At 71.1% G+C, this 55614-nt stretch carries 53 protein-coding genes and 1 pseudogene (1 of these 54 only partly in view); 30 read left to right on the top strand and 24 right to left on the bottom strand.

Annotation, left to right across the window (positions count from 1 at the left end; translation table 11 throughout):
- Positions 1–1002: the 5' portion of a fatty acyl-AMP ligase gene (locus tag ACZ6TI_RS08900; RefSeq protein WP_465344437.1), read on the bottom strand. The gene continues 627 nt to the left of window position 1, outside the view; only the first 1002 of its 1629 coding nucleotides appear in the window; the start codon lies at positions 1000–1002; the stop codon falls past the left edge of the window.
- A gap of 309 nt (positions 1003–1311) precedes the next feature.
- Here ACZ6TI_RS08900 and ACZ6TI_RS08895 point away from each other — a divergent pair, with 309 nt between their 5' ends.
- From ACZ6TI_RS08895 to ACZ6TI_RS08875, 5 genes are read left to right on the top strand one after another with little or no spacing between them, the layout of a single operon-like run.
- Positions 1312–1824 (top strand): flavin reductase family protein, encoded by a 513-nt coding sequence (locus ACZ6TI_RS08895; RefSeq protein WP_465344436.1) that lies wholly within the window; start codon positions 1312–1314, stop codon positions 1822–1824.
- Positions 1821–2867: an ABC transporter substrate-binding protein gene (locus tag ACZ6TI_RS08890; RefSeq protein WP_465344435.1), complete on the top strand. Its 1047-nt coding sequence runs from the start codon at positions 1821–1823 to the stop codon at positions 2865–2867. Before ACZ6TI_RS08895 ends, ACZ6TI_RS08890 begins: the two co-directional genes overlap by 4 nt.
- On the top strand, positions 2864–3694 hold the full coding sequence (locus ACZ6TI_RS08885) for an ABC transporter permease (protein WP_465344434.1): 831 nt from the start codon (positions 2864–2866) through the stop codon (positions 3692–3694). Before ACZ6TI_RS08890 ends, ACZ6TI_RS08885 begins: the two co-directional genes overlap by 4 nt.
- On the top strand, positions 3670–4410 hold the full coding sequence (locus ACZ6TI_RS08880; RefSeq protein WP_465344433.1) for an ABC transporter ATP-binding protein: 741 nt from the start codon (positions 3670–3672) through the stop codon (positions 4408–4410). Before ACZ6TI_RS08885 ends, ACZ6TI_RS08880 begins: the two co-directional genes overlap by 25 nt.
- Complete coding sequence (locus ACZ6TI_RS08875; protein WP_465344432.1) at positions 4407–5735, top strand: LLM class flavin-dependent oxidoreductase; 1329 nt, start codon at positions 4407–4409, stop codon at positions 5733–5735. The genes ACZ6TI_RS08880 and ACZ6TI_RS08875 overlap by 4 nt, the downstream gene beginning before the upstream one ends.
- On the opposite strand, the gene ACZ6TI_RS08870 is transcribed toward ACZ6TI_RS08875, so the two are convergent.
- Positions 5684–6421: a DUF4184 family protein gene (locus tag ACZ6TI_RS08870; RefSeq protein ID WP_465344431.1), complete on the bottom strand. Its 738-nt coding sequence runs from the start codon at positions 6419–6421 to the stop codon at positions 5684–5686. The two genes, ACZ6TI_RS08875 and ACZ6TI_RS08870, sit on opposite strands and share 52 nt — an antisense overlap.
- Positions 6422–6510: 89 nt before the next feature.
- Positions 6511–7620: an endonuclease/exonuclease/phosphatase family protein gene (locus ACZ6TI_RS08865; RefSeq protein ID WP_465344430.1), complete on the bottom strand. Its 1110-nt coding sequence runs from the start codon at positions 7618–7620 to the stop codon at positions 6511–6513.
- 93 nt (positions 7621–7713) lie between these two features.
- Between ACZ6TI_RS08865 and ACZ6TI_RS08860 the strand changes: the two genes are divergently transcribed.
- The 6 genes from ACZ6TI_RS08860 to ACZ6TI_RS08835 all read left to right on the top strand — a co-directional run bounded on the left by ACZ6TI_RS08860 (position 7714) and on the right by ACZ6TI_RS08835 (position 12517).
- Complete coding sequence (locus tag ACZ6TI_RS08860; protein WP_465344429.1) at positions 7714–8256, top strand: RNA polymerase sigma factor; 543 nt, start codon at positions 7714–7716, stop codon at positions 8254–8256.
- Positions 8253–9050, top strand: a complete 798-nt coding sequence (locus ACZ6TI_RS08855; protein WP_465344428.1) for a hypothetical protein — start codon at positions 8253–8255, stop codon at positions 9048–9050. The genes ACZ6TI_RS08860 and ACZ6TI_RS08855 overlap by 4 nt, the downstream gene beginning before the upstream one ends.
- A gap of 2 nt (positions 9051–9052) precedes the next feature.
- Positions 9053–9850 (top strand): ABC transporter ATP-binding protein, encoded by a 798-nt coding sequence (locus ACZ6TI_RS08850; RefSeq protein ID WP_465344427.1) that lies wholly within the window; start codon positions 9053–9055, stop codon positions 9848–9850.
- On the top strand, positions 9847–11154 hold the full coding sequence (locus ACZ6TI_RS08845) for a hypothetical protein (RefSeq protein WP_465344426.1): 1308 nt from the start codon (positions 9847–9849) through the stop codon (positions 11152–11154). Before ACZ6TI_RS08850 ends, ACZ6TI_RS08845 begins: the two co-directional genes overlap by 4 nt.
- Positions 11151–11732: a hypothetical protein gene (locus ACZ6TI_RS08840; protein WP_465344425.1), complete on the top strand. Its 582-nt coding sequence runs from the start codon at positions 11151–11153 to the stop codon at positions 11730–11732. The genes ACZ6TI_RS08845 and ACZ6TI_RS08840 overlap by 4 nt, the downstream gene beginning before the upstream one ends.
- A gap of 107 nt (positions 11733–11839) precedes the next feature.
- Complete coding sequence (locus tag ACZ6TI_RS08835) at positions 11840–12517, top strand: hypothetical protein (RefSeq protein WP_465344424.1); 678 nt, start codon at positions 11840–11842, stop codon at positions 12515–12517.
- A gap of 1 nt (position 12518) precedes the next feature.
- Here the strand turns inward: ACZ6TI_RS08835 and ACZ6TI_RS08830 are convergent, their stop codons facing one another.
- The 4 genes and pseudogenes from ACZ6TI_RS08830 to ACZ6TI_RS08815 form a co-directional block, all read right to left on the bottom strand.
- Positions 12519–12692 carry a hypothetical protein gene (locus ACZ6TI_RS08830; RefSeq protein WP_465344423.1) on the bottom strand — a complete coding sequence of 58 codons (174 nt, stop codon included), beginning with the start codon at positions 12690–12692 and terminating at the stop codon, positions 12519–12521.
- A 74-nt stretch (positions 12693–12766) separates the two neighbouring features.
- Positions 12767–13180, bottom strand: coding sequence for a glycoside hydrolase domain-containing protein (locus tag ACZ6TI_RS08825; protein WP_465344422.1), 414 nt, complete (start codon positions 13178–13180; stop codon positions 12767–12769).
- A 28-nt stretch (positions 13181–13208) separates the two neighbouring features.
- Complete coding sequence (locus ACZ6TI_RS08820; protein WP_465344421.1) at positions 13209–13577, bottom strand: glycoside hydrolase domain-containing protein; 369 nt, start codon at positions 13575–13577, stop codon at positions 13209–13211.
- 97 nt (positions 13578–13674) lie between these two features.
- Positions 13675–13833: pseudogene (locus ACZ6TI_RS08815) on the bottom strand (hypothetical protein); the annotation flags it as partial.
- 489 nt (positions 13834–14322) lie between these two features.
- Between ACZ6TI_RS08815 and ACZ6TI_RS08810 the strand changes: the two are divergent.
- The gene (locus ACZ6TI_RS08810; protein WP_465344420.1) at positions 14323–14772 is read left to right on the top strand and encodes a hypothetical protein; all 450 of its coding nucleotides are present in this window, start codon (positions 14323–14325) and stop codon (positions 14770–14772) included.
- A gap of 27 nt (positions 14773–14799) precedes the next feature.
- On the opposite strand, the gene ACZ6TI_RS08805 is transcribed toward ACZ6TI_RS08810, so the two are convergent.
- The gene (locus tag ACZ6TI_RS08805; protein WP_465344419.1) at positions 14800–15375 is read right to left on the bottom strand and encodes a TetR/AcrR family transcriptional regulator; all 576 of its coding nucleotides are present in this window, start codon (positions 15373–15375) and stop codon (positions 14800–14802) included.
- 59 nt (positions 15376–15434) lie between these two features.
- Between ACZ6TI_RS08805 and ACZ6TI_RS08800 the strand changes: the two genes are divergently transcribed.
- On the top strand, positions 15435–16550 hold the full coding sequence (locus tag ACZ6TI_RS08800; protein WP_465344418.1) for an FAD-dependent oxidoreductase: 1116 nt from the start codon (positions 15435–15437) through the stop codon (positions 16548–16550).
- Here the strand turns inward: ACZ6TI_RS08800 and ACZ6TI_RS08795 are convergent.
- The 7 genes from ACZ6TI_RS08795 to ACZ6TI_RS08765 form a co-directional block, all read right to left on the bottom strand.
- Positions 16528–17379 carry a tetratricopeptide repeat protein gene (locus tag ACZ6TI_RS08795; RefSeq protein ID WP_465344417.1) on the bottom strand — a complete coding sequence of 284 codons (852 nt, stop codon included), beginning with the start codon at positions 17377–17379 and terminating at the stop codon, positions 16528–16530. The two genes, ACZ6TI_RS08800 and ACZ6TI_RS08795, sit on opposite strands and share 23 nt — an antisense overlap.
- Positions 17376–19859: an Hsp70 family protein gene (locus ACZ6TI_RS08790; RefSeq protein WP_465344416.1), complete on the bottom strand. Its 2484-nt coding sequence runs from the start codon at positions 19857–19859 to the stop codon at positions 17376–17378. The genes ACZ6TI_RS08795 and ACZ6TI_RS08790 overlap by 4 nt, the downstream gene beginning before the upstream one ends.
- Positions 19852–20388: a hypothetical protein gene (locus ACZ6TI_RS08785; protein ID WP_465344415.1), complete on the bottom strand. Its 537-nt coding sequence runs from the start codon at positions 20386–20388 to the stop codon at positions 19852–19854. Before ACZ6TI_RS08785 ends, ACZ6TI_RS08790 begins: the two co-directional genes overlap by 8 nt.
- Positions 20385–21458: a serine/threonine-protein kinase gene (locus tag ACZ6TI_RS08780; RefSeq protein WP_465344414.1), complete on the bottom strand. Its 1074-nt coding sequence runs from the start codon at positions 21456–21458 to the stop codon at positions 20385–20387. Before ACZ6TI_RS08780 ends, ACZ6TI_RS08785 begins: the two co-directional genes overlap by 4 nt.
- Complete coding sequence (locus tag ACZ6TI_RS08775; protein ID WP_465344413.1) at positions 21455–22210, bottom strand: FHA domain-containing protein; 756 nt, start codon at positions 22208–22210, stop codon at positions 21455–21457. The genes ACZ6TI_RS08780 and ACZ6TI_RS08775 overlap by 4 nt, the downstream gene beginning before the upstream one ends.
- On the bottom strand, positions 22195–23565 hold the full coding sequence (locus ACZ6TI_RS08770; protein WP_465344412.1) for a hypothetical protein: 1371 nt from the start codon (positions 23563–23565) through the stop codon (positions 22195–22197). The genes ACZ6TI_RS08775 and ACZ6TI_RS08770 overlap by 16 nt, the downstream gene beginning before the upstream one ends.
- Before the next feature lie 205 nt (positions 23566–23770).
- Positions 23771–24553, bottom strand: coding sequence for a DeoR/GlpR family DNA-binding transcription regulator (locus ACZ6TI_RS08765; RefSeq protein WP_465344411.1), 783 nt, complete (start codon positions 24551–24553; stop codon positions 23771–23773).
- Between the two features lie 112 nt (positions 24554–24665).
- Between ACZ6TI_RS08765 and melA the strand changes: the two genes are divergently transcribed.
- The 5 genes from melA (at position 24666) to ACZ6TI_RS08740 (ending at position 30033) form a co-directional block, all read left to right on the top strand.
- On the top strand, positions 24666–25967 hold the full coding sequence (gene melA, locus ACZ6TI_RS08760; protein WP_465344410.1) for an alpha-galactosidase: 1302 nt from the start codon (positions 24666–24668) through the stop codon (positions 25965–25967).
- Positions 25968–26046: 79 nt separating this feature from the next.
- Positions 26047–26937 (top strand): SIS domain-containing protein, encoded by an 891-nt coding sequence (locus ACZ6TI_RS08755; RefSeq protein ID WP_465344409.1) that lies wholly within the window; start codon positions 26047–26049, stop codon positions 26935–26937.
- Positions 26938–26955: 18 nt separating this feature from the next.
- Positions 26956–28266 (top strand): ABC transporter substrate-binding protein, encoded by a 1311-nt coding sequence (locus tag ACZ6TI_RS08750; protein ID WP_465344408.1) that lies wholly within the window; start codon positions 26956–26958, stop codon positions 28264–28266.
- Between the two features lies 1 nt (position 28267).
- Complete coding sequence (locus tag ACZ6TI_RS08745) at positions 28268–29215, top strand: carbohydrate ABC transporter permease (RefSeq protein WP_465344407.1); 948 nt, start codon at positions 28268–28270, stop codon at positions 29213–29215.
- Entirely contained in the window at positions 29215–30033 is an 819-nt protein-coding gene (locus tag ACZ6TI_RS08740) for a carbohydrate ABC transporter permease (RefSeq protein ID WP_465344406.1), read from the top strand. Before ACZ6TI_RS08745 ends, ACZ6TI_RS08740 begins: the two co-directional genes overlap by 1 nt.
- On the opposite strand, the gene ACZ6TI_RS08735 is transcribed toward ACZ6TI_RS08740, so the two are convergent.
- On the bottom strand, positions 30023–30919 hold the full coding sequence (locus ACZ6TI_RS08735) for a carbohydrate kinase family protein (RefSeq protein WP_465344405.1): 897 nt from the start codon (positions 30917–30919) through the stop codon (positions 30023–30025). The genes ACZ6TI_RS08740 and ACZ6TI_RS08735 overlap by 11 nt on opposite strands.
- Positions 30920–31154: 235 nt before the next feature.
- Between ACZ6TI_RS08735 and ACZ6TI_RS08730 the strand changes: the two genes are divergently transcribed.
- The 6 genes from ACZ6TI_RS08730 to ACZ6TI_RS08705 all read left to right on the top strand — a co-directional run bounded on the left by ACZ6TI_RS08730 (position 31155) and on the right by ACZ6TI_RS08705 (position 37216).
- Positions 31155–32042 carry a 1-phosphofructokinase family hexose kinase gene (locus ACZ6TI_RS08730; RefSeq protein ID WP_465344404.1) on the top strand — a complete coding sequence of 296 codons (888 nt, stop codon included), beginning with the start codon at positions 31155–31157 and terminating at the stop codon, positions 32040–32042.
- A 16-nt stretch (positions 32043–32058) separates the two neighbouring features.
- Positions 32059–32892 carry a class II fructose-bisphosphate aldolase gene (locus ACZ6TI_RS08725; RefSeq protein ID WP_465344403.1) on the top strand — a complete coding sequence of 278 codons (834 nt, stop codon included), beginning with the start codon at positions 32059–32061 and terminating at the stop codon, positions 32890–32892.
- A 115-nt stretch (positions 32893–33007) separates the two neighbouring features.
- Positions 33008–34639 (top strand): ArnT family glycosyltransferase, encoded by a 1632-nt coding sequence (locus tag ACZ6TI_RS08720; protein ID WP_465344402.1) that lies wholly within the window; start codon positions 33008–33010, stop codon positions 34637–34639.
- Between the two features lie 116 nt (positions 34640–34755).
- Complete coding sequence (locus ACZ6TI_RS08715) at positions 34756–35700, top strand: S1 family peptidase (RefSeq protein ID WP_465344401.1); 945 nt, start codon at positions 34756–34758, stop codon at positions 35698–35700.
- A gap of 154 nt (positions 35701–35854) precedes the next feature.
- Positions 35855–36424, top strand: coding sequence for a DUF3455 domain-containing protein (locus ACZ6TI_RS08710; RefSeq protein ID WP_465344400.1), 570 nt, complete (start codon positions 35855–35857; stop codon positions 36422–36424).
- Positions 36425–36514: 90 nt separating this feature from the next.
- On the top strand, positions 36515–37216 hold the full coding sequence (locus ACZ6TI_RS08705) for a lysostaphin resistance A-like protein (RefSeq protein WP_465344399.1): 702 nt from the start codon (positions 36515–36517) through the stop codon (positions 37214–37216).
- Here the strand turns inward: ACZ6TI_RS08705 and ACZ6TI_RS08700 are convergent.
- A complete protein-coding gene (locus tag ACZ6TI_RS08700; protein ID WP_465344398.1) occupies positions 37213–38628 on the bottom strand; it encodes a M1 family metallopeptidase in 1416 nt (471 codons plus the stop codon). The two genes, ACZ6TI_RS08705 and ACZ6TI_RS08700, sit on opposite strands and share 4 nt — an antisense overlap.
- A gap of 10 nt (positions 38629–38638) precedes the next feature.
- The gene (locus ACZ6TI_RS08695) at positions 38639–39616 is read right to left on the bottom strand and encodes a TerC/Alx family metal homeostasis membrane protein (protein ID WP_465344397.1); all 978 of its coding nucleotides are present in this window, start codon (positions 39614–39616) and stop codon (positions 38639–38641) included.
- 371 nt (positions 39617–39987) lie between these two features.
- Between ACZ6TI_RS08695 and ACZ6TI_RS08690 the strand changes: the two genes are divergently transcribed.
- Entirely contained in the window at positions 39988–42000 is a 2013-nt protein-coding gene (locus tag ACZ6TI_RS08690) for an eCIS core domain-containing protein (protein WP_465344396.1), read from the top strand.
- On the opposite strand, the gene ACZ6TI_RS08685 is transcribed toward ACZ6TI_RS08690, so the two are convergent.
- Both ACZ6TI_RS08685 and ACZ6TI_RS08680 read right to left on the bottom strand, forming a co-directional pair.
- Positions 41988–42716, bottom strand: a complete 729-nt coding sequence (locus ACZ6TI_RS08685; RefSeq protein ID WP_465344395.1) for a hypothetical protein — start codon at positions 42714–42716, stop codon at positions 41988–41990. The two genes, ACZ6TI_RS08690 and ACZ6TI_RS08685, sit on opposite strands and share 13 nt — an antisense overlap.
- A gap of 41 nt (positions 42717–42757) precedes the next feature.
- Positions 42758–43399, bottom strand: coding sequence for a DUF305 domain-containing protein (locus tag ACZ6TI_RS08680; protein ID WP_465344394.1), 642 nt, complete (start codon positions 43397–43399; stop codon positions 42758–42760).
- Positions 43400–43562: 163 nt separating this feature from the next.
- On the opposite strand from ACZ6TI_RS08680, the gene ACZ6TI_RS08675 reads away from it, so the two are divergent.
- The gene (locus tag ACZ6TI_RS08675) at positions 43563–44993 is read left to right on the top strand and encodes an LVIVD repeat-containing protein (protein WP_465344393.1); all 1431 of its coding nucleotides are present in this window, start codon (positions 43563–43565) and stop codon (positions 44991–44993) included.
- Positions 44994–45112: 119 nt separating this feature from the next.
- Here the strand turns inward: ACZ6TI_RS08675 and ACZ6TI_RS08670 are convergent, their stop codons facing one another.
- Positions 45113–45463 (bottom strand): nuclear transport factor 2 family protein, encoded by a 351-nt coding sequence (locus ACZ6TI_RS08670; RefSeq protein ID WP_465344392.1) that lies wholly within the window; start codon positions 45461–45463, stop codon positions 45113–45115.
- Between the two features lie 57 nt (positions 45464–45520).
- Here ACZ6TI_RS08670 and ACZ6TI_RS08665 point away from each other — a divergent pair, with 57 nt between their 5' ends.
- Complete coding sequence (locus ACZ6TI_RS08665; protein ID WP_465344391.1) at positions 45521–45883, top strand: helix-turn-helix transcriptional regulator; 363 nt, start codon at positions 45521–45523, stop codon at positions 45881–45883.
- Between the two features lie 36 nt (positions 45884–45919).
- On the opposite strand, the gene ACZ6TI_RS08660 is transcribed toward ACZ6TI_RS08665, so the two are convergent.
- Positions 45920–48184, bottom strand: a complete 2265-nt coding sequence (locus ACZ6TI_RS08660; RefSeq protein WP_465344977.1) for a putative bifunctional diguanylate cyclase/phosphodiesterase — start codon at positions 48182–48184, stop codon at positions 45920–45922.
- Between the two features lie 108 nt (positions 48185–48292).
- Here ACZ6TI_RS08660 and ACZ6TI_RS08655 point away from each other — a divergent pair, with 108 nt between their 5' ends.
- The gene (locus ACZ6TI_RS08655) at positions 48293–49123 is read left to right on the top strand and encodes a siderophore-interacting protein (RefSeq protein ID WP_465344390.1); all 831 of its coding nucleotides are present in this window, start codon (positions 48293–48295) and stop codon (positions 49121–49123) included.
- A gap of 57 nt (positions 49124–49180) precedes the next feature.
- Here the strand turns inward: ACZ6TI_RS08655 and ACZ6TI_RS08650 are convergent, their stop codons facing one another.
- A complete protein-coding gene (locus ACZ6TI_RS08650) occupies positions 49181–49624 on the bottom strand; it encodes a hypothetical protein (protein ID WP_465344389.1) in 444 nt (147 codons plus the stop codon).
- 131 nt (positions 49625–49755) lie between these two features.
- Here ACZ6TI_RS08650 and ACZ6TI_RS08645 point away from each other — a divergent pair, with 131 nt between their 5' ends.
- The gene (locus tag ACZ6TI_RS08645; RefSeq protein ID WP_465344388.1) at positions 49756–50472 is read left to right on the top strand and encodes an NUDIX hydrolase; all 717 of its coding nucleotides are present in this window, start codon (positions 49756–49758) and stop codon (positions 50470–50472) included.
- The gene (locus tag ACZ6TI_RS08640; protein ID WP_465344387.1) at positions 50472–54689 is read left to right on the top strand and encodes an nSTAND1 domain-containing NTPase; all 4218 of its coding nucleotides are present in this window, start codon (positions 50472–50474) and stop codon (positions 54687–54689) included. The genes ACZ6TI_RS08645 and ACZ6TI_RS08640 overlap by 1 nt, the downstream gene beginning before the upstream one ends.
- A gap of 6 nt (positions 54690–54695) precedes the next feature.
- On the opposite strand, the gene ACZ6TI_RS08635 is transcribed toward ACZ6TI_RS08640, so the two are convergent.
- Complete coding sequence (locus tag ACZ6TI_RS08635; protein ID WP_465344386.1) at positions 54696–54980, bottom strand: DUF397 domain-containing protein; 285 nt, start codon at positions 54978–54980, stop codon at positions 54696–54698.
- Between the last annotated feature and the right edge of the window lie 634 nt (positions 54981–55614).

Below are 55614 nucleotides of genomic sequence, written 5' to 3'. Positions count from 1 at the left end.
GACCGTGTCGATCGCCATCGGATCGTGCAGGCCGGACATCGAGATCACCAGGGTGCTCTCGGCGGCGCCGTAACAGCAGTTGACGGCCTCCGGACGGAGGCCGAACCGGCCCGCGATCTCGATGAACGCGCGCATGGTGGCCGGGTCGATCGGCTCGGCGCCGTTGCCGGCCACCCGCAGCGCCGACAGGTCGAGCGCGCCGGGCTCGAGCCGCGCCAGCTGGCGGGTCAGCACCGCCCAGGCGAAGTTCGGCGCGGTGGTGATGGTGGCGCCGTGCCGGCTCATCAGCTCGGCCCAGAGCAGCGGCCGGCCGAGGAAGTCGGCCGGGGTCACGCTGACCAGTTCCAGGCCGGAGAGCATCGGGAGAGCCAGGCAGCCGACCATGCCCATGTCGTGGAACATCGGCAGCCAGGAGACCATCACGCCGGTCTCGTCGCACTCGAGGTGCACGGCGGCGTTGCCCATGTTCGCGAAAAGGTTGCCGTGGGTGATCCGGACCGCCTTCGGCTCGGCCGTCGAGCCGCTGGTGAGCTGCAGCAACGCGACGCTGTCCTCGCCTACCCGGACCGGCGGGAGATCCGCGCCGGCGAGCTGCTCGGCCCGGACGTGGGTGATGCCGGAAGCCTCCAGCACCGGCGCCATCGGCTCGAACGGCGCGCCGACGACCACCAGGCGGGCGTCGATCATGCGCAGCACGCGCAGCGTGTCGTCGCGCCAGATCGCCAGGTCGGTGCGCGGGGTGGGCTGATGCAGCATGGTCATGCTGCCGCCGGCCAGCCAGATCGCCTGGGCCACCGGCGCGATCTCCACCGGCATCCCGGCCAGCACGGCCACCGCCTGGCCCGGGCGGAGACCGGCAGCCACCAGCCCGCCGGCGATCCGGCGGGCGTCCTGGTGCAGGCCTGTCCATGATCGACGCTGCGGCGCATCCGGCTCACCGGTGATCATGCCGGTGCGGGCACGGGCTGCGGTCGCGATCACGCCATCGACGAATCGGCTCACCGGGACCTCCCCACGGTCGTCGGCTCAGCCTACGACAACCCTCGGTGAGACGGCGGTCTCAGTTCGTGAAACCCTAGTTGACTCATAGGAGTTGTGGGTTAAGGCTGGTGCTCATGGACATCCAGGACGCCGCGCTCGACGGCACCGCCCTCGGGGTGTCGCGAGGGTGCTGCCGCGGCTGGACCGCCGCCTGCGGCCGCTGCCGCTGTCGCTGACCGGCCACCCGCCCACCATCCGATCGAAGATCCACGCGCTCGTCGCACACGAGCGTGCGCCGCCGTGCGCCCGCGTCCGATCCGGAGGACCGCCATGACCGTCGTCACCGAACCCCAGACACCCATCGAACCCGACGTCTATCGCACCCTGCTGCGCCGCCAGGCCGCCTCGGTCGCGGTCGTCACCGCGGCCGGCGACCCACCGGCCGGGTTCACCGCCACCTCGTTCACGTCCGTGTCGCTGCGACCGCCGCTGGCGTCGTTCTGCCTGGACCGCGGCTCGTCGAGCTGGCCGACCGTGGCGCGCGCCGAGCACGTCGCGGTGCACCTGCTCGGCCGGGACCAGCAGGACGTCGCCCGCACGTTCGCGACCAGCGGCATCGACCGCTTCGCCGCACACACCGGCTGGCGGCCCGGCCCCTTCGGGGTGCCGCTGCTCGACGGGCCGGTCGCCTGGCTGCTCTGCCGGGTGGTGCGGCGGGTGACCGCCGGCGACCACGCGGTCGTGCTGGTCGAGCCGCTCGCCGGCCACCACGCCGACGGAATCCCCCTGCTCTATCACATGGGCCGATATGCCGCCCTCGACGCATCCGCGGAGGAATCATGAACCGACGAGCGCTACTGTCCGCCGCCCTCGGCGCGGCCGCACTGGGCCTGGCCGGTTGCGGCGGCGACGACGAGAACGCGGTGACGCTGGCCGCCGCCGCGCCCCTGCCGGAGGCCGTGCCCAAGGGCACCAAGCTGCTGGTCGGCGACAAGGAACACCAGAAGGCCATCGAGTTCTCCGGCGAGGCGGACAAGCTCGGCTTCGACGTCGAGTGGGCCAACATCAGCGGCGGCCCGCAAACGCTGGAAGCCTTCCGGGCCAAGGCGCTGGACATCGGCTCGGTCGCGGACATCCCGCCGATCCACTCGCACTGGACCAACATCCCCACGAAGATCGTCGCGGCCAAGTTCCGGCAGGACCCGCTGAACCACGCGATCTATCGGCTCGGCGTGGCGCCCGGAGTGGCCGTCGCCGCCCTGCCCGATCTGCGCGGCAAGAAGGTCGCCTACAGTCCGGGGCAGGCGCAGGGCGCGCTGGTGCTGCGGGTGCTGCGCAAGGCCGGACTGTCCAAGAACGACGTGCAGTTGATCGAGCTGCCGAGCACCGGCGACGTCTATGTCACCGCTCTGGCCGGCAAGCAGGTCGAGGTCGCGCCGATCGGCGGCGTGCAGATCAAGCGCTACGAGACCAAGTTCGGCAAGGACGGCGCGACCACGATCGCGCACGGCCTGCGCGACGATCCGGGACACCTCTACGTGCCGGTCACCGTGCTCGGCGACCCGGCCAAGGCCGCCGCGATCCGCGAGTACGTGCGGGTGTGGGCGCGCGCCTGGCGGTGGCGGGAGGCGAACCCGGACGAGTGGATCGAGCGCTACTACGTCAAGGATCAGGGCCTGACCACGGAGGACGGGCGATGGATCGTCGCGAACAGCGGGATCGCGGACATCCCGGCCGACTGGTCCGACGCCATCGCCCGGCATCAGGAGACCATCGACCTGCTCGCCGCCGAAACCGGCAACAAGCCGCTCAAGGCCGAGGACCTCTACGACCGGCGGTACGAACGCGTCGGCTTCGAGGCGCTCGCCGGGGCGGAGAAGTCATGAGCGTCCTCACCGCGGTGCGCCGGCAGACCCCGCCGGCCGAGCAACGACGTGTGCGGCGCCTCGGGCCGGGTCGCGCCATCCCGTTCGGCGCGGCGATCGGTCCGCTGCTGCTGCTGGCGCTGTGGTCGCTGGGATCGGCGGCGGGCTGGCTGGACCCGCGTACGCTCTCGGCGCCGTGGACCGTGATCACGACGGCGGGTGACCTGATCGCGGACGGCCGGCTCCAGGACAACCTGCTGGTCTCGGCCCAGCGGGCCGGCCTCGGTCTGGGTTTCGGCGTGGCCATCGGCACGCTCCTCGCGCTCGTCTCCGGCCTCAGCCGCTGGGGTGAGGCGATCCTGGACGGGCCGATCCAGATCAAGCGCGCGATCCCGGCCCTCGCCCTGGTGCCGCTGCTCATCCTCTGGCTCGGCATCGGCGAGGAGATGAAGGTCACCACGATCACGCTCGGGGTGTTCGTGCCGGTCTACATCCACACGCACAACGGCCTGCGCGGCATCGACAGCCGCTATGTGGAGCTGGGCGAGTCGCTGCGGTTGAGCACCGGCACGTTCATCCGGCGGATCGTGCTGCCGGGCGCGCTTCCGGGCTTCCTGCTGGGACTGCGGTTCGCGGTGGTGGCCGCCTGGCTCTCCCTGGTGGTGGTCGAGCAGATCAACTCCACCAGCGGCATCGGCTACATGATGGACCTGGCCCGGGAGTACGGGCAGACCGACGTGATCGTGGTCGGCCTGGTCCTCTACGGCGTCCTCGGGCTGCTGTCCGACGGCGCCGTCCGGCTCGCGCAGAGGAAGGCGCTGACGTGGCGACGAACACTGGCGGACTGACCACCGACCGGGCGGTGCGCGTCGAGCGGCTGGCCCGCGGCTTCGGCGACCGCACCGTGCTGGACGGCCTGGACCTGCAGATCCGCGGCGGCGAGTTCGTCGCGCTGCTGGGCCGCAGCGGGTCCGGCAAGAGCACCCTGCTGCGGGCGCTCGCCGGGCTGGACCGCGACGTCGAGGGCTCCGGCCTGGTGCTGGTGCCACGCAACTCCTCCGTGGTCTTCCAGGACGCCCGCCTGCTGCCCTGGCAGCGGGTGCTGGCCAACGTGACGCTCGGCCTGCGCGGCCCGGACGCCGAGGACCGGGGCCGGGCGGCGCTGGCCGAGGTCGGGCTCGAGGGCCGCGAGCAGGCCTGGCCGAACGAGCTGTCCGGCGGCGAGCAGCAGCGGGTGGCGTTGGCCCGGTCCCTGGTGTCCGAGCCGGAACTGCTGCTCGCCGACGAGCCGTTCGGCGCGCTGGACGCGCTGACCCGGATCAAGATGCACGGCCTGCTGCGCGAGTTGTGCGAGCGGCACCGGCCGGCCGTCCTGCTGGTCACCCACGACGTCGACGAGGCGGTCACGCTCGCCGACCGGGTGATCCTGCTCGACGCCGGACGCATCGTGGTGGACCTGACCATCGACCTGCCGGCGCCGCGATCGCATCGGCAGCCACAATTCCTGGCCCACCGCGAGCTGCTGCTGTCGGCGCTCGGCGTGGCCGAAGGGACGGACTCATGAGCACCCTGCATCTGAACGCCTTCCTGATGGGCGTCGGCCACCACGAGGCGGCCTGGCGGCTGCCGGAGAGCGACCCGTTCGCGCAGACCGACGTCGAGCACTACAAGCGGCTGGCGCGCATCGCCGAGCGCGGCAAGCTCGACTCGCTGTTCCTGGCGGACAGCCCGGTGCTGTGGAACAGCATCGGCCGCCGCCCGGCCGGCACCCTCGAGCCGACCGTGCTGCTGACCGCGCTGGCCGGCGCGACCGAGCACATCGGACTGATCGCGACCGCGTCGACCACCTACAACGAGCCGTTCAATCTGGCCCGGCGGTTCGCCTCGCTGGACCACATCAGCGGCGGACGGGCCGGCTGGAACATCGTCACCACGGCCGGCGTCGACGCGGCCCGCAACTTCAACCTGAGCGAGCTGCCCGCCCACCACGATCGGTACGCCCGCGCGGCCGAGTTCGTCGAGGTCTCGCTGAAGCTGTGGGACAGCTGGGACGATCGCGCGCCACTGGGCGACAAGGAGGGCGGGCGCTGGGGTGACGACGAGCTGCTCTACCCGCCGGACCACCGCGGCGCCTACTTCCAGGTGGCCGGGCCACTCAACGTGCCGCGGTCGCCGCAGGGCCATCCGCTGCTGGTGCAGGCCGGATCGTCGGAGGACGGCCGCGAGCTGGCCGCCCGCTACGCCGAAGCCGTCTTCACCGCACAGCAGACCCTGGTCGAGGCGCAGGAGTTCTACCGCGACCTGAAGTGGCGGGCCGCGCAACTGGGCCGCGACCCGGACACCGTCAAGATCCTGCCGGGCATCGTGCCGGCCATCGGCTCCACCGAGGCCGAGGCGGACGAGCTCGAGGAGGAGCTGAACCGCCTGATCAAACCGGAGTACGCGAAACAGCAGCTCGCGATCACCCTGCGGGTCTCACCGGACGACCTGCACCTGGACCGTGAACTGCCCGCCGACCTGCCCGGCGAGGACCAGATCGAGGGCGCCAAGAGCCGCTACACGCTGATCGTCAACCTGGCCCGGCGCGAGCGGCTGACCGTGCGGCAGCTGATCGGCCGGCTCGGCGGCGGGCGCGGGCACCGCACCTTCGCCGGCACACCCGAGCAGGTCGCGAACGCCATCGAGGAGTGGTTCCACAACGGCGCGGCGGACGGGTTCAACATCATGCCGCCGGTGCTGCCGTCCGGGCTGGAGACGTTCGTCGATCACGTGGTGCCGATCCTGCAGCGCCGCGGCCTGTTCCGCACCGAGTACACCGGCCGCACCCTGCGCGACCACTACGGACTCCCCCGCCCGGCGAACACCCGGGCCCTGCTGGAGGCGACCTGAGCCGTGGCGGCGCCGCCCAGCAGGGCCAGACCGGCGGCCAGCATCGCGCCGATCGCCTGCACCGCGAGCGACTGGATCGGCTGGAAGGGCAGCAGCGTCAGGCCGACGGCCAGGATCACCGCGGCCGCCGACCAGAACGGCACCGGGCGCGGGGTGAGCTGCGGCGGTGGCCCGTGCCATCGCCGCAGCAGCCCGCCCCGCCCGATCCGGACGATCAGGAAGGCGCCGACCGCGAACCCGGTCAGATCCGAGACGTCGGAGATCAGGCCCCACCACGGCTTGCCGGGCCAGACCTCGTGCAGCAACCACGGGAACGGGGTGATCGGATGCGTCAGCGCGTCCCACGCCAGATGGCTGAACGCGCCGAGCAGGGCCGAGATCGCGGTGATGTGCGGGCGATGACGCACCTCGCCGAGCACGCCGTAGTCGCGCAGCGCCGGGAGGTGCGCGGCGACCGTCGGCGCGGCCCGGCGGATCAGCCACGTGCCGAGCACCGTGACCGGCAGGCTCCACCAGAGCAGCGCGAGCAGGTTGTGGGTGCGGATCTGGATGTCGTAACCGTTGGCGGCATAGGCGATGTCCGGGGCGATCGCCCCGATGGTCAGGGCCACGCCGTCGAACCAGCGCGGGCGCCACAGCTTCAGCGGCACGACGGCGATGGGGTGGGTGGGCAGCGTCAGCGGCATGATCGCGACGCTAGGGCCGGGCGGCCGTCCATCGGTGGCGAGCGGATGGACGTCGTGTGCAGAAGTTGTGCTCAGCGGTCGAGGCCCGCTCAGATGTCCAGGTCGGCATAGATCGCGGCGTGGTCGGAGCCGGCGTGCACGGGACTGGTCATGGTGTCGTAGATCGGCCAGAGCGTGCCGCGGCGGCCTCCCCAGACGCCGCGGCGCAGGATGCCGCCACCGGTGGCGGCCGCGAACAGCTTCGGCGAGAGCAGGACGTAGTCGAGCTTGTTGCGGGCCGTGCAATACCCGTACGTGCCGGGGCGCCCGTTGTCGTCGAAGTCGGGGTGCGCCGAGATGTCGCGCAGATCGGTGCCGTGCAGCAGGGGCGCCAGCGGCTCGCTCTCCGGGGTGTCGTTCAGGTCGCCGGCCACCACCACGTGGTCGATGCCCTCGGCGACCAGGCCGCGATAGATCTCGGCGATGCGGGTCGCCTGCCGCAGCCGGGTGGCGTCCGAGGCGACCTTCCCGCCGTACCCCTTGCTCTTGAGGTGGTTGACCAGCACCGCGACGCGAACGCCGCCGGGCGTCGCGAAGTGGTATTCGGCGCAGTCCCGGCTGAACACCCGGCCGGCGTGGTCCACGTCGTCGACGTGGCTGCGCTGGCCGACCAGCGGGTAGCCGGCGCCGGACATCACGCCGACGTCGATGCCGCGCTCGTCGTTGCCGTCCACGACCATGATGTGCGGGTAACGCGGCCGGCCGTCCTCGACCAGCCCGGCGTCGGCGAACCGCTTGAGTGCGAACCGGCTCTCCGCCTCCACCACGGCGACCACGTCGGCGCCGACGTCACCCAGCACCCGGGCCGTGTTGAGCAGGGCGAGCTCGTCGACCCGGTCGGTGGTCAGCTCGACCCAGCCGATCCAGTCGGCGCGTCCACCCGCGACCACCTCGACCCGGCCGTCGCGCTTGCGCCGCAGCAGCCGCCCGCGATTTTGCCGCAGCCGCGCGAACCTGGCGGTGTCACCGTTTCGCAGGCCGAGCCGGCCGAGCTCGCCCAGGATGCCGCGCTGGATCTCCGGGGTGTACTCCACCTCTTCGAGCAGCGTGCAGACGCGCTGGTAGGCCTCGAGCACCGGACGCCCGATTGCCCAGCTGCGCTGGTCGAGAGCTTTCGCTCGGTTGAAGAGGTTCTCCACGTTGAACGCCGCGATCCGCATCGACGACGACGATAGTCGGTGACCGCCCAACCTCAGTGACGCAGGTCACACCCAGGTGACATCCGTGGCGACGGCACGGTCGTCTTACCGGTAGTGAAACGAACCCTGGACGAGGAAGGACTCGTGCGCCGCGTCGCCGCGGGTGATCGGCACGCGTTCGACGAGTTGTATCGGCGGACGTCGCCGTGGCTGGCGGCGCGACTGCGGCGGCGCTGCGCGGACGACGACGTGGTCGCCGACGTGCTGCAGGAGACCTACCTCGCGGTCTGGCGGGCGGCGGGCAGCTTCGCCGGGTCGGCCACCTCGGGCAGCGCGGTCGGCTGGATGTGGACGATCGCCGCCAACCGCCTGGTCGACGCCTTCCGGCGGCGTGCCCGGCAGACGCAGGTGTCGCCGATTCCGCTGGTCGAGATGACCGCGCCGGCCGCCGAGGACGAGGTGATGGCGGGCCGCGTCGGCCAGGACCTCGAGCAGGCGCTGCTGCGGCTGCCGCCGGAACTGCGTCAGGTGCTGCGCGCGATGGTGCTCGACGGGCTCTCGGTCCGGGAGACCTCGGTGTTGCTCAGCGTGCCGGAGGGCACGGTCAAGTCCCGCGCGCGGCGGGCCCGGATCGCCCTGCGGGAGGCACTGTCATGAGCACGCATCCGACGCCCGCGGTGATCGCGCGCTACGCCGGCCGCAACGACGACCTGGACGACGCCGCGGTGTGGTCGATCGAGGTGCACCTCGAGGCCTGCGCGGACTGCCGGGCGCATCTCGCCGCCGGCGCCGGGGACGACACCCTGGCCCTGCTGGAACGGGTCGCCGCCGGCCTGGACCGCGGGATCGCGGCCGGCCCGGCGCCGGTGCGACGCCGATCGACCGTGCGACGCCGGTGGCTGGTCTGGACGCTGGTGCCGTGGCTCGTCATGACGGTGACGGTGCTCGGTTGCGCGGTGCTGCTCGAGTCGCTGCGGCCGGACCTGCCGTCGCTGGTGCTGTTGCTCGCGCCGGTGGCGCCGCTGCCCGGGGTGGCGGTCGCCTGGAGCCGGCGCGCGGATCCGGCCTGGGAACTCATCGCCGGGACGCCGGCCGCCGGCCTGACCATGCTGCTGCGGCGGACGCTGGGCGTGCTGGCCGTGGTCATTCCGGTGCTGTTGGTGGCGGGTGCTCGTACCGGGACGTCTCTGGCCCTGGTGCTGCTGCCCTGCCTCGCCTTCACGGCCGCGACCATCGCCCTGGGCGCGCTGATCGGCGTGCGGCGTGCCGCCGCCGGGCTCGGCCTGCTGTGGGCGCTCGCGGTCGTCCTGCCCAGTCTCGTCACCGCTCATCTGTCCGTCGTGCTGCGACCCGGCAGCGCCGTCGTCTGGGCGCTGGCCACCGTGGCGCTGGCCCTGCTGGCCGGCCTCGGCCGCGACAGCTTCCGCCGGCTCGACTCCTGGAGGATCTGATCATGCGCACAGTTCGCGCGGCCGAGACGGCGCCGGCCACCTATGCCTGGGCGGTGCACGCCGAGGGTCTGCGGGTGCGGGCCGGGCGGCATCTCGCGGTCGACGACCTCGACCTGGCGCTCGGCACCGGCGTGCACGGCCTGCTCGGTCCGAACGGCGCCGGCAAGACCACGCTGATGCGGGCGCTGGCCACCGTCGTGCGACCGGCCGGCGGCCGGCTCACGCTGCTCGGCCGAAACGCCAACGGCCAGGCAGACCTCCGACCGGTACGCCGGGAGCTCGGTTACCTGCCCCAGCAGTTCGGGTTCTACCCGCGCTTCACCGTGCGCGAGTTCGTGGAGTACATGGCCTGGCTGAAGGAGATGCCGAAGGCCGGCGTGCCGGCGTCGGTGCAGCGGGCGATCGATCGGGTCGGCCTGACCGCCAAGGCGGACGCGCGGATGAAGACGCTGTCCGGCGGCATGGTGCGCCGGGCCGGCATCGCGCAGGCGATCGTGAACGACCCGGAGATCCTGCTGCTCGACGAGCCGACCGTCGGCCTCGACCCGGAGCAGCGGCTGGACTTCCGCGATCTGCTGCGCGACCTCGGCGTGGACAGTTGTGTGCTGGTCTCCACCCACCTGGTCGAGGACGTGGTGGCCGCCTGCACCGACGTGGTGCTGATGAACGAGGGCCGGCTGGTCTTCCAGGGCACGCCGGACGACCTCGTCGGACAGGGCGCGGCCGGCGACCCCGGTGACAGCCCGGCCGAACGCGGCTACTCGGCGCTGCTGCGCCGGCACCGGGCGGCGACCCGATGAGCCGCGTGCTGCGCATCGAACTGCGCCGGTCCGCGGCCATCGGCGCCGCGGTGATCGTGCTGCTGGCCGGGGCCACGCTGCTCTACGCGGCACCGCAACGCTGGTCGGCCGGGTGGATGCAGCTGGCCATGACCCAGCGCGAATACCTGGTGCTGCTGTTCCCGCTGGCGCTGGCCGCGGGCGCCTGGCAGTCGCGCCGCGAGCAACGGTCCAATGTGACCGAGCTGTTCGCCAGCACGGCCCGCCCACGCGCCCAGCGCGTCCTGCCGATCCTCGGCGCCATGGGCATCGCCGTCGCCTGCGCCTATCTCGCCGTCACCGCGGTCGGGGTGCCGTGGAACCTCGACACGGCCCGCTACCTGCCCGCGTCGTCGTTCGCGGTCGCGGCGGTCGGTGTGCTGGCGATGGTCGCGGCGGCCTGGACCGGGCTGGCGATCGGCCGCCTGGTCCCGTCGGTGGTGACCGCGCCGCTGCTGGCGGTGGCCGGGATCGGCCTGCTGCTGGTGGTTCCGGCCGGCTTCCGCAGCCGCGAGTGGCTGGCCATGCTGTTCTCGCCGATGCACGGCATGGGCCAGTACACGGACTATCAGACGGTCGCCGGGCGGGTCAGCCTCGCGCAGGCGATCTGGCTGACGGCACTCGCCGTGGCCGGCGCGGCGTTGCTGGCCGCCGGCAGCCGGCGCGCCCGGCTCGCCGCCGTCCTGCCGGCCGTTCTCGGCGCCGGGCTGGCCTTCGCGGTCATCCCGCGCGGCGCCGACTGGGTGGAGAACCCGATCGACCCGGTGGCGCAGGAGCTGGTGTGCGCGCCCGGGGCGCCGCGGGTCTGTGTCAGCCGCGTGCACGCCACCCTGCTGCCCGAGGTGACGCCGATCGCCCGGCAGGCACTGTCCCTGCTGGCGAAGCTGCCGAACCCGCCGACCACCGCCCGCGAGGACACCACCACGTACTTCGGCGATCCCCCGCCGCCGCCGCGCCCCGACGAGGTCCTGATCGACGTGCACGTGGACCGCGACGGGCATCTGGCCAGGTCGGGCGAGATCCTGCCGCGCATGCTCTATGCCGGCGGCGCGGACATCTATTGCGACGGACACGATCCCGCGGTGGGCCGGGCCGCCGGATTCTGGCTCCTGGGCCGCGAACCGGTGGAGCTGAGCTACGAGTCGACCGACATCAACGACGAGGCGGTGGCGCTCTGGAAGGGCCTGCGGCAGCTGCCCGAGCCGGAGGCCCTGGCGCGGGTCGGCGCGGTCCGCGCGGCCGCGATCTCCTGCGGCGACATGACCGGCCTGCTGAGCGCCCGATGAGGCTCTATCTGCGCTCGCGACGCGTGTCGCCGGCCCTCGCCGTCGGAGCCGGCGGAGTCGCCCTCATGTGGACGCTGTGGACGGTCTTCTCGAACACCCGCGAGGTCGGCGTGCCGATGGTCATCCTGACCGTGGTGCTGCTGGCAGCGGCGGTCGCGGCCACCCTGGGCGGGCCGGACGACGAGCTGGACCGGACGGCGGCCCTGGCGTGGCCGCCCCGGCGGGCCGCGCATCTGGCCGTGGCGCTGGCCGTCGTGGTCGGGTTGCTGCTGGTCACGCTGCCGACCGGGGCACGGTTCGGGCCGGCCTGGCTGGTGCTGCGGGACGCGGCCGGGCTGCTCGGGCTCACCGCGCTGGGCGCGGCCACGATCGGCCCGGCGAGGTCGTGGTTCCTGCCGCTGGGCTGGACCCTGCCGGCGCTGGTCTTCCCGCTGCCGGAGAAGGTCTCGGGCCAGATCCTGACCTGGCAGTCCCAGGCGCCGGACAACCGGGCCGCGGCGGCGACGGCCACGATCCTCCTGGTCGGCGGCCTGGTGGCATATGCGATCGCGGGCCCGGCGCGGACCAGGATCCAATGAACCGGCACCTCCAGGGTTCGTGCCACTCTGGGGTGATACCCGTCTAGGTTGGGTAGTGATCCACGAGCATGGGCCGGGTTGGTGGTCCATCGATCTGGAGGAATACCGTGAAGGCTCACCGTTCGGTCGTTCTGTTCGGCGTTCTGGCCGCTGGACTGGTGTTCAGCCAGGCCGGCTGCACACCCGGCGACGGGCAGTCCAACGGCCCCGTCGAGTTCAACTCACCCTCCAGCGCGCCATCCGCCGAAGCCACATCCGAGCCTTCGCCGTCGGAGACCGCGATCAAGCCGCCGTCCAACGAGACCAACGCGGCCGGCCCGGACGCGATCCTCGCCGGCAAGCGGCAGGTGGTCATCCGGCCGATTCCGAGCACCGAGTCAATCGTCGCGGTGGACGACAAGGGGCGGCTCAACCTGACCGACGGCGAGGCCGAGCACAGCCTGTTCGTGCTCACCCCCAGCGGCGACAACTTCCTGATCAAGACCGCCAAGGCCGAGGCCAGTGGCGAACCGTCCTGCATGGGCGTGAAGAGCAACGGCAGCCAGCCGCTCACCGTGGTGGCCAGCGCCTGCGACGCCGGCCGGGACGGGCAGCTCTTCACCATCACCAAGCAGAAGAAGAAGGACTCCGAGGGCCGCCCGACCTATGCGATCGCCAACCAGGGCGCCTTCCTGCAGTCGTTCAGCAAATACGGCCTGATCGCCCAGGAGCTCGGCGACTCGCCCCTGGAGACCACCTTCTCGTTCGTCGACAACGGACCGTCCACGCTGCCCAGCCTGGACTGATTCAGCCGAGAATCTGCCACTCGGCCAGCTGGGTCAGCGGCGCGCCATGGTTGGCGGTGATCTCCAGGCGGTAGCGGCCGAACGAGCCGGCCGCCGAGGGGATCAGGAACGCCCGGGTCTGCCGCCGCTCGGCGAAGTCGTTCGCCGAGGTCAGCGTGTACTGCCGGGCCGACACGGCGGATGGCAGCTGCGCGGTGACCGTCGCGGTGGGTGCGAACGACAGCCACTTCGTGAGAGACGTGTCATCGATCAGCGCGCCCTTGCCCTCGTTCGGCGGGTCTCGCCGGTCACCGTCAGAGAGCCCGCGGAGACCTTGTCGACCTGCTGCTGCGGGGCGCCCGAGCCGGTGGTCAGGGACGGCGGCGTGTCCGCTGCCGCGGTGCCCCAGGCCGACGGATTCGGGCCCATCACGAACGAGAACGTGCCGCCGGCCAGGAGGTCGGCGTGGGTGAGGAAATCCTTTCCGTACGGTTGCCCGTTCAGCGTCGCGCTCTGGATGTAGCGGTTGGTGTCACTGACGCCCGGGGCCAGCACCGTGAACGAGCGCCCGTTCTCCAGCGCGAGCGTCGCCGACGGATGCAGCGGCGCGCCGATCGTGTAGTCCGTGCTGCCCATCCGGGCCGGATAGAAGCCGAGCGCGCTGAACACGTACCACGCGGACATCTGGCCGTTGTCCTCGTCGCCCAGATAGCTACGCCTCGCGCATCTCGTGGATCACGCCGCCGTAACACCCGGGCAGATAGTCGCGCGACGCGTTGAACACCGAGTCGATCTTCGCCGAGAGTTGCGCCCGGCCGCCATGGAGGTTGGCCATGCCGAGGGGATCCTGCGGCGCCGGGGTCGCATAGTGCCAGGGCGCACCCTCGGTGCCGTTGCTCTGCCGGCCCCGGAAGAACCCGACCGACGGCGAGTAGAGGTTCGCGTAGTCGAGTGCCTTGTTCCGGAGGTACGCGGCATCGTCGGTATTGCCGAGCGCCGCCGCCATCTGCGCGATGCCGAAGTCGTTGTTCGCGTCCTCGAGTGTCCACGACGTGGCCTCGGACTGGACGTCGGTCGGCACGTACCCCTTGAAGGTCGAGACCTGGGTCGCGGCCGGGCACCTCGTTAGCGTGGCTGAACACCGATTTCCGGGTGTCCGGTGTGGACTTCACGCCGCCGGTCATCGGCATGAACTGCAACTGCGCATAGTCACCGATCCAGGGGCTGGGCTGGTGGCTGATCCCGAGACCCTGCACGGTCGGGCTGCTGTATTGGTAGAGCCAGCCGTCGCTGTTGCCCTGGGTGATCGGCGTCCAGAAGTTGAAGCCGTGCGGCATGGTCGCGCCCGGGAAGGTGTTGCCGCGTGAGTAGCTGAACTCGGAGTTCGATCCGCGCCCGGGTGTCCACCACGTCGGCGAGTGTGGCGGCGGCGTCCGCGTCGATCCGGATGTCGTCCACATAGCCCCGGAAGGTGCCGGTGTTCGCCGGTTGGTCATAGCCGAGCCACTGCCCTGGGCGGCCGGGTGCATCCGCACGCCGTGCTGGTCGACGGCGGACGAGTCGCGCAGGAACGTGCCGTCGGTGAAGGCCAGGTCGAGCGCGACGTCGAGGTGCCCGCCGGACTGCGGGTTGATCCAGTAGGACAGCGTCGTCGCCGGCGACACGGTGATGTCGCGGATCAGCGACGCCGACGGAGGTCAAGCGGGCCCGGGAGGCCATCGGGCGCGATGGACATCGGAAACCTCAACCCTGCGGCGTAGGAGCGGGCCGGACCTACCGCGCTGGGTTGACGTTTCCGGCCTGACGATTGCCTAGCGTCGATGCCCATGACATTGCTTCGGAAGATCTTTTCCCTGGTCGGCGCGCTGGTGCTCGGTGCCACGCTGGCACTGTCCGCCGGCTCGCCGGCCGCGGCCGCGCATGGCCAGACCTACTTGGACCCGGGCCAGTCGCTGCTCCCCGGGCAATGGATCCGGTCCGGCAACTACACGCTGATCATGCAGCGGGACGGCAATCTGGTCTTCTATTACAGGTTCCAGCAGAGCGGCCAGCGGGCCTGCGCCGCCTCGCACACCACCGCCTACCCCGGCTCGCACGTCTGGATGCACCCGAACGGCACGTTCAGCCTCTACACGCCGTCGAACGCGATCCGGTGGACCACGGCGCCGCACACCACGCCGGCCTCCGAGTGGCGCGGCGGCTGGGTGCAGATCGTCGCCGGCGAGGCCTGGATCTGGACCAGCGACAGCTGGAAGTTCCGCTTCTGGCACTGCTGACCGATGAACCGCGGCGCGGCCGGCTGCCTACCGGGGGCCGGCCGGCACCGCGGCCCGGACGATCGCCGAGGCCATCTCGTCGGCCGCCGCGGCGGTGACCTCCCCGGGCGGCGCGGTCACCAGCGTGAACAGGGCGCCTCCGAAGAGCGCCACCATCGTGCCGGCCGCCTCGGGCGGAATGTCGAGCTCATGCGCCCGGTGGTGGGCCACGGTCACCGCCAGCGATCGTTGCTGCAACTCCACCAACGCGTCCGCCAGCGCCGGCCGCCGCAGGCTCTCCAGCCGCAGCTCGAAGACGGCGAGGTAGCGCGCCCGATGAGTGGTGGCCGCCAGCAGCAGGGACCGCGCGATCAGTGCCTGCGCGCCGCCCTCGGTCACCCCCGCCACGGCTTCCATGTCCGCGTAGTGCAGGCGGCCCACCCGCTCGGCCGCCGCGATCAGGAGCGCCTCGCGGCTGCGGAAGTAGTTCGACGCGGTGCCGGCCGGCAACTCCGCGCGGAGATCGACCGATCGATGGGTCACGCCGTGCACGCCACTCTCGGCGAGCAGTGCGATCGCGGCGTCGGCCAGCGCGGCCCGCCGCTGAAGATTGGGTGGTGGCACAGCCCTCGAGTATGCCAGTATCCGTAGTACAACGATCGTAGTGAACCGAGGGGCACGCCATGGACGTGATCATCGTGGGCGCGGGCATCGGGGGGCTCGCGCTGGCCGGCGGGCTGATTCGCGACGGCCACACCGTGCGCGTGCTGGAGCGTGCGCCCGGCCCGCGCACCGACGGAGCCGCGGTCACCATCTTCAGCAACGGCGCCGCCGCCGCGGACGGACTGGGCGTCTCACTCGACGGGCTGGGCGGCGTGGTGGAGACGCTGGAGTTCTGCACGCCGGACGGTCGCGCCTATGCCCGCGCCGATCTGCGGGAGTTGCGCCGCCGCACCGGTTTCGGGGTGGCCACCGTGCCGCGCGCCGATCTCCTGGCCCGGCTCGGCGACGTCCCGATCACCTATGCGAGCACGGTCGAGGACGTCTCGATCACCGCGAGCGGGGTGGTGGTCACCACCGCCGACGAGGCGAGACACACCGCCGACGTGGTGGTGGGTGCGGACGGCTACCGCTCAGCGGTGCGGCGCGCGACCCTGGGCGGCGCGCCGGCCGCCCGCAACGGCTGGGTGAGTTGGCAGGGCCTGATCAAAGGCGACGAGCTGAGCGGTACGCGAGCCCGCTGCACGGTCGGCCCGGCCGGCCTGTGCGGGCTGATGCCGGCCGGCGAAGGTCTCGTGCAGTGGTGGTTCGACGTGGACACCGCCGCGCCCCCCGGAGTGCCCGCGATCGACTGGCTCACCGCCCGGTTCGCCGGGTACGCCGAGCCGATCCCCACCCTGCTGGCCCGGATCGAAGACGTCCAGGAGTTCCCGCACGTGCTGCATCGGGTGCCGGATCGCTGGGGACACGGCGCCACCACGCTGCTGGGCGACGCCGCGCACGCCTTCCCGCCCTCGCAGGCGCAGGGCGCGAACCAGGCTCTCGAGGACGCCTGGCTGCTCCGCAAGGCCCTGGCCCGCCGGGGCGACCTGGCACCCGCGCTCCGGAGCTACGAGCGCCTGCGCGCCCGGCGCGTCCGGCGAATCTCGAGACTGGCGGCGAGCGAGGTCACCAACCGCCCGCCCGGCGCAGCCTCCCGGACGACCGGACGGCTGCTCGGGCCGGCGCGGTTCGCGCGCCTGCAGCTGGCGATGATCCGACGAGCCAGCAGCGTCCTCAACGCGGAGTCGCCGGACTGACCAGCAGCGTGACCGTGCGGTTGCCCGCCGCCGTCCGATGTGGACCCTGAGACTGATCCGCGCTGGTCAGGGTGAACGCGGTCCACGGCAGGCCGCTCGCCGTCGCCAGGCGGGCGGCCGCCACCTGCGCCCGGGCCAGCGCCACCCGCGACCCGCCCGCGGTCCGGCCGCCCTTCACCGCCACCGCGTGACCGACCACGGTGACCGTCACGTCCGCACCCCGCAGGGCTTTCCCGACCCGGTCGAGCGCGCCGCGTGAGCCGCTCGCCAGCACCTCGCCGCTGATGAAGAGTCCGTCGTCGAAGACCACCCGGACGTCGCCGGGACGCGCCTCGGCGATCACGCCGTCGACGGACAGCCGGCGGGCGAGATCGCCGGTCGGCGCGGCGGTCTCGGTCGGGGCCGGGGTGGACGACGCCGGGGTGGTCGCCTCCGGAGTGGACGGCGCCGACGCCACCGGCGCCGCGATCACCGGCGGCGGCACCACGGCCGGATCCGACGGCCACCACAGCAACGCCCCGCCGACCAGCAGCAACAGCACCACCGCGGCGGCCGACCCGGCCAGCACCACCGGCCGCCGCCGGGCCGGCAGCGACTCGAGCGCCTTCAGCCCGGCGGCCGCCGCCGGATCGTCCGGCGACATCTCGGAGACCTTGCCCCAACACTCCCCCGCCTCCGCGAACTCCCCGCGCTGCGCGTGCATCCGCGCCCGCAGGTCGAGTCCCTCGACGGACTCCGGATCCACCAGCGACAGCGCCCGCTCGAAGTCACCCTCCCGAGCCGCCGAACGGGCCTCGTCCACCGCCAGCTCGGATCGCAGATCGGTCACCGCTGCAGACCGCCGATCTTCCCGGCGACCTCGTGCGGCAGCAGCCGGATGAGGCGCTGGTTGACCGCGTCCAGACCGCGCGGATCCTGGCCCGCGATCGCCTGCCGGCCCTGCGAGATCAGCACGTCGGCCTGCGCGGACACGCCGATCTTCTCGTGCTCCGAGCAGAGCAGGAAGAAGATCTTCACGGGCCAGTCGGGGCTGCGCCGCTCGACCTCGATGAGGAACTCGTTCACCCGCTCGAGCTGAGCCTTGATCGCGCCGCGGTTCTGCGCGTCGATCGCCGCCTGCGAGCGACGCCGCAGCTCGGCCACCTCACGGCGATCCGAGTCCTGCCCGGTCGACGCGGCCGCGTCGTCGGCCACCTCGAGGATCTCGGTCAGCTCCCGGATCAGCTCCGGCAGGCCCACCGCGTCCTCGATCTCGTCGAGCTCGGCGTGGATGTTACGCAGCCGGTCCTCGGCCGTCGCCGCGGCGCCCGCGTCCACTCCGGACGCCTGCACCTGGTCGCGCGCGCCGGACATGGTGCCTTCCTTGTCCAGCTCCTCGATGCGGCGCCGGGCCTCCGGCGACTCGCCGGAGCGGGCCTGGTCGCGCAGCAGCGCCATCCGGCGCTCGGCGTCGTCCAGCATCTCGGTCAGCACCACCGGGTCCGGGGTCCGCACGTCGTCCAGTGCGATCTCCGCCTCGAACTGGGTCTGGATCAGCGGCACGTCGGCCACCACCGTGACCAGGCTGGACGTGTCCACCTCGAAGGTCACCTCGACCTCGCTGCCGGCCGGCAGGTCGATCCGGACGTCCTTGGGCCGGATCTCCAGGATGCCGACCTGCCGGTTCCGGTCGCCGCGGGACCGCTCGCCCTGCACCACCGGGATCCGGATCACCGCGTCGATGTCCGACCGGTTCAGCGGGGTGGAGGTGCGGAACACCTCACGCTCGCGGGTGGGCAGCGTGGCGCCCTTGCGCACCAGCGGGGCGAACGCCCGGTCGGCGAGCTGGATGCCGAGCGAGTGGGCCAGCCGCACCCCGCCGAACTCCACGTTGCGGTGGGTGATGGTCAGGCTGTCCGGGGACAACTTCTGCGGCGTGCCGGTGGCGTCCACCAGCTCGACCGCGAACTTCGCCGTCTGCAGGTCGTCCACGTAGAGCTCGGTGACGAAGGCGCCGCCCGCGTTCGGGGTGATCTTCGGAGTCTTGAACGGCTCGCGTCCGTCCGGGTTGCGGATCGTGATCCCGTACCGGGACCAGTCCACGTCGCCGGACCCGTGCAGCCGCCCGGCCACCGTCGGCGTGTTGATCGTGGTGGCCGGCTCGTACGCCAGCTCGACCGTGAACTCGCCGGCGGCGGGCGTCACCGACACCGTGGTGGGCTTGCGCAGGGTGCTGGCGAAGATGGCCGCGCCACGGGCCACCACGGTGGTCGGGTCGAGGCTGTAATCCAGCTGTATGCCCAGCCCGGAACGCGGGTCGGCGAGCCTCTGCCGCAGGCCCGGGCTGAGCGTCACGCCGCCGACCAGCAGCAGCTTGTCGATGTCGTCGACGTCCAGGCCGCCCTCGGCGAGCGCGCCGCGGCAGAGGTTGATGGCGCGCACGTAGAAGGGCTCGGCGACCCGGTCGATGTCGTCGCGGTGCAGGGTGTGCTCGAACACCCGGGTCTCGCCGCCGTGCAACTTGAGGTCCACCTGCACGTCCACGCTCTGCCGGCGGGAGAGCAGGATCTTCGCCTCCTCGGCGGCCGCCTTGAGCTTGGCGAAGGCGTCCCGCCACGCCGGGTTCTCGCGGTGGAACTCCTCCACCCGCAGCTTCTGCACGACGGCCGGCGCGAGCAGCTTCTCCACGATCGCCCAGTCGATCAGCTTGCCGCCCAGATAGGGGTCGCCGGCGTGGTTGAGCACGCGCAGGTCGCCGTCGCGCTTGCTGACCACCGCCGCGTCGAAGGTGCCGCCACCGAAGTCGAACACCATCCAGTACGCGTTGTCGTCGGCCTTCTGGAAGCCGTAGGCGAACGCGGCCGCGGTCGGCTCCTGCACCAGCGGGCAGGCCGAGGTGAAGCCGGCCAGGGCGGCGGCCTGGCTGGTCGCCTTGTTCTGGTTGAGGGCGAACGCGGCGGGCACCGTGATCACGGCGACCTCCGGCGGCACCCCGGTGTGGTGTGCGGCGTCCGCGCGCAGCGACTTGAGCACCTCGGCGGAGAGCTGCACCGGGGTCATCGTCACGCCGGCGTTCTTGAACGCCCGGGACGCGTCGGCCAGGCCCATCTCCAGCTTGAACTCGGCGGCCGCGTTGTCCGGGTCCTTCTCCAGCTTGTCCCGGGCGGCCCGGCCGACGTCCACCACGCCGGGCTTCGGGATCCACACCGCGGACGGTGTGATGTCCCAGCCGTCGTTGCTCTTGATGACGACCGGCGAACCGTCCTCGACCACCGCGATCGCGCTGTTGGTCGTGCCGAGGTCGATGCCGAAGTCGATCGTGTCACGCATTGCCACCCCCGAGGGTCTCATCAGGCTTGTCATTTTTGATGGGGCATCCGACGATGACCTGTCCCATCTGGATGCGCTGGTCGCGCAGGTATACGGAGGGCCGGACGGTTTCCGTGACGGTCTCCACGGCCAGGTCCGGGTCGTCGTTGAACACCAGGGCTTCCAGCGACCGTCCGGAGTGGAACGTCTCGCCGTCGTGATCGCGGACCACCAGACCGGCATCGGTCAGCGCGTCCTCACACATCCGCAGGTAACGCCCGGCCTGCCGGGCCATCGGCCCACCGCCCTCGTCGGCACGCTGGGCCAGTCGCCGCCGCGCCCGCCACAGGTTGGTGGCCGCGAGGGCCAGCGCTTTGGTGTCCATCGGCTCTTCTTTGGGCAGCGCCGCGATCGTGGCGTCCACGTCGTTGAGCAGCCCGGCGATGCGCACGCGTTGCGTCTCGTCCCAGTCCGGCGGCGGGATCCGGAAGGCCGGGTGGTGCCGTCGCTGCCGCCAGTCGACGCGCAGCCGGTGCCAGCGCGAGGTCACATGATCACCCCCCGGCGCCACAGGGTCAGCGTGGGCAGGTGCCGGTCACGCAGGTGCGGTGACAGGTTCACCGCCTCCTCCAATAGATCGGCGGCGCGTTCGAGGGCGCCGGGTTGGCGGGCGAGGGCGAAGGCTTCGTCGGCAAGGCTCTGGGCGCGGGCGGAGGGCTGATCGGTCGCGGTCTTCTCCGGTACGACCACAGCCCGCGGCTGCGTCTCCAGCGCCGCCCGCCGAGCCTTCAACGCATCGGCCAGCGCGCGTCCGGTGGCCGGCCGTTCCTTGGGATCGAAGGCGAGCATCGACAGCAGGATCTCGTCCAGTTGCGGGTCCACATCGGGGTTGTAGGCACTCGGGGGCAGCAGTTCGCGCTTGAACCGAGCCATCGAGAAGGACGAGAACGCGCCACCGTCGTGATAGGGAATGTGGCTGGTGAGCAGCAGAAACGCGATCGTGCCGATGGACCAGATGTCGCTGGCGCAGGAATAGCCCTTGCCGCCGCGCAGCACCTCGGGCGCCATGAACGCATAGGTGCCCTGCGCGCTCGCCGTCAGCGAGAACGCGTCGGTCCGTTTGGCCAGCCCGAAGTCGCTGATCCGCACCCGCATGCCGGCGCCGTCGTACCCGATCAGGATGTTGGCGAGGGTCAGGTCGCGATGCACGATCGGCGGGCTCAGCTTGTGCGCGGCGGCCAGCCCCTCGGCGATCTGCTCGATGATCTCCACGACCAGCTCGACCGGCACCTCCGAGTGGTGCGCCTTGGCCAGGCGTTCCAGGCTGCCGCCGGCCACGTACTCCATCGTGAAGAACCCGCGCAGGCCGGCCGCGGTCTGCGCGATGTTGGCGTCGAAGAGCCGCACGATGTTCGGGTGGCCGAGGGTGGAGAGCAGCTGCGCCTCGCCGAGCAGCTCCCGCGTCTTCTCCAGCGAGTCGAGCTGCTTGAAGACCTTCATCGCCTGAGCACCGAGATATTCGTGCTTCACCCGGTAGACCTCGGCGAACGCGCCCTCGCCGAGCAGGCGGTCGATGACCAGCGTGTCGGTGACCCGGTCACCGGAGGACAGCAGCGTCATGACGCACCGCTCACGTTGAGCCGGTAACCGATGCCCTTGACCGTCTCCAGGATCTCCGGCGCCGACGGGTCGATCTCGATGCTGCGGCGCACCGCCCGCACCACCCCGGCCAGGTCGGTCCGGGTGTACGACCGATAGGCCGCCCACTCCTCCCGATCGCCCCACAGCGCGGTGATCAACTCGGCGTGATCGCAGGCGACCGAAGCCCCTTCGGCCCCGCGACCGGCCATGTAGCGCAGCAGCTGATGTCCCTGCGGCCGCAACCCGGTGATCGGAATCTCCTTCTCTCCCTCGACGCGGAAGGCGCGGGCGGACACCCAGTCGTAGCGCAGGCTCGGCCCGCTGCGCGGGATGGGCTCGATCACCGCGCCCAGCGGGGCCGGCTGCGTGGTGTGCGGGTCCAGGAAGGTGAGCTCCCAATACATCGGGTCCCCGGCCGGGGTCATGTCGCCGAGGATCAGGATGACGTCGCCGTGCTGGATCCGGCGCCGGCCGACCAGCCGCTCGGTCTCGCCCTGGTGGCGCAGCAGGGTGCCGTTCACGCTCGCGTTGTCGGTCACCATCCAGAGGCCCTCGACCAGGTCCAGGCTGCAGTGCAGCCGGCCGACCCAGTGCTGCGGGTCGGGCGACAGCGGCACGTCCGGCACCTGCTCGGGGGCCTTGCGCCCGATGGTGGCCGAGTTGCCGGTCAGCTCGATGCCGTGCGTGACTCCGTCGGGTGAGGTGATGCGCAGGGCTACCTTCCGGTCCACGACACCGCCTCCGAGTGGGTCGTCGTGTGCGTCACGACCTGCGTCGGCGGCAGCGTGCTGTCATTGCTGCCGTCGCACTGGCCGAGGATCAGGCAGGTCACGATCACGCCGACCACATAGGCCAGCCAGGACCAGCCGCCGCCACCGCCGCCGACCCCGCTGCCGGCGGTGGCGTAGCCACCGCGGATGCCCGAGGTCACCCGGTCGATCTCCTCCTTGGCGCCGGGCATCTCCGCCAGCTCGTGTCGCATCCGCGCGGCGAACTGGTGCGCGGCGGCCCGATTGCCCTGCGCGGCGAGCTGCTGGATCAGACCGAGACCGGCCTGGAAGTTGTCCGCCGAGGCGTGGATGATGTCACGGTTCTCGGTGATCGTCTGCTTGGTCACCACGTTCGTGGCGTGCTGGGCGGCGCGGTCCAGCAGGGCGTCGAAACGGTCCTCCTTGAGCGGCCCGAACACCTCGAAGAGCCGGTTGGCGCAGTTGTTGAAGCTGATCGCCACCTGGTCGCTGGCATTCGCCGTGCGCCGGTTGTGGTCGGACGGCAGCAGGTCGCGCAGCCGCCGCATGGCGCCGGAGGCCAGGGCGTCGACGCTGCGGATGGCGTCCTCGATGTCGCCCTCCTGCAGCAGCACCCGGACCTCGCTGACCCCGGTCTCGACCGTCTTGTAGAGCGGCTCCGCGGCCTCCTCGAGCAGGTCGCCGCCGAGCTGAGCCCGGCCGGGCCAGGTGCGCGCATAGGTGGCCAGACGATAGGGCCGGTCGGCGTTCACCGCAAGGTCGACCAGCGGACGCAGCAGCGCGTCGGGCAGCCGCAGACGCAGCGAGTCCACCACGGACTCGTCGATCCGGCGATCGTCGATCTTGCGGACCCGGTGCCGCAGGTGGTCCCAGGTGGCGGCCCGGCGCAGCACGCCGTCCCACTTCTTGGACGCCTCGGCCCACAGCTGGTCGAGGTCGCGCTTCTCCGCCGGGTCCGGGTCGCCGTCCAGCCGCAGCTCCTGATCGAGGGCCTGACCGTGCGCGATCGCCGCGCTGTCGTGCTCGCTGTGCAGCGTGGCCGGGCACGAGCAGTCCGCGCCGGGCACGTCCCACAGCCAGAAGAGCTCGTCGATCAGCCGCCGCCGCGGGTCCTCGAGCAACTGGTCGAAGGCGGCCTTGACCTGGTCCGGGTCCACGTCCACCGGCACCCGGTCGACGTCGGCGCCCATGCTCAGCGCGGTCACCACCTGCTGCCGGCGCTGCCGGATCGTCCGCCGGTCGGCCGTGGTCGGCAGGCCGGACACCCGGAAGGCGTTGAGCCGGTAAAGGTCCGGCCCGGCGACTGTGTTGAGCACGTCCGCCGTCGCGTCGGTCATCGCCACCCACCCCGTAAAAGTCAGTCCGTTCGCTGTTACTCAAGTCTGGACTGCGCGGTCACGCAAGAGCGATGGGAGGCAGTTGGAAATCGCATGGATGACCGGTTCAGGCCAGCCGCATCTATCGGCCGCAACCAACGGCAATCATTTCACAGTGGACGATCGACTTCGGATCACGCAGGACTGTTGACAGAAACGCCGCGGGTCACTCGCCCGCGACGATCACCTCGGTGCCCAGGCGACGGATCGCCTCGACCCCGGCCGGGTCCGCGCTGGCGTCGGTGACCAGGGCCGCAACGTCGGTGACCGGGCAGATGCCGGCCAGGCAGACCTTGCCGACCTTGGAGCCGTCGGCCACCACGATCACCCGATCGGCGCGCTTGATCATGACCGCGTTCGTGTTCGCCTCGATCTCGTCGTGCGTGGTGAGACCGCCGCGCGCGCTGATCCCGTCCACGCCCACCACGGCCACCGCCATGTTCAGCCCGGCCAGCGCCTGGTCCGCGATCGGACCCACCAGTTCATACGATTGAGTGCGCGACACCCCGCCGGTCATGATCAGTTTCAGCCGGGGACGCAGCGCCAGCTCGGCCGCGATGTTCAGCGCGTTGGTCACCACGGTCAGGTCCACCCGCTCGGCCAGCAGCCGGGCCAGCAGGTGGGTGGTGGTGCCGCCGGTCAGGCCGAGGGTCAGCGGGCCGCGCGGCAGCAGCTCGGCCACCTTGCGGGCGACCAGCGCCTTCTCCTCGCGGTGCTGGCCGACCCGATAGCGCACCGGCAGCTCGTAGGCCACGTCCACGGCGACCGCGCCGCCGTGCGTACGGGAAAGAAGCCGTTGATCCTCGAGCACCTGAAGGTCGCGCCTGATCGTGGCGGGCGAGACCCGGAACTCGGTCGCCAGGTGACCGGCGTCGACCGAGCCGTTGCTGGCCACCCGTTCCAGGATCGCGGACACGCGGTCGGCGCGGCGCAACGTGCTCTGCGGCATCGAACACCTTTCCAGACGCGGATTGATCAAACGCGCAGTCACTGTAGTTCGTTTCCAAGCGATTGAACAGATTTGCTTGCGCGTTCGCCTGCGACCTCATCAGAATCCGGCCATGACTGTGATCGCGTTCCTCGGCGCCGGCAGTGTGGTCTTCACCCGCGAGCTGCTCGCCGACATCCTTTCGTTCGACGAGCTGCGCGAGGTGACGCTGGCGCTGCACGACATCGATCCCGAGCGCCTGGAGACGGCCGAGGTGATCGCCCGGCGCACCAGCGAGCAGCTCGGCGCCAAGCCGGTGATCACCACCAGCCTGGACCGGCGCGCGGTGCTCGACGGCGCCGACTTCGTGATCAACTCGATCCAGGTCGGCATGCACGCGGCGACCGTGCGCGACTTTGAGATCCCGGCGAAATTCGGGCTGCGGCAGACCATCGGCGACACCCTCGGAGTGGGCGGCATCTTCCGTGCGCTGCGGACGTTTCCGGTGCTCGCGGGCATCGCCGCGGACATCCGGGAGCTGTGCCCGGACGCCTGGCTGCTGAACTACACCAACCCGATGGCGATGAACATCGGCTATCTCGCGGCGACCGTGCCCGAGCTCAAGGTGGTCGGCCTGTGCCACTCGGTCTACTGGACCGTGCGCGACCTCGGCGGCCTGCTCGGAGTGCCGTTCGAGGAGATCGACTACACCGGCGCCGGGGTCAACCACCAGGCCTGGCTGCTGCGCTTCGAGCATCGCGGCGAGTCGCTCTACCCGCGGCTGGACGAGCGCCTCGAGCGCGATCCCGAGTTGCGCCGGCGGGTCCGGATGGACATGTACCGGCGGCTCGGCTACTTCCCCACCGAGACCAGCGAGCACTCCTCCGAGTACGTGCCCTGGTATCTGCACGACGAGGCGGAGATCGAGCGGCTGCGCATCCCGGTCGGCGACTACCTGGGGATCAGCGCCGGGAATGTCGCCGAATATCACGCCACCCGCAAGTCCCTGCAGGCCGGCGAGCCGTTGGACGTCAGCCGCGACGCGACCGAATACGCACCGCAGGTCATCCACAGCATGGTGACCGGTCAGCTGCGCCGGATCCACGGCAACGTGGCCAATCACGGGCTGATCAGCAACCTGCCGGAGGGCTACGCGGTCGAGGTGCCGTGCGTGGTGGACAGCCTGGGCCTGCGGCCCGAGCGGGTCGGCGCGCTCCCGCCGCAGTGCGCCGCGGTGAACCGGAGCTTCGTCAGCGTCGGCCAGCTCACGGTGGCCGCGGCGGTGGACGGCGACCCGAAGATGATCCGCCGGGCCGCGATGGTCGATCCGAACACCGCCGCCACGTTGAGCGTGGACGCCATCTGGGCGCTCTGCAACGAACTGGTCGAAGCGCACCGCGAGCTGTTGCCGGAAAGACTGCAAGCGGTCCTGTAACCGACTAACGCGCAACGCAGAATGTTCGTTTGTCAGCGACACCTTGTGAAGTGATCACAAACGAGCATAATCGGCGACCATGACGCATACCACGGCCGAGATTGCCAGCCAGCCCAAGACCTGGGAGCAGGCATCGGACCGAGCCGACGAAGCGCGCGAGGCGTTCGCGGCCCCTGGCGAGCGGATGCTCGTGCTGGGCTGCGGCACGTCCTGGTTCGTCGCGCAGAGCATCGCCGAGCTACGCGAGTCGGCCGGCCTGGGCGAGACCGACGCGGTCTGCGCCTCGGAATACGTGCCGCGGCGCCGGTACGACCGGATCGTCGCGATCACCCGCTCGGGCACCTCCACCGAGGTGCTGGACGCCCTGCGCCGGACCCCGGCCGGCGTGCACAAGGTCGCGGTCACCGCGGTCACCGGGATGCCGGTCGACAAGCTGGCCGACGGCAGGCTGCTGCTGGACTTCGCCGACGAGCGCAGCGTGGTGCAGACCCGCTACCCGACCACCGTGCTGGCGCTGGCCCGCGCGGCGTTCGGCGAGGACCTGACCCACCTGGTGGCCGATGGTCACGCCGCGCTCGAGGCGCCGTTGCCGGCCGACCCGGCGGACATCGAGCACCTGGTCTTCCTGGGCACCGGCTGGACCGTCGGGCTGGCCCACGAGGCCGCGCTCAAGGTGCGGGAGGCGGCGCAGGCGTACTCCGAGTCGTACCCGGCGATGGACTTCCGGCACGGGCCGGTGGCGGTGGCCGGGCGCAGCAGTCTGGTCTGGTCGTTCGGCGGCGTGCCGGCCGCCCTCGACGACGTGGCTCGATCGGCGGGCGCGAAAACGCACCGCGATCGGTTGGATCCCCTCGCGCAACTCGTGCTCGCCCAGCGTTTCGCGCTGGCCCTGGCCGCGCACCGCGGCCTCGACCCCGACCGTCCCCGACTGCTCACCCGATCCGTCGTCCTCTCCGACGCCATGGCTTGATCGAAACGAGGTACTGGGATGTCCCCCTTCCGGCAAGGCCGCCTGCTCGCGGCCTTGAGTGCGACCCTGTTGCTGTCGTCCGCCTGCATGGGCGGCACAACCGATGACGGAAAGGACGCGGCCGCCGGATACGACCCGAACGCCGCCGTCGAAATCACCTGGTGGACCGGCCAGACCACGGAGGCCCAGAAGGTCGCCGAGGGACTCGCCGCGGAATATCACACCGCGCACCCGAACGTGACCGTCAAAGCGTCGCCCGGCGCACCCACCACCGACGACCTGCTCGCGAAGCTCTCGGCCGGTTTCGCCGGTGGCACCTACCCGGACATCTCCTACGCCTTCGGCAACTGGGCCGGTGACCTCGGCGCCAGCGGCAAGACCCAGGACCTCACCTCGTTCGTGAACGACCCCTCCTTCAAGTGGGCGGAGATGCCGTCCGCGGCCCGCGAGGTGGCCACCGCCAACGGCAAGGTGATCGGCGTGCCGGCCCTGGTCGACAACCTCGCGGTGATCTACAACAAGGACCTGTTCGACGCGGCCGGACTGCCCTACCCCAAGGACGACTGGACCTGGGAGGACTTCCGGGCGACGGCCAAGAAGCTGACCGACGCGTCGAAGAACCAGTACGGCACGGCGTATTCGGTCTCCGGCAGCGAGGACACCACCTGGCACCTCTGGCCGCTGCTCTGGCAGAACGGCGGCGAGATCCTGGACGGCAACAAGCCGGTCTTCAACTCGGACGCCGGCGTCAAGGCGCTCGAGACGCTGCGCGCGATCGCGGTGGACGACAAGTCGATGTACCTGGACCAGACCGACGAGAAGTACGGCCCGCTGTTCAACAGTGGCCGGGTCGGCATGATGATCTCCGGGCCGTGGTCCCTGCTGGATCTGCAGGACGCCGAGTTCAAGTACGACGTGGCCCTGCTGCCCGGCGTCAACGGCGACCACCAGACCGTCTCCGGCCCCGACCTGTGGGTGCTCTTCGACCACCAGGACGCCAACAAGGCCGGCGCCGCCCGTGACTTCGCCAAGTGGCTGACCAGCGCGGAGACCGACGCCAAGTGGAACCTCGCGGTGGGCAACCTGCCGCTGCGCACGGTCGAGAAGGACACCCCCGCGTTCGCCGAGTACACCAAGACCTACCCCGGTGGTCAGAAGTTCTTCGACAACCTCGCCAACGCCAAGAAGGCCCGCCCGACGGTCGCCGGCTACGAGGTGCTGTCCCGCAACGTCGGCGACGGCATCGCGAAGGTGCTGCAGGGCGCGGCCACCCCGAAGGAGGCCCTGGACGAGGCGGCCCGCAAGTCCGCCGACGCCGTGGGGCAATGACATGGCGCTGACCTTCGCGGCCGGGCCACGCGCTGATGCTCCGCCGCCCACCCATCGGCGGGTCGACACGCAGGGCCGGGTGATGCGCCGCAACCTGACCGGTTGGGCGTTCGCCGGCCCGGCCACGGTCCTGGTGGTCGGACTGTCGATCTTCCCGGCGGTGTGGGCGTTCTTCATCTCCCGCGCCCGGTGGAACGGCATCGCTCCGGCCACCCAGGTCGGCTGGCAGAATTACGAGCGGCTGGCGACCGATCCGGACATGCTCGCCGCCGCGCGGCACACGTTGCTGCTCACCGTGTTGTTCGTGCCGTCGTCGATCGTGCTGGGCGTGATCATCGCGGTCGCGCTCAACCAGCGGATCCGGCTGATCGGGTTCTATCGCACCTGCATCTTCGTGCCCTATGTGGCCTCCGCGGCGGCCACCGGCATCCTGGCCAGCTTCGTCTTCAACCCGCAGTTCGGCTCGGCGAACGAGGTGCTGCGGGTGGTCGGGCTGCCGACCCAGCAGTTCCTGGAGAGTCCGGGCCAGGCGATGTTCGTGATCGCGATCATCGCGCTCTGGGGCGAGATCGGCTTCACCTCGGTGATCTATCTGGCCGCGCTGCAGGACATCCCGCGGGAGCTGGTCGAGGCGGCCCGGATGGACGGCGCCAGTCCGTGGCGGGTGTTCCGGCACGTGACGATGCCGGAGCTCAAGCCGGTGACGGTGTTCGCGGTGATCTGGCAGACGATCACCGCGATGCAGTTGTTCGACCTGATCTACACGACCACCCGCGGCGGCCCGCTGAACAGCACCCAGACCGTCGTCTACTACATCTACGAGCTGGCCTTCCAGACCCAGCGGCTGGGCTACGGCGCGGCCGCCGCGTACCTGTTGTTCGCGGTGACCATGCTGCTCTCACTGCTGGTGATCTGGTACGGCCGGCGTCGCGGACAGGAGGCGTTCTGATGCGCCGGCTCCCGTTCAACCCGTGGCATCTGCTGCTGATGCCGCTGGCCCTGATCTTCGTGCTGCCGCTGGTTCAGATGGTGCTGACGTCCTTCATGTCCACCGCGGAGATCAACCAGTTCCCGCCCAAGCTGATCCCGACCGCCCTGCACCTCGAGGGCTACCGGGCGCTGCTGACCGAGACGCCGGTGCTGCGCTGGTTCGCGAACACCGTGCTGGTGTCCGCGGTCAGCGTGGGCGCCCACCTGGTGCTGTGCTCGCTGGCCGGCTACGGCTTCGCCCGCCTCAAGTTCGCCGGCCGGGGACTCGCGTTCGTGCTGATCCTGGCCACCGTGATGATCCCGATCCAGCTGCTGATGATCCCGACCTACCTGATGTTCACCCGGCTGGGCATCGTGGACACCCTGGCGTCCGCGTTCGTGCCCTGGCTGGCGTCCGCGTTCGGCATCTTCCTGATGCGGCAGTTCTTCCTGGGCCTGCCGGTGGAGCTGGAGGAGGCCGCCCGGCTGGACGGCGCGGGCACGTTGCGCACCTTCCTCAGCGTGGTGCTGCCGCTGGCCCGGCCGGCAATGGCCACGCTGGCCATCTTCACGCTGCTGTCCAGCTGGAACGACCTGCTGTGGCCGCTGATCGCGATCAGCGACGACAACCGCTTCACCCTGCAGATCGGGCTGGCCAGCTTCCAGGGCACCCGGCGCACCGAGTGGTCGCAGCTGATGGCCGGCAACGTGATCGCGACCATGCCGCTGATCCTGGCGTTCCTGTTCGCTCAGAAGAAGTTCATCGCCACGATGTCATTTACGGGTCTCAAGGGTTGATCTCCGCCCGGGTGGCCTGCGCGGCGGTGCCGCCGGCCGCCCGGGTGCTCAGCGAACCGGCCGCCGCCGCCCAGGCCACCGCCTCGGCGACCGGGCGGCCGCCGAGCATGGCGGCCAGGAACCCGGCGTTGAAGCTGTCCCCCGCGCCGGTGGTGTCCACCACCTCGACGACCCGGCCCGGCGCGCGGCACTCGCCGCCCGGCCACCAGGCCCGCGCGCCGCGGGCGCCGTCCTTCATCACCACCGTGGTGCCGGTCTTCAGCAGCTGGGCGGCGGCCGCGGACACGTCCGGTTCGCCGGTCACCGCGCACAGCTCGGCGGCGTTCGGCAGGAAGACGTCGGTGTGCTCGAGGATCTCGGTGATCGACGCCCATTCCTCGGCCGGATCCCAGTTGGTGTCCAGCGAGGTGGTGATGCCGCGCTCGCGCGCGCGGGCGAAGACACCGGCCAGGCCGCCGGCCAGCCGCGGCTGCAGATAGAGCGAGGCGACGTGCAGATGCCGCACGCCCGCGAGCCGCTCGTCGGTGACGTCCTGCGGGGTCAGCGCCGGGATCGTGCCGGGCAGCGTGAGGATCGCCTTGTCGTCCACTTCGGACAGGATCACGCTGAGGCCGGTCGGGGTCGGGCCGGCGGGCACCTCGCGCAGGTCCACGCCGCGCTCGCGCAGCCAGCCGCGGGTCACCTCGCCGAAGACGTCCGCCCCGATCGCGGTGAGCAGCCCGGTGTGCAGGCCCAGCCGCGCGCAGCCGGCCGCGGTGATCGAGGCCGAGCCGCCCAGCACCAGGTCGGCGGCGGTGAGCAGCTGCTCGGCCTGGCCGAACCGCGGGCGCACGTCGCCGCGCAGGATCAGGTCGGGATTCGCGTCACCCACCACGAGCACGTCCACTGTCGCTCCTCTGCACTGTTCAAACGCGCAATCTGGATTGCGCGAATGTCAGAAAACAAGGCTCGCGAGCACGATACGCGCACAAACGACTGTTGACAGCTGTGCGTTCGATCAGTTGGAATCGAACCCGACGCGTGATCATGCCCAGCCGGTTCACCCCGGCACACCGGTCGCCAGGGCGCTTCCCCTCGCCCGAGGCGGGGCTGACTCGCCAACCCCGCCGGAGCGCCCGCCGATGATCCTCACGGTCACCCTCAACCCGGCGCTCGACCTCACCTATGCGGTCGACGCGCTGCTCCCGCACGCCACCCACCGGGTGTCCGCGGTGACCGAGCGGCCCGGCGGCAAGGGCCTCAACGTGGCCGCCGTCCTGCACGCGCTCGGCGAGGACGTGCTGGCGACCGGCCTGCTGGGCGGCACGACCGGCGCGCGCGTCGAGGAACTGCTCGCCCGCGAAGGCATTCCGGCCTCCCTCCGGCACATCGATGGTGAGACGCGGCGCACGGTCGCGATCGCCGACCCGATCGACGCCACCGGCTTCTGGGAACCCGGCCCGGTGGTCCGCGACCCCGAGTGGCGCGACTTCGTCGCCCATTTCCGCGACCTGCTGCCCTCCGCGGCGGCGGCGGTGCTGTCCGGCTCCCTGCCACGCGGCGTGCCCTCCGACGCGTACGCGACGCTGATCGCGATCGCCACCGACGCCGGAGTGCCGACCGTCCTGGACACCAGCGGCGAGGCGCTGCGACTCGGCCTGGCCGCCCGCCCGCACATCGCCAAGCCGAACGCCACCGAGGTGCACGCGCTGCTGCCGGGCGGCGACCACCGGGCCGGGGCGGAGCATCTGCTGCGGCTCGGCGCCCGGGCCGTGGTGCTGTCCCGCGGGGCGCAGGGGCTGCTCGCGGTCACCGCCGACGGCGCCTGGGAGGTCGCGCCGGTGGAGACCGTCACCGGCAACTCGACCGGCGCCGGGGACGCGTGCGTGGCGGCGCTCGCGCGGGGGCTCGCCGCGCGTACGCCGATGGATCTGCTGCTCGCCGACGCGGTCGCGCTCTCCGCGGCCGCCGTGGCCGCGCCGACCGCCGGCGCCTTCGACCCGGACGCCTACCGGCGCTGGTCCCGCTGAACCAGGAGGACACCAGATGCTCACCCCCACCGGCGAGATCGTCGCGGCGGCCCGCGCGGCCGGCGTCGCGGCCGGCGCGTTCAACGTGATCACCGTCGAGCACGCCGAGGCGATCGTGACCGGCGCGGAGAACGCCGGCCGGCCGGTGATCCTGCAGATCAGCCAGAACGCGGTGCGGTTCCACCACGGCCGGCTGGCGCCGATCGCGGCCGCCGCCCGCAGCATCGCGGACACCGCCAAGGTGCCGGTCGCCCTGCACCTGGACCACGTCGACGACGACGAGCTGGTGGATCAGGCCGCGCCCAACGGATTCGGCTCGGTGATGTACGACGCGTCGAAGCTGCCCTTCGCGCAGAACGTCGCCGCCACCCGGGACGCCGTCCGCCGGTGCCACGCGCAGGGGCTGTGGGTGGAGAGCGAGCTCGGCGAGATCGGCGGCAAGGACGGCGCGCACGCTCCGGGCGTGCGCACCGACCCCGCCGAGGCGGCCGCGTTCGTGGCGTCGACCGGGGTGGACGCGCTGGCCGTGGCGGTCGGCTCGGCGCACGCGATGCACACCCGCACGGCGCGCCTGGACCACGAGTTGATCGCCCGGCTGGGGGTCGCGGTGCCGGTCCCGCTGGTGCTGCACGGCTCGTCCGGGGTACCGGACGACGAACTGATCAGTGCGATCAAGGCCGGCATGGTAAAGATCAACATTGGCACGGCCTTGAACACCGCGTTCACCGGCGCGGTGCGCGAGGTGCTGGCCGCCGACCCGGCGCTGGTCGATCCCCGGAAATACCTGGCCGGTGCACGATCGGCGATGGCCGAGACGGTGACCGTGCTGCTGGGGGTGCTCACCCGCTGAGGGTGCGCTGTTCAATCGAACGTCACCGAAGGGATGACGGCTCGTTGCCGGGCAGGCACCGCCCCTCCATAGTGTTCCCAGGCTTCATCCGGTGGGGAAACGGGGCAGACCGCGCATGACCTTGCTAGAAGCCGAGGCACCGGAGCAGGTGGCGCGGCGACGCGTCTGGCCGGCCGTCACCACGATCGCCCTGATGGTCGTCCTGCTCGGGCAGATGGCGTTCGCCATGGTCACGACCGCCGTCCAGCAGTCGGCCACACCGGACGAACCGGTCTACATCGGCGCGGCCGTCGTCTATCTCCAGGAACACAGCCTGGAGTACAACCCGGAGCACCCGCCGCTGGCCAAGCAGTTCATCGAGCTCGGCATGCTGGCCGGCGGCGTCGAGCTCGCCGGGCCGGCCAAGGGCTCGCAGTGGCAGAACGGCTACGCCGTGCTCTACCGCAACGACAACGGCGCGGGCCGGGTGCTGGCCCTGGCCCGCGCGCCGATGATCGGCCTCACCCTGCTCTTCGGCCTGGTGGTCTTCTTCTTCGCCCGCGACCTGACCAACCGGTGGGGCGGGCTGTTCGCCCTGGCGCTCTACACGTTCACCCCGGACATCATCGCGCACGGCTCGCTGGCCACCCTCGACGTGCCGACGGCCGGCTTCCTGCTCACCGCGTTCTGGCTGCTCTGGCGTGCCCGCGACCGGCCGAGGCTCTATCTGCCGCTGGCCGGGCTGGCCACCGGCGCCGCGCTGGCCACCAAGATGAGCGCGATCGTCGCGGTGCCGATCGTGCTGCTGCTGGCGGCGTGGCTGGTGTTCCGCCGGCGCGGGTGGCTCGCCGGGCTGGCCGTGGGAGCCGGACTCGGCCTGATCGTGATCGCCGTGGTCTGGCTTTCCTACCTCGCCGTCGACCCGCAGCTGCGGTTCGCCGGCACCGCCTCGCGGATCCCCACCATTGTGGGGCTCAAGGGGCTGGTGATCGATCTGATGCCGTTCCCGGAGGCGTTCCGCGCCGGGCTGAGCTACCAGTTCGGGCTCGAGCAGCGAACCTATGGCGGGTTTCTGCTCGGCGAGCGCTACCAGGGCGCGCTCTGGTACTACCTGCCGACCGCGCTGCTGATCAAGGAGCCGCTCGGCGCGCTGGCGCTCTGGCTCGCCGGTGCGGCGGGCCTGTTCGCGGTGCGCCGCCTCCGGCCCGCCGCACTCCACCTCCTGCTGCCGATGGCGGTGCTGCTGGGCGCCGCGATGATGGGCTCCCGCGACTTCGGCGTCCGGTACGCGATCTTCATCCCGGTCTTCGGCGCCGTGCTCGCCGCCGCGGCCCTCACCTTCCGCCCCCGCTGGACCCGGGTGGCCGCGATGTTGCTGCTCGCCTTCGTCGCGGTCAGCTCGATCCGCACGTTCCCCTATTACCTTCCGTATTCGAACGAGGCCTTCGGCGGCACCCCCGGCACCTACCGCAACCTGGGCGACTCGAACTCCGACTGGGGCCAGGACATGAAGCGCACCGCTGCCTGGCTGCGCGCCGAACACCCCGGCGAGAAGGTGTGGCTGCTCTATCACGGCGGCGGCCAGGCCGGGTATTACGGCATCGACTCGGCCGACCCGCGCAAGGTGCCGCCGGAGCAGGTGCACGGCCTGCTCGTGGTGTCGAACTCCAACCTCGACATGGCCGATCCGAAGGTCGCCGTGTTGCTGCGAAACAGCACCAAGCTCGCCGAGATCGGACACACCACCACGATCTTCCGGCGCGGGTGAACCTACAGAAAACTTAAGACGCGGCCCGGTGGGCGGATGTTGCATCCATGGGTCACCATCTCGGGGTGCGATGGACAGGACAGCGGTCACCGTGGTTGGCCGCCTGCTTACTCGCAGTGATCGGCACCATCGGGTTCGGCGGCGCCCGCCCGGCGTTCGCCATCGCCAACGGCCAGGATGCCGAAGACGGCGCCTACCCGTTCTCGGTCAAACTCACCATGGATGACCTGCCCACTTCCGGCGGCGGCCGGCGCGACAGTTCCTGCTCCGGCGGATTGATCGCCCCGCAATGGGTGCTGACCGCCGGGCACTGTTTCAAGAACGCTCAAGATAAGCGAGTCTCGAAACCGGTCGCCCGCAAAACAATCGCCACGGTCGGAAGGGCAGATCTGACGGGTACGGACGGGCACGATGTGACGATCGTCGCAGTAAAACAATCGAAGACCGCGGACATCGCCCTCGCCAAACTCAGTAAGCCGATCACCGACATCACGCCGATGCGGCTCAACCGGTCCAAGCCCAAGGTCGGCACCACCGTCCGGCTCACCGGCTTCGGCCTGGTCGACGGCGACGACGTCGAGTCGCCGACCCGCATGCAGGTCGGCCAGTTCACCGTGACCTCGGTGTCGTCCACTGTGCTGGGCATGTCCGGCAAGAAGCCCCGCTCGGACACCAGCGCGTGCCCGCACGACTCCGGTGGGCCGTACTTCACCCAGGCGAAAAACGGGGACATCTATGTGATCGGCGTCGTCAGCGGGGGTCCGACCTGCCCGCACACCGGCGCGGACCGCAGCGGCCGGGTGGACACCGCGGCGTCCTGGATCCTCGGCGTGATCGGCCAGGACGGGCCGCGGCCCGCGCCGAACACCGCCGCGCCCAAGTCTCCGCCCAGCTCAGCGCCCGTGCCGGTGGCCGCGCCGCCGGACGTCCGGACCGGCAACGACGTGCCCTACGTGATGGCGCTGCCGGTCGGCGGCGTGGTCGCCGGGGCCGGTTTGCTGGTCTTTCTCATGTCCCGCCGGAATCGCGGCCGGCGACGATTCCGGCACCGTCGGCGTTGACATTCTTCTGAATCGGATAGTTACTGAAGAGTAAATTCGCGGCGCTCGATATTTCTCGGCAAAGAATTGATCCGGCCCCGACCCTCCCGCGTACTCCCTGGCGCATTCGGTGCTGCCGATGCGTACGGCTTTACCAATCGGAGGAGCAAGACCCATGTCCAGCAAGCGCACCCGTCTTCGCGCCATCACCGTGATCGGCGCCGCGGCGATGGTCGCCGCCCTCGGCGCGGTCACCTTCAACGCCTCGGCCGCGGAGAACTCGCAGGCCGACGCAGCCGCCCGTGCCGGCGCCGAGTTCCGCGGCGGCGGCGTCCCCGCCAACATCCGGCCCCCGGCCGGGTCCCGCTTCGTCGGCTTCGCCCTCGTGAAGACGGGCACCCAGACCTACACCTGCACCGGCGGCGTCTTCACCGGCGCGTCGGTGCCCGAGGCGAGCCTGATCGGTCTGCCGTTCGGCGCGGTCCACCACTACAAGGGCCCGACCTGGGAGTCGACCAGGGACGGCTCGCTGGTCACCGCCACGAAGACCGCCGAGTCGCCGAAGGCCGGGACCATCCCCGAGCTGCTGCTGACCGTGAACAGCACCCAGGGCACCGGCGCGATCGCGAAGACCAAGTTCATCCAGCGCCTGCGCACCTCGGGCGGCACCGCTCCGGCGGGCGCCTGCACCGACGGCTCGACCACCGCCGTCGCCTACGGCGCCACGTACGTCTTCTGGTCCTGAGTTCCAGGCCTCACCGCAACCGCCCTCCGCGACTCGCTCGCGGAGGGCGGTGCCATGCGTGGCCCGGTCGATCACGGGTAGAAAGGTGTCGTGCGAACCTGGATGCGCGCGCTCGTCGCGCCGTCGCTGATCGACCGGGTGGAGCGCGATCACCTGCAGCCGGACAGCGAATTCAGGCGGCGCCGGATCGTGGTCGCGGTCGTCCTGGCGGTCGGCGCGGTGCTGCTCGGCATCTCGCTGTCCATCCGCCCGGGCGACGCCGCCTTCTATCCCTTCACCATCGGGGTGGCCCTGACCTGGGTGGTCGGCGCGCTGCTCTCCGGCCCGCTGCACCTGGGCCGGATGGCCTTTCGCGGCACCCTGCGCCGGCCGATCCTGACGCCGGTGGCGACCGGCCTGGTCACCGGCGGCATCTTCGTGGCCGGCGCGCTGGTGGTGCGCGAGCTGCCACCGCTGCGCGACTCGGTGAACGACGTGCTGGCCCATGCCCGCTACGGCGCGATTGTGGCGATCTTCGCGGTCACCCTGCTCAACGGCATCGCCGAGGAGCTGTTCTTCCGCGGCGCATTGTTCGCGGCGATCGGCCGCAACCACGCCGTGCTGATCTCCACGGTCGTCTACGCGGCCGCCACCATCGTCACCCTGAACGCCATGCTGGTCTTCGCCGCGGCACTGCTCGGCCTGGTGCTGGGCCTCCAGCGCCGGGCCACCGGCGGCGTCCTGGCGCCGATCCTGACCCACATCACCTGGTCCACGATCATGCTGCTGGTGCTGCCCGTCCTGATCCGTTAGGGCCTGGCCGGCTTGGCCGGGGTGTAGAGCCAGGCGGTGAACAGCGCGTCCAGCTGCTTGCCGGAGACGCGCTCGGCGTGCGCGATGAATTGGGCCGTCGTGACGTTGCCGCCCCGGTTCTGCCGGGCCCACGACTCGAGGATGCGGAAGAACCGGGCGTCGCCGACGGTCAGCCGCAGCGCGTGCAGGGTCATCGCGCCGCGGGTGTAGACCGCGCCGTCGAAGATGTTGCCCGGCCCCGGGTCGCCGACCTTCAGGGTCCAGAACGGGGAGTCCGCGGGGATCCCGTCATACCGCTCGTCGAAGATCTCCTGGGCGGTGCCGAGGCCCTCGTGCTCGCTCCACAGCGATTCGGCGTAGTCGGCGAAGCCCTCGTTCAGCCAGATGTCGCTCCACCGGCTCAGGGCCAGACTGTCGCCGTACCACTGGTGGGTGAGCTCATGGACCACGACGCTGTCGGCGCCTTGCGCCGAGCGGAAGAAACCGGGTGCATAGATGGGTCGTCCCTGATTTTCCAGGGCGAAGCCCCAGGCGCCGCTCGCGTCGAGGATGCCGCCGGACGCCCGGAACGGGTAGGGCCCGAAGATCCCGGAGAGGAACTCGATGATCTCCGGCTCGCGCGCGAAGGACGCCTTGGCCACGTCGTAGCGCGCCTTCGGCAGCGCCGGGTCCAGGCCGTCCAGGAAGAAGATCCCATTCTTCCGGTACGAGGTGACGTCGAACTGTCCCACCGCGGCGCCGGCCAGATATGACGCCATCGGCTCGGGCTGCTGCCAGGTCCACGTGGTCCAGCCGGCCCGCGTCCGCCGGCTCTCGAGCGTGCCGTTGGAGAGGGCCTCCAGACCCTTCGGCGCGGTGATCTCGATCGTGTAAGACGCCTTGTCGATCGGGTGGTCGTTGGCCGGGAACCAGGTCGCGGCCACATCCGGCTGACCGATGATCACCACGCCGTCATCGGTGTGGAAGACGCCCGCGTCGCCGAGCACCGGGTCGATGATCGTCTTCGGGACGCCGTCATAGGTGACCTTGGTGACGAAGATGTGCCCCATGCGCAGGGTGCGGCGCGGCTCGACGGTCAGCTCACCACCGCTGCGCGACCACTTCGCCCGGTGCCCGTCCACGGTGATCGCCCGGATGGTCAGGCCCTCGAAGTCGAGGTTGAACGCGGACAGGTGCTGCGTGGTGCGGGCCCGGATGACCGCCGTGCCCTGCAGCACGTCGGTCTCCGGGGTGTACTGGACGGCCAGCCGGTAGTGCTGGACGTCGTAGCCGCCGTTGCCGTCCAGCGGGTAGTACGGGTCTCCGACGCCGGCCGCGCCCGGGCGGCCGGACGACTCCGCGGCCGCCGGTCCGGCGGCGGGCAGCACGAGGGAGAGCACGACCGCGGACACCAGAGCTGCTCTGCGCACCATGGTCGCCAAGCTAGCGGGGTGCGGAGCTGGGCGAAAGCGTTCGCTTGTCGGTCCACACGCTCGTGAGAGTGACTGTCACCAGGGTGAGCAGGATGACTGCGAGAGACAGCGGGGTGGGCACGTCCGGCACCGCGGGCCACACGGTGTGCGCCCAGTGCAGCACGAGCTTCACGCCGATGAAGCCGAGGATCACGGCCAGCCCGTAGTTCAGGTGCCGCAGCCGGCTCAGCACGCTGCGCAGCACGAAATAGAGCGCCCGCAGGCCGAGCAGCGCGAACGCGTTGGCGGCGAAGACCAGATAGGGGTCCTCGGTGACGCCGTAGACGGCCGGGACGGAGTCGACGGCGAAGACGATGTCGGTCATGAACACGGCGGCGACGACCAGGGCCATCGGGGTCAGCGCGCGCCGGCCGTGCTCGCGTACGGTCAGCTTGGCGCCCTGGAACTGCCTGGTCACCGGCATCAGCCTGCGCAGGAGGCGGACGCTGCGCATGCGGTCGATGTCCACCTCCTGCTGGTGGCCCGAGGCCGCGTCCCGCAGCACCCGCGCGGCGGTGACCAGCAGGATCGCGCCGAAGAGCAGGAAGGCCCAGGTGCCGGAGCCGATCACCGCGGCGCCCAGCGCGATGAACACCGCCCGCAGCACGAGGGCGCCGACGATGCCGTAGAGCAACACCCGCTGGGCGAGTTCGGGCGGCACTGCGAAGGCGGCCAGCAACAGCATGAAGACGAAGAGGTTGTCGACCGACAGGGATTTCTCCACCACCCAGCCGGTGAAGAAGTCGACCGAGGCGCCAGTGCCGAAGACCGGCAGCAGGATCAGCCCGAACACCACGGGCAGCGCCAGATAGAAGACGGTCCAGCCGACCGCCTCGCGCATCGGCACGTCGTGCGGGCGGCGGGTTATCACGAAGTCGATGGCGAGCAGCGCCAGCAGGACGACGACGGTGATGATCCAGAGCAGGGGTGAGCCGATCGACGCCGGCATGCGGAGCCTCCTCAGACGCGAGATCGCCTGAGGTCTCCCTCACCCGTTTCGGGTGGCCGCCCGGGGTTCCTGTCGGAGGATCCGTATTGACCGGGACGATCTTGTCGAGGTACTCCCCTCGGCCGAGAGACTAGGCGGACAGTCTGGACGGTTCCTGGGAACCCGCGGATCCGTTTGACCTGGCCCGGCGGCAGGCGGAGGCCCTGATCAATGGACTGGCGCTGATGTCCGGCCCGCGCCCGCATTGATCCGCCCTTGCATCACGCGTATACACCTATGCCATGGAGCGTGAGCGGGCTGTCGAGCCGTCGGTCGAGCCGACTCCCGCTATTTCCTCGCCTAAATCAGAAAAGTCCGACATCACTCATCTGATGCTGCACGCGCAGGAGCACGGCGGCAATCAGATGGTGGCCCGGGCGGTCGCCGACAACCCGCTCGAGGACCGGCTGCGCAGCCGGCTCGGCGGCGGCAGTCCGTTGCCCAGCAACGTGCGGGGCGAGGCGGAGACCGGCTTCGGCCGCTCGCTCGGCGACGTGCGGGTGCACACCGACAGCCACGCCGCGTCGATGGCCACCGAGCTCAACGCGCACGCGTTCACCGTCGGGCAGGACATCTTCTTCGGCAGCGGGCAGTTCAACCCGGGCAGCAAGTCCGGATACAACGTGCTCACCCACGAGCTCACCCACACCATGCAGCAGCCCAGTGTGCCGGCCGCGGCGGGACTGTCGGTGAGCAACGTGCACGATCCCGAGGAGCGCCAGGCGTACGCGATGGGCGACCTGATGTCCGCCAACCGCGGCCAACCGGTCGCCGGGGCCGTCTCCCCGTCCTCGGCCGGCGTTCTCCGGATCCACCGGCACTCGTCGTGGGAGCACACGATGCTCGGCGACACCCCGCCGGCCCAGCTCGGCGACGCCACGGTCAGCGCGCAGGCCCGCGGTCACGTGCTCGCCGACCTGTGGGAACGGATGATGTTCTTCAGCACCGACCCGGGCGGCGACCCGCGCGGCCGCTTCCCGGACGTGCGCTGGGTGCAGCTGGCGGGCAGCGGCCTCTGGGTCAGCAACGGCGAGCTCAACGCGATGGCCGACTACCTGCCCGACCCGTCCGCGGCGGACACCATGACCCGCGAGGAACTGGTGCCGGTGCTGCAGAAGATGCGCAGCGGCATCCGGGCCAGCGCGGGCGCCAACTTCGGCCTGCGCGGGCGGTCGATGGAGGGCATGGCGACCCACTGGATGGAGTTCGTCACCGAGGCCGGCGGCGAGGTCAAGGCACTCGACGAGGCCACCGCCGACTTGGGCACCAACCGCTATGCCGGTCTGCTCACCCGCAACGCCTGCCACTTCGCGCCGTTCAGCTGGCATCGCTGGGAGCAATACCACAACGAGGCAGCCGAGGAGGCCCGCGCACACTTCGCCAGCCGCAGCGAGACCGCGCCGCTGCGCGACATCCCGCGTGGCGCCGAGGAGCACGCGCGGCAGGCGATCCTCAAGAACGGCTACGGCGACCACTTCCTGCAGGACTCGTTCGCGGCCGGCCACCTGGTCAACAAGACGCTGGTCATGCAGTGGTGGCTGGAATACCTGAACGACGCCACCATGATGATTCCCGGCACCGACTGGGCGATCGTCCGGCGTGGCCAGCCCGACCCGGACGTGATGGCCCGGATGACCGCCGCGCGGCAGGGCGGCGTCGCCGGCCGCGCCCTCTATGGCAGCACGCCGACCGAGGGCGTGACCAACCGCGAGGACCGCGAGACCGGCCGGACCGCGATCGACCCGCAGACCGCGCAGGAGCGCGCCGACCGCGAGGGCCGGGTGGCCGGCTCCGGAGTGACCGGAGTGGACGATGCCGACCGCGAGGCGAACTACCAGGCCTATCTGCGGATGCTGAACAATGCGCAGGCGCAGGGCGCGGCGGGCGCGGCGCACGACTACTTCAACAAGATCGGGCTCACCGTGCAGAGCTCGGACGGCAGCCTGCAGATGCGGGTCGGCGGCGACGACACGCTGATCTCGCAGTCCGGCCCGCGCGGCGCGGAGGCGGCCGCCACCGCCGCATCGCTGTCCCGGCAGTCGATCGACGAGCTGATGAACACCGGCACCACCGAGATCACCCCGGAGCGCATCTTCGGTCTGGTGCCGACCGCCGTGGTGCCCGACGGCGGCGGCGCGCCGGTGCCGCTCGAGCAGTGGCAGGACTCGGTGCTGCACGACCTGTGCTTCAACACCATCTTCCCGGATTACTACAGCTCACTGGCGTCGGCGATCATCGGCACCTTCGGCGCGGAGATGGTCGAGGGCGGAATGTCCCGCGACTCCGGCAACTCACCGCTGCCGATGGGCGATTATCCGATGCCGGTCGGACCTCAAGCGGGCTGAGTGCTCGCCGGGCGGCGGATGACCACGGTCTCCTGCAGCTCGACCGGCACCGACCGGGCCGGTGCCACCGGGTGCTGCGCCGCGACCAGCTCCTGCCGCATGGCGCGCAGCGCCGCGGTGGCCACGCCGGCCGCCCGCCACGCCTCGGCCTCCGCGTCGAGCGCGCGGTCGTGCAGCTTGGCGTGGTGCCGCACGACCGCCTTGGCGATCATCAGCTCCTGGTCGACCGGGTGCAGGCCGGGGTCCCAGCCGTGGCGGTGGGTCAGCGCGTCGAGCAGCTGCGTGTCGGAGAGGTCGCCGCGCCGATGGGCGGCCTGAGCCGAGCGCCGCAGCGCGCGCTCGCGGTCCTCGGGATCGACCCGCTCCAGCCCGGCGAACGCGCTCGCCCGCCGCACCCTGGTCAGCGCCTCGTCGGCGGCCTGATAGGACCGCCAGGTCTCGGCCACCCGCTCCTGAGCCCGCGCGCACTCGGCCTGGTGCCACTCGACCGTGCTGGCGGCGCCGCGCGCGGCCACCGCGACCTCGTCGGCATATCGAGCCTGCTCGGCGAGCTGGGCAGCCCGGCGGGCCGCATCCGCACGCCGGCGTCGCGGGCCGGCGGTGAGCCAGGCGGCGACCTGGCGGGGCCGGCGCACGTGCCGTGGCAGGGCGAGCCCGGCCAGGGCCACCACGGCCATCAGGATGAGCAGCAACCAGATGATGACAACTGAATCCACCCTTTGAAGCTATCGACGACGGTTGCGGGTCGCACCTTGAGCTATCTCACGTCCAGGTCGGCCATCCGCCGGATCTCCACCGCCTGCTCGACCGCCATCTCGTTGGCGATCTCGTTCATCCGCTGGTCGGAGCCGCCCTTCAGCACGTCGCCGGCCATCACACGGGCGCCCTGGTGATGCGCGGTCATCATGCTCACGAAGCGCTTGTCGAAGTCGGCGCCGGAGGCCGCGGCCAGCGCGGTGATCGCCGCCTCGGTCTGCATGCCCGGCATCGTCGCGTGATCGTGAGACGGATCACTCGCCGGCAGCTTGCGCTCGGTCAGCCAGGACTCCAGCACCCCGATCTCCACCTTCTGCGCCGCGCTGATCCGCTCGGCCAGGGACTTGAGCTGGGTGTTGCCGGCTCGCTGCGGCGCCAGGTCGGCCATCCGGATGGCCTGCCGGTGGTGCTCGATCATCATCTGCACAAAGGTGGTGTCGACCGCGTTGTAGGTGTCCGCCTCGAGCGGTGCGACCTGGTTGGAGTCGGTCACCCCGGCCGACTCGCCGGGCCGGCCGGGCTGCAGCACGGCGACCGGCGGACCGCTCGCCGACGCCCCCGGTCGCACGGCGCTGGCCGACCGGTCGTCACCGGCGCGCGCCGCCAGGACCCCGCCGGCCGTCGCCACCAGCACGACCGCCACTGCCGCGAGTGTCCACACGCGCCGCCGATCCATTGCGTCCCTCAATCCTGTACAGAAACTGGGTATCGAGCACTATCGTAACGACGAAGGTCACTGCCACCGGCGTCAGTTCCGCCAAACCAACGCCCGCCGGTGCGCTTTCGGAGCCGGAAGGATGCCCATCATGCACTCTGCCTCACGAGGGCGGCAGCTCAAGCGACTGGCGGTTCTCAGCACGGCGACCGTCCTGTTGAGCCTGTTGGTCGCGCCGCTGAGCGCAGCACAGGCCGCCGACACCCCACCCGGTGTCGACGAGATCGCCAGCAGCCCCAATCTGACTCAGGCCGCGAACATCCCCAAGCAGGCGCCGTTCAACACGACCAGCGCGTTGAACAGCGACTGGGCGTTCCAGGGACGTTACGCGTTCGGCGGTAACTACAACGGCTTCACCGTTTATGACATCGCCCGTCCGAAGCAGCCGACGGTCGCCGCCGTCGTGGTCTGCCCGGGCTCACAGAACGACATCTCGGTGCACGGCAAGCTGCTCTTCCTGGGCACCGACTCGCAGCGCTCGGACAACTCCTGCAGCAGCACCGGGGTTCCGGCCGACGCGCCCGCGGACGCCCGCTGGGAGGGCGTCAAGATCTTCGACATCTCCAACCCGACCAGCCCGCAATACGTGGCCGCGGTGAAGACCGACTGCGGTTCGCACACCCAGACGCTGGTGCCCGGCAAGGACGGCGACCGCTCGGTCTACGTCTACGTGTCGTCGTACAACCTGTCGGGGCAGAGCGTCCCGAACTGCGCCCTGCCGCACGACAAGATCTCGATCATCAAGGTGCCGCTGAACGACCCGTCGGCCGCTCGCGTGGTGTCCACCCCGATCCTGTTCCCCGAGGGTGGCAACCCGTCCGGCAACGGCACGTCGGAGACCACCGGCTGCCACGACATCACGGCATACCCGGAGAAGGACCTCGCGGCCGGCGCCTGCATGGGTGACGGCGCTCTGTTCGACATCTCGGACCGCACCAACCCCAAGGTGATCACCACGGTCCGGGACACCGAGAACTTCGCGTTCTGGCACTCGGCCACCTTCAACAACGACGCCACCAAGGTCGTCTTCACGGACGAACTGGGCGGCGGCGGCGGCGCCGAGTGCGTCGAGGGCATCTCGCCCGAGCACGGCGCCGACGCGGTCTACGCGATCGTCGGCTCCGGCGACAAGCGCCAGCTGAAGTTCCGCAGTTACTTCAAGATCCCGCGGATCAACACGGCGACGGAGAACTGCGTGGCGCACAACGGCTCGCTGATCCCGGTGCCCGGCCGCGACATCATGGTGCAGGCCTGGTACCAGGGCGGCATCTCGGTGTGGGACTTCACCAACGCCCGCAACCCCAAGGAGATCGCCTACTGGGAGCGCGGCCCGCTGAGCGCGACCCAGCGCCTGACCGGCGGTTCCTGGTCGGCCTATTGGTACAACGGCTACATCTACTCCAGCGACATCCAGAAAGGTCTGGACGTGCTGGAGCTGACCGACGCCAAGACCGATCCGGCCAAGGATCTCCGCACCAACCGCTTCAACGCCCAGACCCAGAGCGACTTCACCGACTGGTGATGGTTGATCGGCCGGTTTGAGCACTAGGAAAGGCCCGGTTCCGCAGCCTCGCGGAGCCGGGCCTCTCGCTTGTCTTGGAGGAGCAAAGGCGCAGGTCGCAGCCGGGTGGGCCGCCGCGCTCACATCGCCAGTGGGGTGAGGACCGCGATCTGGAAGCCGGCCGGGCCCTCGACGAGCTGATAGCAGAAGCGCTCGCGGGGTTCGCCGTCATAGGTCCAGGTGACGTCGGCCCAGACCGTGGCCGGGGCGGCGCCCATGATGCTGATCTTGCGGTCCACGGCGGTCACGCCCACGTATTGATCCCAGGACGACGCGAAGAACTCCTCGGTCTGCTTCGCGTCGCTCACCGCGATCGCGTTGCCCGGGAATAGGATCAGCGACGGCACCGCATAGAGCCTGCTCACGGCCTTCTCGTCGCGGGCCAGCAGGGCCGCCTGATACTGATCGAAGAACTCGTCGACTGTGCTCATGTGATCCACCGTAGGAGCCGAACCGGACAGGCCGATGTCGCCTTTACGATCGACTTCATGACCGAGGGGCATCTCGCGCTGCGGCGGGTCGAACGACAGCAGGCCCTGATCGAACGCCTGCATGCGGCACACGGCGAGCGTCTCCAGCTGGCCCCGCTGGCCGCCGACCTCGGGGTGACGCCCCGCACGGTGGCCCGCGACGTGGAACGGCTGCGCCTCAGCGGCGTTCCCCTCGAAGCGCACCGGGGCCGTGGCGGCGGAGTGTCGCTGCGCCCGGCCCGCGCCGCGATCACGATCGACTTCGACCTGCCCGAGGTGGCCGCGCTGATGTCGAGCCTGGCGGTGCTGGGCCCGACGGTGAGCGAGAGCGCGGCCTCCGCGATGCGCAAACTCACCGCCGCCCTGCACCAGCCGGCCTGACCCGGCAACCGGACGACGGGCGATGCGTAGACGTGCTCAGCGCAAACCCCGGCCCGCCAGCGCCGGGTCCGCGACCGGGACGGGCAGATCCTGGATCGGAGCCGGGCGACCGAAGAGGAACCCCTGCGCCAACGGGCACCCCATCTCCACCAGGCGCTGCGCCTGCTCCGGTTCCTCGACCCCTTCGGCGACCGCCAGCAGCCCCAGAGCCGAGAACAGCTGCCACAAGGTCTCCACCAGCTGGCCGCCGGCCCGGTCGGCGCCGATGTCCGCGATGTAGCTTCGGTCGATCTTGACGATGTCGGCCGGGAAGCGGTGCAGGTAGCGCAGGGACGAATAGCCCGTGCCGAAGTCGTCGATGGCGATCCGGACGCCGGTCGCTCGCAGCCGGCGCAGCGCGGGGATCACGTAGCTCTCGTCGGCCAGCGCCTCCTCGGTGATCTCCAGGACCAGCCGGCCCGGCGACAGGCCGTGACCGACGACGGTGGCGACCACCCGGTCGGCGAAGGCCGGGTCGAGCAGTTGCAGTGGGGAGACGTTGACCGACAGATAGCCGCCGGCCGCCGCGCCCTCCCAGGCGGCGAATTCCGCGCACGCCCGGGTCAGCACGAACTGGCCGATCTCGGCGATCATCGCGGCCCGCTCGGCCACCGGGATGAACGTGACCGGGGAGATCTCACCGCGTACCGGATGGGTCCAGCGCGCCAGCGCCTCCAGGCCCGTCACCCGGCCGTCGCGCAGGTCGACGATCGGTTGATAAACCACCCGCAGCGCCTGGTCGCGCAGTGCCGCACCCAGTTCCTCGCGCAGCTCCATCTCGGCGTCGAACGTCTCCCGCATGTCCGGCTCGAACACCGCGCAGGCGTTCTTCCCGCGGCCCTTCGCGGCATACATCGCCAGGTCGACGTGCTTGCGCAGGTCCTCGGCCGTGGAGCCGGGGCCGGCCACCACCGCGCCGGCGCTGCCGGTGACCGCGACCGTGTGCGGGCCCACCAGGAACGGCTGCCGCAGACCGGCCAGCATGCGTTCGGCCTCGCCGGCCGGGTCGCTGCCGTGCCGGGTCAGCACCGCGAACTCGTCGCCGCCGAGCCGGGCGATCACCACCGCGGCCGGGAAGGTGGCCCGGAGCCGGTCGGCCACGCCGCGCAGCAGGTCGTCGCCGGCGTCGTGGCCGAGGTTGTCGTTGACCAGCTTGAAGTCGTCCAGGTCCAGATAGAGAACGATGGGGCGGCTGCCCGCGGCGAGCAACTGGTCGAGCTGTGCGCCGAAGAGCTCGCGGTTCGCCAGGCCGGTCAGCGAGTCGTGATAGGCCTGGTGGCGTAACTGCTCGGTGAGCGTCGAGTTCCGGATCAGCGTGACCAGCTGCCGGGCCAGCACCAGCCCGACGCCGAACAGCAGCGCGACCGACTGTGCGCCGTCCATCGGGCGTCCGGCCAGCACCTGCCCGACGCAGATCACCGCGGCGATGCCGAACGGCACGTAGGGCAGGACGAGCTGCCAGCGACGCGGGCCGGTGAGCCGGACGGTCTCGGTGCGGGCCGCCGCGACGGCCGGGCAGCGCGCGGAGGTCCAGCCGGCCATCGCGAACGCCGCGAATGCGATCACCCAGCCGGCGTCCGAGGCGGCGCCCGAGACGTAGGTGCCATCCGCCGTGGCCAGCGCGAACAGCACGTCCGACAGGGTCATCCCGAGCAGCCCGCCGATCAGCAGGCCGACCACGGTGCGATTGCCGCGTTGCGTGCGGGCGGCCAGCAGCACGGCCATGGTGGCCAGGACAAGATCGCCGATGGGGTACGCCAGGGAGACCAGAAACGCGATGACGGTGTCGCCGCCCGCGTCCCAGACGGCCCGCAGCGTCAAGCCCCACGAGCCGATGAACAGCGCCGTGACGACGATCAGCCCGTCGAGCAGCGAGGTGGTCCGCGACCCGAGCGCGGACCGGCCCGAGATCAGCCACAGTCCGGCGCCGCCGGCCAGCGGGAAGATGATGAAGCCGATGTCGGCCAGGGACGGGAAGAGCACCTCGGCGTGCCGGATCAGCTCGTTGTGCGACCAGTACGCGTTGCCCGTACCCCAGGAAAGGCAGGCGAGGGCGAGCAACGCCCAGCCGGCGCGCGCGTGACCATGGCAGCGCCGGGCGGCGACCGCGCAGCTCACCGCTCCGCCGAAGGCGAGGGAGGTGCTGGCCAGCAGGGCGAACACCGCCCCCGCGGCGCCGTCGAGCAGGAACACCGGCAGGCCGCTGAGCAGGCCGAGGCCGATGAGCCCGGCCGGCCCGGTCAGGCCCGGCCGCTGTCCCATGCGCACGACGTCTCATCGGCGGAGGCGAGCGTCACCTGAGCGAATCCGCGGCTAAGGGTAGCCTTACCCGCGGCAGGGATCACTGGTGACGAGTGGGGATGTGGTGACATGGCGGAACGGCCTGTGCGCAAGGCGAAGATCGCCGAGGTCACGCGCGTCGAGCAGCTCACCCCGCACATGGTCCGGGTGGTGGTCGGCGGCGCCGATCTCGATGGCCTGGCCTGCGGCGAATACACCGATCACTACGTGAAGGTGCTGTTCCCGCCGCGCGGGGTGACCTATCCGGAGCCGTTCGACCAGGCCGCGATCCGCGAGTCGCTGCCGCGCGAGCAGTGGCCGGTGGTGCGCACCTACACGATCCGCAAGTGGGTGCCCGAGGTGCCGGAGATGTGGATCGACTTCGTGGTGCACGGCGAGGCCGGCATCGCGGGCCCGTGGGCGGCGGCGGCCAAGCCCGGCGACCCGTTCCGGTTCATGGGTCCGGGCGGCGGATACGCCCCCGACCAGGCCGCCGACTGGCACCTGCTGGCCGGTGACGAGAGCGCGCTGCCGGCCATCGGCGCCGCTCTCGACGCCCTGCCCGCGGGCGCCCGGGTGCACGCGTTCATCGAGGTGGCGGACGCCACCGAGGAGCAGAAGCTGGAGACCTCCGCGGACGCCGAGATCACCTGGCTGCACCGCGGCGACCGCCCGGTGGGCGAGCCGCTGATCGCCGCGGTGCGTGGCCTGGAGTTTCCCGAGGGCCGGCTGCACGCGTTCGTGCACGGTGAGGCGAACTTCGTGAAGGACCTGCGGGCCTATTTCCGGGTGGAGCGCAAGATCCCGCTGGACCAGCTGTCCATCTCCGGCTACTGGCGCCGGGGCATGAACGAGGACGGCTGGCAGACCAGCAAGCGCGAGTGGAACCAGCAGGTCGAGCAGGAGCAGGAACAGCACTGATGAGCAGGCGCGCGTGACGGGCCGGCGCCCCGCCGCGCCGGCCCGTCGGTCTTGCGATCAGCAGTAGCGGTACGGACGGACCGGGTTGCCGTGGTCGTGCCAGAAGTAGTAGTTGTTCCCGGTGCCCCAGAACTGTGCTCTGAGGGCCACGCCGATGGCCGGTGTGCCGGTGCCGGTGGCCTGCCGCTCGCGGTAGGCGCCACAGCTGTCGCGGTTCGTCGACTCGCTGTAGTTCGCATACCAGGTGACCGTCGAGCCGCGCTGGCCGCCGACCCGGACCAGCGGCATCGAGCACGCGTTGGTGTACATGCGCACCTTGGCGAACGGCGTGTTGCCGAAGTTGCCGTACCAGATGCGATAGACGCAGTCGCCGTCCCGGAACTGCGGGCTCAACGTGCCCGGCGGGAACCGGTAGGTGGCGGCGGAGGCCGGGGCGGCCATCGCGATCGTGCCGAACAACGCTGCGACCAGCGCGATCCAGCGGAACAGGTGAAGTTTCATGACTCTTCCCTTGCTGCCGGTTGGAGTTGCTGTGATCGACACATGTCAATTCCTTGCGCAAGTTTGTGTCGCACTGACAGTAAGGCGAGGCCGGGCTTTGTGTCAAGGTGACATTTAGATATGCTCGGGCCATGAGCCGAGCCCGCGAGCCGCACGCCACCCTCCGGGTCACCGTCGACCTGGTGATCCTGACCATCCGCGAGGGACGCCTGCACGTGCTGCTGGTGGAGCGCGGCAACGAGCCGTTCCGCGGCCGTCCCGCCCTGCCCGGCGGCTTTCTGCGCCCGGACGAGGATCTGGTCGACGCCGCCCGCCGCGAGCTCGGTGAGGAGACCGGCGTCGGCGGCCGGCTGCATCTCGAGCAACTGTCGGCGTACGGCGCGCCGGACCGCGATCCGCGCGGCCGGGTGGTCACCGTCGCCTTCCTCGCGATCGCGCCCGACCTGCCGGCGCCGGTGGCCGGCAGCGACGCGCGCGAGGCCGGCTGGCTGGGCATCGAGGACGTGCCCAAGAACCTCGCCTTCGACCACGAGCGGATCCTGGCGGACGGCGTCGAGCGGGCCCGGCGGATGCTCGAGGACACCACGCTGGCCACCGCGTTCTGTCCCGACCCGTTCACCATCGCCGAGCTGCGGCAGGTCTACGAGGCGGTGTGGGGGCTGCCGCTCGACCCGCGCAACTTCAGCCGCAAGGTGCTCGGCACGGCCGGCTTCGTGGAGGCCACCGGCGAGCGTCGCGGCGCCGCCACCGGCCGCCCGGCCGCGCTCTATCGACACGGAAGGGCACGACTTCTGTACCCTGCGATGCTGAGGAGCAACATCGACCACGGTCGACACAATGGAGGGTAGTGCGCAAAGTGGACGCCCGCGTGACCGCCGTCGTCCTCACCGCGCTGCCACTCGAGCACGCCGCCTTCCGCGCGCACCTCACCGACGTCCAGACGCACGTCGACACGGCCGGCACCCGCTACGAGATCGGGCGGCTCGGCCCGGCCCGGGTCGCACTCGCGCTGATGGGCATGGGCAACCTGACCGCCGCGGCGCTGACCGGCCGGGCGATCGCCGACTTCGACCCGGCGGTGCTCGTGGCGTACGGCGTGGCCGGCGGCCTGACCGGCGACGTGGGGCTGGGCGACGTGGTGGTCGCCACTCGGGTCTCGACCTTCCAGGGCGGGCGGGAGAGCGACGACGAGTTCCGCCCCCGATCCCGCGGCTGGCCGCTCTCCCACCAGCTGGAGCAGGCCGCCCGGGAGGTCGCGCTGGGCGGCCGGTGGGTCGAGTCCCCGCCGCGGGTGCACTTCAGCCCGATCGTCTCCGGCGACATCGTGCTCGACTCGCGCAGCTCACCGCATGCCGCCCTGATCGCCCGGCACTACGGCGACGCGGTGGCGCTGGACATGGAGAGCGCCGGGGTGGCCGAGGCCGCGCACCGGCTGGACTTCTACCGCACCGTGCTGATCCGCGGGATCAGCGATCTCGCCGACGGCGCCAAGCGCGACTCGGACCGAGCCGGCTGGCAGCCCCGTGCGGCGGCGCACGCGGCCGCTTTCGCCGCCGCGCTGATCGAGCTGGTCGCCGAGCGCCCCGCGGCGCCTTCCGGGCCGGCGCCCGGACCGGACCTGCCCAGTCCGTTCCGCGGGCTGAGCGCGTTCCGTGAGTCGGACGTGGACCTCTACTTCGGACGCTCCGAGGCCGCCGGGGTGCTCGCCCAGCTGGTCGGGCGGCGCCGGATGGTCGCCGTGGCCGGCCGGTCCGGCTGTGGCAAGTCGTCGCTGCTGAACGCCGGCCTGATCCCCCGGCTGCGCGAACGGGGCTGGACGATCGTCCCGGTGCGGCCCGCGCGCGGCGTGCCGGCCGCGACCGTCCTGGCCGGTGCGCTGTTGTCCGCGCTGCGACCCGGTCTCGGGCCGGCCGAGGCGCTGACCGCCCGGGCGGAGCTGGCGTCCGCGGTGGAGGCCGGGCGGCTCCCCGAACTCGTCGCCGACCTCGGCGGCGAGCGGGTGCTGGTGGCGGTGGATCAGTTCGAGGAGCAACTGGGCGGCGACCTGGCGGCGTTGCTGGTGCAGGTGGCGACACGCACCGGGGCACACGTGGTGGTGACGCTGCGGACCGACACGCTGGACACCGCCGCCGCCGAGCTCGGCCTGGAGGACGGCGTGTTCCTGGTGCCGCCGATGCGGCCCGAGGAGTTGCGCGAGGCCATCGAGTCACCGGTCGCGCGCAGCGGGATCGCCTTCGAACCCGGCCTGGTGGAACGGATCGCGGAGGCCGGCGCCGAGTCGCCCGCCACCTTGCCGCTGATCCAGTTCGCGCTCACCCGGCTGTGGGACGAGCAGCGCGACGGGCTGCTGACGCATGCGGCCTACGACGGATTCGGCGGCGTGGCCGGGGCGCTCGCCTCCTATGCCGAGCAGGTCTGGAAGGAGGACCTCGACGACGATCAGCGGGTCCTGGCCCGCCGGCTGCTGACCCAGCTCGTGCGGCCGGCTCACGACGGGTTCGTCCGGCGTACGGCGAGAAGTAGTGATCTTGATCCGGCTCTGCTGCCCGTCGCCGGTGAACTCGCCACCGCGCGGCTCGTGGTGACCGGCGCGGACGAGGGCGGTGAGCCGACCATCGACCTCGCGCACGCCGCGCTCGCCCAGCACTGGGAGCGGCTGCGCGGCTGGCTCGCCGACGAGCACGACTTCCGGGCCTGGCAGGAGGACCTGCGGGTGAGCATGCGGCGCGCGGAACCGTTGCGCGGCGATCGGCTGGCCGCGGCGCTGCGCTGGCGGCGCGATCACCCGCACGACATCACCACCGCCGAGGCGGCCTTCATCGCGGCGAGCCGCGGACAACAGAGACGACGCCGGTACGCCTGGCGTGGCACGTTCGCGGCGATCGTGGTGCTGCTGCTGATCGCCGGGACATTCGCGGTGGCCTTCCGCAGCCGCTCCCGCGACCTCTCCGAGCAGTTGCGGGTGAACGCGGGCCGGTTGCTCGTCGCGCAATCCCGCGAGCTGGCCCTGCGCGACCCGGCGACGGCGGCCCTTTATGCCGTCGCGGCGTGGCGGGCCGATCCGGCGGCGGCGACCGGCGCCCACCTGGCCGCGGAATACCTGCGGAATCGCCGGGTGGTCCGGCTGGACGACGCCGGCGTGGGCGAGATCCTGCAGGCCTCGGCGAGCGCCGACGGCGGTGTGCTGGTCGCGGTCGGCCGGGAGCGGGCTTCCTTCTGGCGTACGGATCGGCCCGGCGCCGTGCCACAGCCGCTGCCGGCCGGCACGAAACGGGCGGTGGTCAGCGGGGACGGGCGGCTGATCGCGTACTCGGGCGCCCGCGGCCGGATCGACGTGCACGCCGCGGACGGCACCGTCCGGACGCTCTTCGCCGGCGAGGACGGCGTCGAGCCGGCCGCCGTGCTCCGCTTCGACGCCGCCGGGCGTCGCCTGCTCGCCATGCTGCGAACACCCCGCGACCGGGTGCGCGTGTGGGACGTCGCGCGCGGCACACCGATCGGGGTGCCGACCGGCGTGCAGAACCTGGCCTCCTTCGCGGCGCCGGTGCTGGGCTTCGGACCGGACCCCGGCGACGGCGCGGACAGCCTGATCCTGGCCAACGGCGACAAACTGCAACGCTGGCGCCTGCCGAGCGGCCCGGCGACCGACATCGACACCGCCGGACGCCCGGAGTCGGCCGGGCTGTCCGGCTCCGGCACCACCTTGGTCACCTGCGACGTCCGCGGCCCGATCGTCTTCGACCTGGTCGCGATGCGCCGCGGCGCGACCTGGAAGAGGCCGGGCGACACCTTCTGCCCGTCCGTCATGAACGACGTCATCGACCACGACGGACACTTCCTGGTGATGTTCGGGATCACCGAGGGCGGGTCGCGCGACGACCGGCGGATGAGTCCCGTGATCGACCTGCGCACCGGCGCCACGGCCAAGGTGACCGTGCCGATCACCTCCCGCACGACCAATCCGCTGGCCACACCGACCGGTCTGGTCGGCATCCAGGGCTCGAGTGTCTTCACGGTGCGGCACACCGCGTTCGAATCCGCCTGGGACCCGTTCGACCCGCTCGGCAGCATCGTGCAGAGCCGCACACAGCCGCTGGTCACCACGGACTGGAAGGACCGGATCAGGCTGTGGGACGCGGAGCGCAACGTCGAGCTCGGCACCACCGCGGCGGACGAGCGGCCGCTGTGGATCGCACCGGACGGCCGGCGGTTGCTCTCCGGCAACGAGACCAGGCGCGAGCTGATCGTGCGCGAACTACCCTCGCTGCGCGAGATCGCCCGCCTGCCGTTCCCCGGGCGCGCGGTGCCGCAACGGGCCGGCACCACGGTCTTCTTCGGCCCGGCGTACGACCTCTGCATCGCCGATGTGCCCCCCGCCGGCACCGCGGCCCTGGTCCTCGGCGGCGTGATCACCCGACTAGACCTGATCACCGGCGCCGTGCGCGGCAACCCGTTGCGGCTAGACCGCCCCGGCGTCGCGATCGACCGGCTCTTCGAGGCACACAGCTGCGCCTCCCGGCCCGGCTCCGACGAGATCGTGGTCGAGGCCGGCCGCGACGCCGAGATCTGGAACGTCTCCACCGGGCAACACCTGGCCACCCTGCCGACGGCGCAGCCCGCGGGCATCCGGGACATGCGGGCGAGCCCGGACGGCCGGTCGCTGGCCGTGCTCGGCGGGGAGGGTTCGCTGCAGGTGTGGGACATCGCGGGCCGGCGCCGGACGCACGGGCCTTACCCGACCGGCACGGACAGCGCGTTGAGCGCGTTCACCAAGGTGGCGGGATTCGCCGGCCCGGACCGCGTGGCGATCCGCACGAGCTCCCAGATCGACGTGTGGAGCCTGCGGCACGACGCGCTGTTCGCAGCGATCGACCTGCCGGTCAGCTGGGCGGCGGTGCACCCGGACGCGATCGAGGTGCGGGGGCGGGCGGGCTTGGTCACGGTGCCCTTGGACGAGAAGGTCTGGGCGGACCACCTGTGCCGGGCCGTCGGCCGAGACGTCACACCGGCCCAGAGAGCGGCAATGCCGCAGGGCACACAAGCGGAGCCGGTATGCCCTGTCTGACGTCGGTCAGGCGGTCAGGCTTTCGAAGTCACCGCTGGTGACACCCTGCAGGAAGTCGTTCCACTCCTCATTCGTGTAGGCCAGGACCGCGGCGTCGGGGTTCTTGGTGTCGCGGACCAGAACGCCGCCATCGACGGCGGCAACCGAGATGCAGTTGCCGGCGGTGCAAGCGGTGGAGGTTACCCAGGAGAGACCGGCGAGCATGGCGGTCGAGATGACGACCCCCGCCCTGCGACGGTCAGCAGGCATGGCGCCCGAAATCTCGGCGGTCGAAATGGCGGCACTAAGCATCCCACTGTCTCCTACTGAGTCTTTTGTCCGATTTGTACTGCAGTAACTTTGATCTTAACGAGTTGAGACCGGAAAATGCTCACGCCCGCGACAATCGCGCGGCGGCTGGCGCCGAGGCGCCAGCCTTGCACCGCTCACCCTAGTCGGGACTAGGGCACCGCGGCCGAGCGAGGGCGGGCGACACTCCGAAGAGGCACGTCGGCATTCACCTCGGCGAATGGGATGGCCGCCCGTGGGGGACGACCATCCGCGGGCACCGATCGGCTTCGGACGCACCGGCCGGTCGTGCCGAGCCGACGCGCTCCGAGAGGCCGAGTCGGGATGCCGAGCCGGCCGCTTCACTGATCAAGTTGGACCTTCCGATTCCACCGCCACATCCTGCCGACCTCGGCCGGTCGTGGCGACGGCCACCTGTTCCCCAAACGACTGGCGCGACCTTGCGATGCGGCGAGTCGACGGGTCGGCCTTGCCGAGCCGACCCGCCGCCTCAGCCATCAGTGGATGACTACCGACCGTGTCGGCTTCGGGGGGGGGGGGGCCGGGCGGGCCACCCAAAAGAAAAAAAACCAAAAAAAAACAACCAAAAAGAAAAAAAAAAAAAAAGCGCGAAAGAAAGAAAAAACTCCGAAGAAAC

It is taken from the genome of Actinoplanes sp. NPDC051388, from assembly GCF_055586225.1.
Note: the sequence above shows the minus strand (reverse complement) of the source record. Positions and strands in the feature narration are given on the sequence as shown.

Excerpts from the sequence above, each read along its gene's own strand:
- ACZ6TI_RS08895 (WP_465344436.1), top strand. The coding sequence starts at position 1,312 with ATGACCGTCGTCACCGAACCCCAGACACCCATCGAACCCGACGTCTAT.
- ACZ6TI_RS08890 (WP_465344435.1), top strand. The coding sequence starts at position 1,821 with ATGAACCGACGAGCGCTACTGTCCGCCGCCCTCGGCGCGGCCGCACTG.
- ACZ6TI_RS08885 (WP_465344434.1), top strand. The coding sequence starts at position 2,864 with ATGAGCGTCCTCACCGCGGTGCGCCGGCAGACCCCGCCGGCCGAGCAA.
- ACZ6TI_RS08875 (WP_465344432.1), top strand. The coding sequence starts at position 4,407 with ATGAGCACCCTGCATCTGAACGCCTTCCTGATGGGCGTCGGCCACCAC.
- ACZ6TI_RS08870 (WP_465344431.1), bottom strand. The coding sequence starts at position 6,421 with ATGCCGCTGACGCTGCCCACCCACCCCATCGCCGTCGTGCCGCTGAAG.
- ACZ6TI_RS08865 (WP_465344430.1), bottom strand. The coding sequence starts at position 7,620 with ATGCGGATCGCGGCGTTCAACGTGGAGAACCTCTTCAACCGAGCGAAA.
- ACZ6TI_RS08855 (WP_465344428.1), top strand. The coding sequence starts at position 8,253 with ATGAGCACGCATCCGACGCCCGCGGTGATCGCGCGCTACGCCGGCCGC.
- ACZ6TI_RS08850 (WP_465344427.1), top strand. The coding sequence starts at position 9,053 with ATGCGCACAGTTCGCGCGGCCGAGACGGCGCCGGCCACCTATGCCTGG.
- ACZ6TI_RS08845 (WP_465344426.1), top strand. The coding sequence starts at position 9,847 with ATGAGCCGCGTGCTGCGCATCGAACTGCGCCGGTCCGCGGCCATCGGC.
- ACZ6TI_RS08840 (WP_465344425.1), top strand. The coding sequence starts at position 11,151 with ATGAGGCTCTATCTGCGCTCGCGACGCGTGTCGCCGGCCCTCGCCGTC.
- ACZ6TI_RS08825 (WP_465344422.1), bottom strand. The coding sequence starts at position 13,180 with ATGTCCGCGTGGTACGTGTTCAGCGCGCTCGGCTTCTATCCGGCCCGG.
- ACZ6TI_RS08810 (WP_465344420.1), top strand. The coding sequence starts at position 14,323 with ATGACATTGCTTCGGAAGATCTTTTCCCTGGTCGGCGCGCTGGTGCTC.
- ACZ6TI_RS08800 (WP_465344418.1), top strand. The coding sequence starts at position 15,435 with ATGGACGTGATCATCGTGGGCGCGGGCATCGGGGGGCTCGCGCTGGCC.
- ACZ6TI_RS08790 (WP_465344416.1), bottom strand. The coding sequence starts at position 19,859 with ATGCGTGACACGATCGACTTCGGCATCGACCTCGGCACGACCAACAGC.
- ACZ6TI_RS08780 (WP_465344414.1), bottom strand. The coding sequence starts at position 21,458 with ATGACGCTGCTGTCCTCCGGTGACCGGGTCACCGACACGCTGGTCATC.
- ACZ6TI_RS08770 (WP_465344412.1), bottom strand. The coding sequence starts at position 23,565 with ATGACCGACGCGACGGCGGACGTGCTCAACACAGTCGCCGGGCCGGAC.
- ACZ6TI_RS08765 (WP_465344411.1), bottom strand. The coding sequence starts at position 24,553 with ATGCCGCAGAGCACGTTGCGCCGCGCCGACCGCGTGTCCGCGATCCTG.
- melA (WP_465344410.1), top strand. The coding sequence starts at position 24,666 with ATGACTGTGATCGCGTTCCTCGGCGCCGGCAGTGTGGTCTTCACCCGC.
- ACZ6TI_RS08755 (WP_465344409.1), top strand. The coding sequence starts at position 26,047 with ATGACGCATACCACGGCCGAGATTGCCAGCCAGCCCAAGACCTGGGAG.
- ACZ6TI_RS08750 (WP_465344408.1), top strand. The coding sequence starts at position 26,956 with ATGTCCCCCTTCCGGCAAGGCCGCCTGCTCGCGGCCTTGAGTGCGACC.
- ACZ6TI_RS08745 (WP_465344407.1), top strand. The coding sequence starts at position 28,268 with ATGGCGCTGACCTTCGCGGCCGGGCCACGCGCTGATGCTCCGCCGCCC.
- ACZ6TI_RS08740 (WP_465344406.1), top strand. The coding sequence starts at position 29,215 with ATGCGCCGGCTCCCGTTCAACCCGTGGCATCTGCTGCTGATGCCGCTG.
- ACZ6TI_RS08730 (WP_465344404.1), top strand. The coding sequence starts at position 31,155 with ATGATCCTCACGGTCACCCTCAACCCGGCGCTCGACCTCACCTATGCG.
- ACZ6TI_RS08725 (WP_465344403.1), top strand. The coding sequence starts at position 32,059 with ATGCTCACCCCCACCGGCGAGATCGTCGCGGCGGCCCGCGCGGCCGGC.
- ACZ6TI_RS08720 (WP_465344402.1), top strand. The coding sequence starts at position 33,008 with ATGACCTTGCTAGAAGCCGAGGCACCGGAGCAGGTGGCGCGGCGACGC.
- ACZ6TI_RS08710 (WP_465344400.1), top strand. The coding sequence starts at position 35,855 with ATGTCCAGCAAGCGCACCCGTCTTCGCGCCATCACCGTGATCGGCGCC.
- ACZ6TI_RS08700 (WP_465344398.1), bottom strand. The coding sequence starts at position 38,628 with ATGGTGCGCAGAGCAGCTCTGGTGTCCGCGGTCGTGCTCTCCCTCGTG.
- ACZ6TI_RS08695 (WP_465344397.1), bottom strand. The coding sequence starts at position 39,616 with ATGCCGGCGTCGATCGGCTCACCCCTGCTCTGGATCATCACCGTCGTC.
- ACZ6TI_RS08690 (WP_465344396.1), top strand. The coding sequence starts at position 39,988 with ATGCTGCACGCGCAGGAGCACGGCGGCAATCAGATGGTGGCCCGGGCG.
- ACZ6TI_RS08675 (WP_465344393.1), top strand. The coding sequence starts at position 43,563 with ATGCACTCTGCCTCACGAGGGCGGCAGCTCAAGCGACTGGCGGTTCTC.
- ACZ6TI_RS08670 (WP_465344392.1), bottom strand. The coding sequence starts at position 45,463 with ATGAGCACAGTCGACGAGTTCTTCGATCAGTATCAGGCGGCCCTGCTG.
- ACZ6TI_RS08665 (WP_465344391.1), top strand. The coding sequence starts at position 45,521 with ATGACCGAGGGGCATCTCGCGCTGCGGCGGGTCGAACGACAGCAGGCC.
- ACZ6TI_RS08660 (WP_465344977.1), bottom strand. The coding sequence starts at position 48,184 with ATGGGACAGCGGCCGGGCCTGACCGGGCCGGCCGGGCTCATCGGCCTC.
- ACZ6TI_RS08655 (WP_465344390.1), top strand. The coding sequence starts at position 48,293 with ATGGCGGAACGGCCTGTGCGCAAGGCGAAGATCGCCGAGGTCACGCGC.
- ACZ6TI_RS08650 (WP_465344389.1), bottom strand. The coding sequence starts at position 49,624 with ATGAAACTTCACCTGTTCCGCTGGATCGCGCTGGTCGCAGCGTTGTTC.
- ACZ6TI_RS08645 (WP_465344388.1), top strand. The coding sequence starts at position 49,756 with ATGAGCCGAGCCCGCGAGCCGCACGCCACCCTCCGGGTCACCGTCGAC.
- ACZ6TI_RS08635 (WP_465344386.1), bottom strand. The coding sequence starts at position 54,980 with ATGCTTAGTGCCGCCATTTCGACCGCCGAGATTTCGGGCGCCATGCCT.